Origin of the sequence: Citrobacter sp. Cc139 (assembly GCF_030334645.1) — a bacterium.
GTDB lineage: Bacteria > Pseudomonadota > Gammaproteobacteria > Enterobacterales > Enterobacteriaceae > Citrobacter > Citrobacter werkmanii.
On sequence record NZ_JAOWDM010000082.1, the window covers coordinates 228,106 to 285,776 of the forward strand.

50 protein-coding genes and 13 pseudogenes (2 of these 63 only partly in view) are annotated in these 57,671 nt (G+C 49.7%); 31 read left to right on the plus strand and 32 right to left on the minus strand.

All coding sequences use genetic code 11. The features are described 5' to 3' along the window. The 5 genes from glsB to OGV69_RS13325 form a co-directional block, all read left to right on the plus strand. A protein-coding gene (gene glsB, locus OGV69_RS13305; protein WP_038640560.1) for a glutaminase B crosses the window boundary here: on the plus strand, positions 1 to 186 show its 3' portion. It extends 741 nt beyond the left edge of the window; the window shows 186 of its 927 coding nt (coding positions 742-927); its start codon lies off the left edge, out of view; its stop codon occupies positions 184 to 186. Further along, the gene (locus tag OGV69_RS13310; protein WP_038640562.1) at positions 186 to 545 is read left to right on the plus strand and encodes a DUF4186 domain-containing protein; all 360 of its coding nucleotides are present in this window, start codon (positions 186 to 188) and stop codon (positions 543 to 545) included. The genes glsB and OGV69_RS13310 overlap by 1 nt, the downstream gene beginning before the upstream one ends. An 80-nt stretch (positions 546 to 625) precedes the next feature. After that, complete coding sequence (locus tag OGV69_RS13315; protein ID WP_069325034.1) at positions 626 to 1,153, plus strand: GNAT family N-acetyltransferase; 528 nt, start codon at positions 626 to 628, stop codon at positions 1,151 to 1,153. Positions 1,154 to 1,259: 106 nt separating this feature from the next. Further along, a complete protein-coding gene (locus OGV69_RS13320; RefSeq protein WP_069325035.1) occupies positions 1,260 to 2,711 on the plus strand; it encodes a tagaturonate reductase in 1,452 nt (483 codons plus the stop codon). Between the two features lie 209 nt (positions 2,712 to 2,920). Then, positions 2,921 to 3,835, plus strand: a complete 915-nt coding sequence (locus OGV69_RS13325) for a bestrophin family protein (protein ID WP_069325036.1) — start codon at positions 2,921 to 2,923, stop codon at positions 3,833 to 3,835. Here OGV69_RS13325 and OGV69_RS13330 read toward each other — a convergent pair. Both OGV69_RS13330 and tam read right to left on the minus strand, forming a co-directional pair. Beyond that, entirely contained in the window at positions 3,828 to 4,208 is a 381-nt protein-coding gene (locus OGV69_RS13330; RefSeq protein WP_069325037.1) for a GFA family protein, read from the minus strand. The two genes, OGV69_RS13325 and OGV69_RS13330, sit on opposite strands and share 8 nt — an antisense overlap. 130 nt (positions 4,209 to 4,338) lie before the next feature. Continuing rightward, the gene (gene tam / locus OGV69_RS13335; protein WP_204563495.1) at positions 4,339 to 5,097 is read right to left on the minus strand and encodes a trans-aconitate 2-methyltransferase; all 759 of its coding nucleotides are present in this window, start codon (positions 5,095 to 5,097) and stop codon (positions 4,339 to 4,341) included. A 109-nt stretch (positions 5,098 to 5,206) separates the two neighbouring features. On the opposite strand from tam, the gene OGV69_RS13340 reads away from it, so the two are divergent. The 4 genes from OGV69_RS13340 (at position 5,207) to OGV69_RS13355 (ending at position 9,873) form a co-directional block, all read left to right on the plus strand. Beyond that, on the plus strand, positions 5,207 to 5,731 hold the full coding sequence (locus OGV69_RS13340) for a GNAT family N-acetyltransferase (RefSeq protein ID WP_069325039.1): 525 nt from the start codon (positions 5,207 to 5,209) through the stop codon (positions 5,729 to 5,731). 186 nt (positions 5,732 to 5,917) lie between these two features. Further along, entirely contained in the window at positions 5,918 to 7,078 is a 1,161-nt protein-coding gene (locus tag OGV69_RS13345) for an IS30-like element ISCfr4 family transposase (RefSeq protein WP_069325040.1), read from the plus strand. 118 nt (positions 7,079 to 7,196) lie between these two features. After that, a complete protein-coding gene (locus OGV69_RS13350) occupies positions 7,197 to 7,358 on the plus strand; it encodes a hypothetical protein (protein ID WP_176722624.1) in 162 nt (53 codons plus the stop codon). A 205-nt stretch (positions 7,359 to 7,563) separates the two neighbouring features. After that, positions 7,564 to 9,873, plus strand: coding sequence for an N-acetylmuramidase family protein (locus OGV69_RS13355; RefSeq protein ID WP_069325041.1), 2,310 nt, complete (start codon positions 7,564 to 7,566; stop codon positions 9,871 to 9,873). Positions 9,874 to 10,318: 445 nt separating this feature from the next. On the opposite strand, the pseudogene OGV69_RS13360 reads toward OGV69_RS13355, so the two are convergent. From OGV69_RS13360 to OGV69_RS13405, 10 genes and pseudogenes are all read right to left on the minus strand, one after another. Further along, positions 10,319 to 10,915: pseudogene (locus tag OGV69_RS13360) on the minus strand (ISNCY family transposase); the annotation flags it as partial. Positions 10,916 to 11,313: 398 nt separating this feature from the next. Continuing rightward, positions 11,314 to 11,967: pseudogene (locus tag OGV69_RS13365) on the minus strand (EAL domain-containing protein); the annotation flags it as partial. Positions 11,968 to 12,031: 64 nt separating this feature from the next. Beyond that, entirely contained in the window at positions 12,032 to 12,739 is a 708-nt protein-coding gene (locus tag OGV69_RS13370) for a CZB domain-containing protein (protein WP_077223951.1), read from the minus strand. Between the two features lie 743 nt (positions 12,740 to 13,482). Continuing rightward, entirely contained in the window at positions 13,483 to 14,478 is a 996-nt protein-coding gene (locus OGV69_RS13375) for a hypothetical protein (protein WP_069325044.1), read from the minus strand. Between the two features lie 743 nt (positions 14,479 to 15,221). Then, the gene (locus OGV69_RS13380; protein ID WP_239177509.1) at positions 15,222 to 15,848 is read right to left on the minus strand and encodes a fimbrial chaperone; all 627 of its coding nucleotides are present in this window, start codon (positions 15,846 to 15,848) and stop codon (positions 15,222 to 15,224) included. A gap of 73 nt (positions 15,849 to 15,921) precedes the next feature. Then, on the minus strand, positions 15,922 to 18,408 hold the full coding sequence (gene pefC, locus OGV69_RS13385; RefSeq protein ID WP_069325046.1) for a PefC/AfrB family outer membrane usher protein: 2,487 nt from the start codon (positions 18,406 to 18,408) through the stop codon (positions 15,922 to 15,924). A 144-nt stretch (positions 18,409 to 18,552) separates the two neighbouring features. After that, entirely contained in the window at positions 18,553 to 19,071 is a 519-nt protein-coding gene (locus tag OGV69_RS13390; protein ID WP_069325047.1) for a fimbrial protein, read from the minus strand. Positions 19,072 to 19,621: 550 nt separating this feature from the next. Further along, positions 19,622 to 19,921 carry a PapB/FocB family fimbrial expression transcriptional regulator gene (locus OGV69_RS13395; protein WP_069325048.1) on the minus strand — a complete coding sequence of 100 codons (300 nt, stop codon included), beginning with the start codon at positions 19,919 to 19,921 and terminating at the stop codon, positions 19,622 to 19,624. A gap of 39 nt (positions 19,922 to 19,960) precedes the next feature. Beyond that, positions 19,961 to 20,764 carry a hypothetical protein gene (locus tag OGV69_RS13400; RefSeq protein ID WP_141700249.1) on the minus strand — a complete coding sequence of 268 codons (804 nt, stop codon included), beginning with the start codon at positions 20,762 to 20,764 and terminating at the stop codon, positions 19,961 to 19,963. Positions 20,765 to 21,329: 565 nt separating this feature from the next. After that, positions 21,330 to 21,530 (minus strand): annotated as a pseudogene (locus OGV69_RS13405) (transposase domain-containing protein); the annotation flags it as partial. Between the two features lie 30 nt (positions 21,531 to 21,560). On the opposite strand from OGV69_RS13405, the pseudogene OGV69_RS13410 reads away from it, so the two are divergent. After that, positions 21,561 to 22,584, plus strand: a pseudogene (locus tag OGV69_RS13410) (IS110 family RNA-guided transposase); the annotation flags it as partial. 208 nt (positions 22,585 to 22,792) lie between these two features. On the opposite strand, the pseudogene OGV69_RS25210 reads toward OGV69_RS13410, so the two are convergent. From OGV69_RS25210 to OGV69_RS13430, 6 genes and pseudogenes are all read right to left on the minus strand, one after another. Then, positions 22,793 to 22,972, minus strand: a pseudogene (locus OGV69_RS25210) (porin); the annotation flags it as partial. Between the two features lie 65 nt (positions 22,973 to 23,037). Then, a pseudogene (locus tag OGV69_RS25215) lies at positions 23,038 to 23,166 on the minus strand (hypothetical protein); the annotation flags it as partial. A 526-nt stretch (positions 23,167 to 23,692) separates the two neighbouring features. Beyond that, on the minus strand, positions 23,693 to 24,532 hold the full coding sequence (locus OGV69_RS13415; RefSeq protein ID WP_286469286.1) for a helix-turn-helix transcriptional regulator: 840 nt from the start codon (positions 24,530 to 24,532) through the stop codon (positions 23,693 to 23,695). Between the two features lie 55 nt (positions 24,533 to 24,587). Next, a complete protein-coding gene (locus OGV69_RS13420; RefSeq protein WP_239253391.1) occupies positions 24,588 to 24,857 on the minus strand; it encodes a PapB/FocB family fimbrial expression transcriptional regulator in 270 nt (89 codons plus the stop codon). A gap of 430 nt (positions 24,858 to 25,287) precedes the next feature. Further along, positions 25,288 to 25,404, minus strand: a pseudogene (locus tag OGV69_RS13425) (phage holin family protein); the annotation flags it as partial. Positions 25,405 to 25,634: 230 nt separating this feature from the next. Further along, positions 25,635 to 25,934, minus strand: a pseudogene (locus tag OGV69_RS13430) (IS110 family transposase); the annotation flags it as partial. Positions 25,935 to 26,121: 187 nt separating this feature from the next. Between OGV69_RS13430 and OGV69_RS13435 the strand changes: the two are divergent. Continuing rightward, positions 26,122 to 26,528: pseudogene (locus OGV69_RS13435) on the plus strand (transposase); the annotation flags it as partial. 15 nt (positions 26,529 to 26,543) lie between these two features. Here OGV69_RS13435 and OGV69_RS13440 read toward each other — a convergent pair. Continuing rightward, on the minus strand, positions 26,544 to 27,824 hold the full coding sequence (locus tag OGV69_RS13440) for a hypothetical protein (RefSeq protein ID WP_069325055.1): 1,281 nt from the start codon (positions 27,822 to 27,824) through the stop codon (positions 26,544 to 26,546). 636 nt (positions 27,825 to 28,460) lie between these two features. Here OGV69_RS13440 and OGV69_RS13445 point away from each other — a divergent pair. After that, positions 28,461 to 28,556: pseudogene (locus tag OGV69_RS13445) on the plus strand (AraC family transcriptional regulator); the annotation flags it as partial. Here OGV69_RS13445 and OGV69_RS13450 read toward each other — a convergent pair. Beyond that, entirely contained in the window at positions 28,557 to 29,039 is a 483-nt protein-coding gene (locus OGV69_RS13450) for a GNAT family N-acetyltransferase (protein ID WP_077223955.1), read from the minus strand. Further along, positions 29,030 to 29,314: a type II toxin-antitoxin system TacA family antitoxin gene (locus tag OGV69_RS13455; RefSeq protein WP_038640582.1), complete on the minus strand. Its 285-nt coding sequence runs from the start codon at positions 29,312 to 29,314 to the stop codon at positions 29,030 to 29,032. Before OGV69_RS13455 ends, OGV69_RS13450 begins: the two co-directional genes overlap by 10 nt. 254 nt (positions 29,315 to 29,568) lie before the next feature. Between OGV69_RS13455 and OGV69_RS13460 the strand changes: the two genes are divergently transcribed. Together OGV69_RS13460 and OGV69_RS13465 are read left to right on the plus strand one after the other, a co-directional pair. Beyond that, a complete protein-coding gene (locus OGV69_RS13460) occupies positions 29,569 to 29,856 on the plus strand; it encodes a VF530 family protein (protein WP_038640585.1) in 288 nt (95 codons plus the stop codon). 12 nt (positions 29,857 to 29,868) lie between these two features. Further along, positions 29,869 to 31,236 (plus strand): glycoside hydrolase family 10-like protein, encoded by a 1,368-nt coding sequence (locus OGV69_RS13465; RefSeq protein ID WP_069325056.1) that lies wholly within the window; start codon positions 29,869 to 29,871, stop codon positions 31,234 to 31,236. A gap of 37 nt (positions 31,237 to 31,273) precedes the next feature. Here the strand turns inward: OGV69_RS13465 and OGV69_RS13470 are convergent, their stop codons facing one another. The 3 genes from OGV69_RS13470 to OGV69_RS13480 form a co-directional block, all read right to left on the minus strand. Beyond that, complete coding sequence (locus tag OGV69_RS13470) at positions 31,274 to 32,545, minus strand: type II toxin-antitoxin system HipA family toxin (RefSeq protein ID WP_069325057.1); 1,272 nt, start codon at positions 32,543 to 32,545, stop codon at positions 31,274 to 31,276. Beyond that, complete coding sequence (locus OGV69_RS13475) at positions 32,538 to 32,852, minus strand: helix-turn-helix domain-containing protein (protein ID WP_038640591.1); 315 nt, start codon at positions 32,850 to 32,852, stop codon at positions 32,538 to 32,540. Before OGV69_RS13475 ends, OGV69_RS13470 begins: the two co-directional genes overlap by 8 nt. 161 nt (positions 32,853 to 33,013) lie before the next feature. Then, on the minus strand, positions 33,014 to 33,277 hold the full coding sequence (locus OGV69_RS13480; protein ID WP_227409093.1) for a cyclic nucleotide-binding domain-containing protein: 264 nt from the start codon (positions 33,275 to 33,277) through the stop codon (positions 33,014 to 33,016). Between the two features lie 60 nt (positions 33,278 to 33,337). Between OGV69_RS13480 and OGV69_RS13485 the strand changes: the two are divergent. Next, a pseudogene (locus tag OGV69_RS13485) lies at positions 33,338 to 33,493 on the plus strand (hypothetical protein); the annotation flags it as partial. Positions 33,494 to 33,538: 45 nt separating this feature from the next. Here OGV69_RS13485 and OGV69_RS13490 read toward each other — a convergent pair. Next, entirely contained in the window at positions 33,539 to 35,482 is a 1,944-nt protein-coding gene (locus OGV69_RS13490) for a methyl-accepting chemotaxis protein (protein WP_286469287.1), read from the minus strand. A 155-nt stretch (positions 35,483 to 35,637) separates the two neighbouring features. Further along, entirely contained in the window at positions 35,638 to 35,967 is a 330-nt protein-coding gene (gene hdeB, locus OGV69_RS13495; protein ID WP_038640596.1) for an acid-activated periplasmic chaperone HdeB, read from the minus strand. A 399-nt stretch (positions 35,968 to 36,366) separates the two neighbouring features. Here hdeB and OGV69_RS13500 point away from each other — a divergent pair, with 399 nt between their 5' ends. From OGV69_RS13500 to OGV69_RS13530, 7 genes and pseudogenes are all read left to right on the plus strand, one after another. Further along, positions 36,367 to 37,233 (plus strand): MurR/RpiR family transcriptional regulator, encoded by an 867-nt coding sequence (locus OGV69_RS13500; RefSeq protein WP_038640598.1) that lies wholly within the window; start codon positions 36,367 to 36,369, stop codon positions 37,231 to 37,233. Positions 37,234 to 37,247: 14 nt separating this feature from the next. Then, positions 37,248 to 37,835, plus strand: a complete 588-nt coding sequence (ddpX, locus tag OGV69_RS13505; RefSeq protein ID WP_069325060.1) for a D-alanyl-D-alanine dipeptidase — start codon at positions 37,248 to 37,250, stop codon at positions 37,833 to 37,835. Positions 37,836 to 37,850: 15 nt separating this feature from the next. Further along, on the plus strand, positions 37,851 to 39,413 hold the full coding sequence (locus OGV69_RS13510) for an ABC transporter substrate-binding protein (RefSeq protein ID WP_069325061.1): 1,563 nt from the start codon (positions 37,851 to 37,853) through the stop codon (positions 39,411 to 39,413). 44 nt (positions 39,414 to 39,457) lie between these two features. Continuing rightward, positions 39,458 to 40,479 (plus strand): annotated as a pseudogene (locus OGV69_RS13515) (ABC transporter permease). Beyond that, the gene (ddpC, locus tag OGV69_RS13520) at positions 40,476 to 41,372 is read left to right on the plus strand and encodes a D,D-dipeptide ABC transporter permease (RefSeq protein WP_038640605.1); all 897 of its coding nucleotides are present in this window, start codon (positions 40,476 to 40,478) and stop codon (positions 41,370 to 41,372) included. Before OGV69_RS13515 ends, ddpC begins: the two are co-directional and overlap by 4 nt. Next, a complete protein-coding gene (locus OGV69_RS13525; RefSeq protein WP_286469288.1) occupies positions 41,369 to 42,355 on the plus strand; it encodes an ABC transporter ATP-binding protein in 987 nt (328 codons plus the stop codon). The genes ddpC and OGV69_RS13525 overlap by 4 nt, the downstream gene beginning before the upstream one ends. After that, positions 42,348 to 43,289, plus strand: coding sequence for an ABC transporter ATP-binding protein (locus tag OGV69_RS13530; protein WP_038640609.1), 942 nt, complete (start codon positions 42,348 to 42,350; stop codon positions 43,287 to 43,289). The genes OGV69_RS13525 and OGV69_RS13530 overlap by 8 nt, the downstream gene beginning before the upstream one ends. A 13-nt stretch (positions 43,290 to 43,302) precedes the next feature. Here the strand turns inward: OGV69_RS13530 and OGV69_RS13535 are convergent, their stop codons facing one another. Then, positions 43,303 to 44,193, minus strand: a complete 891-nt coding sequence (locus OGV69_RS13535; protein ID WP_038640611.1) for a LysR family transcriptional regulator — start codon at positions 44,191 to 44,193, stop codon at positions 43,303 to 43,305. 142 nt (positions 44,194 to 44,335) lie between these two features. Here OGV69_RS13535 and OGV69_RS13540 point away from each other — a divergent pair, with 142 nt between their 5' ends. The 6 genes from OGV69_RS13540 to OGV69_RS13565 are packed head-to-tail and all read left to right on the plus strand — an operon-like array spanning position 44,336 to position 50,057. Beyond that, positions 44,336 to 45,043, plus strand: coding sequence for a CoA transferase subunit A (locus OGV69_RS13540; protein WP_032939731.1), 708 nt, complete (start codon positions 44,336 to 44,338; stop codon positions 45,041 to 45,043). A gap of 2 nt (positions 45,044 to 45,045) precedes the next feature. Beyond that, positions 45,046 to 45,702, plus strand: a complete 657-nt coding sequence (locus OGV69_RS13545) for a CoA transferase subunit B (protein ID WP_038640615.1) — start codon at positions 45,046 to 45,048, stop codon at positions 45,700 to 45,702. A gap of 10 nt (positions 45,703 to 45,712) precedes the next feature. Beyond that, the gene (locus tag OGV69_RS13550; protein WP_069325063.1) at positions 45,713 to 46,915 is read left to right on the plus strand and encodes an acetyl-CoA C-acetyltransferase; all 1,203 of its coding nucleotides are present in this window, start codon (positions 45,713 to 45,715) and stop codon (positions 46,913 to 46,915) included. Next, complete coding sequence (locus OGV69_RS13555) at positions 46,905 to 47,828, plus strand: 3-hydroxyacyl-CoA dehydrogenase family protein (protein ID WP_069325064.1); 924 nt, start codon at positions 46,905 to 46,907, stop codon at positions 47,826 to 47,828. Before OGV69_RS13550 ends, OGV69_RS13555 begins: the two co-directional genes overlap by 11 nt. A 43-nt stretch (positions 47,829 to 47,871) precedes the next feature. After that, the gene (locus OGV69_RS13560) at positions 47,872 to 49,266 is read left to right on the plus strand and encodes a GntP family permease (RefSeq protein ID WP_199951110.1); all 1,395 of its coding nucleotides are present in this window, start codon (positions 47,872 to 47,874) and stop codon (positions 49,264 to 49,266) included. An 11-nt stretch (positions 49,267 to 49,277) separates the two neighbouring features. Then, on the plus strand, positions 49,278 to 50,057 hold the full coding sequence (locus OGV69_RS13565; RefSeq protein ID WP_069325065.1) for a 3-hydroxybutyrate dehydrogenase: 780 nt from the start codon (positions 49,278 to 49,280) through the stop codon (positions 50,055 to 50,057). Positions 50,058 to 50,104: 47 nt separating this feature from the next. Here the strand turns inward: OGV69_RS13565 and OGV69_RS13570 are convergent, their stop codons facing one another. Next, positions 50,105 to 50,536, minus strand: a complete 432-nt coding sequence (locus tag OGV69_RS13570) for an OsmC family protein (protein WP_069325066.1) — start codon at positions 50,534 to 50,536, stop codon at positions 50,105 to 50,107. 228 nt (positions 50,537 to 50,764) lie between these two features. On the opposite strand from OGV69_RS13570, the gene sra reads away from it, so the two are divergent. Together sra and maeA are read left to right on the plus strand one after the other, a co-directional pair. Further along, positions 50,765 to 50,905, plus strand: coding sequence for a stationary-phase-induced ribosome-associated protein (gene sra / locus OGV69_RS13575; RefSeq protein WP_038640628.1), 141 nt, complete (start codon positions 50,765 to 50,767; stop codon positions 50,903 to 50,905). Between the two features lie 179 nt (positions 50,906 to 51,084). After that, the gene (gene maeA, locus OGV69_RS13580) at positions 51,085 to 52,782 is read left to right on the plus strand and encodes a malate dehydrogenase (RefSeq protein WP_038640630.1); all 1,698 of its coding nucleotides are present in this window, start codon (positions 51,085 to 51,087) and stop codon (positions 52,780 to 52,782) included. Between the two features lie 68 nt (positions 52,783 to 52,850). On the opposite strand, the gene OGV69_RS13585 is transcribed toward maeA, so the two are convergent. Continuing rightward, positions 52,851 to 53,753 (minus strand): endonuclease/exonuclease/phosphatase family protein, encoded by a 903-nt coding sequence (locus OGV69_RS13585; RefSeq protein WP_069325067.1) that lies wholly within the window; start codon positions 53,751 to 53,753, stop codon positions 52,851 to 52,853. A gap of 418 nt (positions 53,754 to 54,171) precedes the next feature. On the opposite strand from OGV69_RS13585, the gene OGV69_RS13590 reads away from it, so the two are divergent. After that, positions 54,172 to 55,887: an ABC-F family ATP-binding cassette domain-containing protein gene (locus OGV69_RS13590; RefSeq protein WP_069325068.1), complete on the plus strand. Its 1,716-nt coding sequence runs from the start codon at positions 54,172 to 54,174 to the stop codon at positions 55,885 to 55,887. A gap of 81 nt (positions 55,888 to 55,968) precedes the next feature. Here the strand turns inward: OGV69_RS13590 and OGV69_RS13595 are convergent. From OGV69_RS13595 to fdnH, 3 genes and pseudogenes are all read right to left on the minus strand, one after another. After that, positions 55,969 to 56,569, minus strand: a pseudogene (locus OGV69_RS13595) (inorganic diphosphatase); the annotation flags it as partial. Between the two features lie 127 nt (positions 56,570 to 56,696). Continuing rightward, positions 56,697 to 57,353 (minus strand): formate dehydrogenase-N subunit gamma, encoded by a 657-nt coding sequence (gene fdnI / locus OGV69_RS13600; RefSeq protein WP_038640638.1) that lies wholly within the window; start codon positions 57,351 to 57,353, stop codon positions 56,697 to 56,699. Beyond that, positions 57,346 to 57,671: the end of a formate dehydrogenase N subunit beta gene (fdnH, locus tag OGV69_RS13605; RefSeq protein ID WP_038640640.1), read on the minus strand. 559 nt of this gene lie beyond the right edge of the window; 326 of the gene's 885 nt are visible here — the last part of the coding sequence; its start codon lies off the right edge, out of view; the stop codon is at positions 57,346 to 57,348. The genes fdnI and fdnH overlap by 8 nt, the downstream gene beginning before the upstream one ends.

Genomic DNA, 57,671 nt, shown 5'->3' on the forward strand with positions numbered 1-57,671 from the left:
GGGGAATTTGCCTGGCGGGTTGGGTTGCCGGCAAAATCTGGTGTGGGTGGCGGTATCGTGGCCATCGTTCCACACGAGATGGCGATTGCTGTCTGGAGTCCGGAACTGGACCCAGCGGGAAATTCACTGGCGGGTATCGCCGCGCTGGAGCAACTAACGCAACAAATGGGGCGTTCGGTTTACTGATGAATACGCTCGATCCTCTTTTTGCCCGGCTGGCGAAATCGACGTTTCGCTCGCGGTTTCGCCTCGGCCAGAAAGAAAGGCAGTATTGTCTGGATAAAGGCGCGCCGGTTATTGAACAACATGCAGCCGATTTTATTGCCAAACGGCTGGCTCCCGCTTTTCCCGCTAATGATGGGAAGCAGACGCCAATGCGTGGTCACCCGGTTTTTATCGCGCAGCACGCGACGGCGACCTGCTGTCGGGGGTGTCTGGCAAAATGGCATGACATTCCTCAGGGTGTGGCGCTTAACGAACAACAGCAACGTTACGTTGTCACGGTTATTTATCACTGGTTAGTGATTCAAATGAACAAGCCATAGATAACATTATCCTATGATACAATCCCTTGTGTTATGTAATTGTTAAAAGCAAGCTTAGGGGGTCAATCTAAGGAGAAAAAATGGCTTCCTGCAAACCCTGCTTCGTGCTGAATGCGGCCCAGATTCTGTCGAGAATCGACGAGCTCAGCGATGTCCTTGAACAGTGCGTCAATGATGGCGCCTCCGTCAGCTTTATGCTGCCTTTTAATCGTGAGAAATCACGGCCTTTCTGGATGAACGTCGCGCAAAGCGTTGCCCGTGGGGAAAGACTCGTTCTTGGCGCCCAGAATGCCCGGGGAACGCTTGTCGGTACCGTCCAGCTCATTATCGATCAACCTGAAAACCAACCTCATCGCGCCGATGTCGCTAAGCTGCTGGTTCATACTTCTGCGCGGCGGAGCGGGATTGCCCGGGAACTGATGAACGAGCTGGAAAGTTGTGCGCGTCAAAGGGGCAAAACGTTGCTGGTGCTCGATACGGCGACGGGCTGTGGCGCGGAGTTGTTCTACCACAAGTGTGGGTGGCAAAAAGCAGGAGTGATACCTGACTATGCCAAAATGCCTGACGGGACGCTGACCGGGACCACACTTTTTTATAAAACTCTCTAATTTGTCGCTGGGGATTGATCAAAACAGGGTTTCAATGTATTAAAGTTTGCTAACCTATTGGACCAATTCAATCAGGTTGTATGACTAATTAAAAAGGGAACCCATTGTGCAAACTTTAAATCGTCGCGATTTCCCCGGTGCTCAGTATCCTGAACGCATTATTCAGTTTGGTGAAGGAAACTTCCTGCGCGCCTTCGTTGACTGGCAAGTCGATCTGCTGAATGAGCATACCGATCTTAACTCTGGTGTGGTCATTGTCCGACCTATCGAAAGTACTTTCCCTCCATCACTGAGTACACAGGACGGCCTTTATACCACCATCATTCGTGGTTTGAATGAGAAGGGCGAGGCCGTAAGCGACGCCCGTTTGATTCGTTCGGTTAACCGCGAGATCAGCGTCTATAGTGAATACGATGAGTTCCTGAAGCTGGCGCATAACCCTGATATGCGTTTTGTTTTCTCCAATACCACCGAAGCCGGCATCAGCTATCATGCTGGTGATAAGTTTGAGGATGCGCCAGCGGTGAGTTATCCAGCCAAACTGACCCGACTGCTGTTCGAGCGTTTCAGCCATTTTAATGGCGCGTCGGATAAAGGCTGGATAATCATTCCTTGTGAACTGATTGATTACAATGGTGATGCGCTGCGTGAACTGGTTCTGCGCTATGCCCAGGAGTGGGCATTGCCGGAAGCATTTATCCAATGGCTGGATCAGGCCAACGCCTTTTGCTCCACGCTGGTGGACCGTATTGTCACCGGCTATCCACGTGATGAAGTCGCGAAGCTTGAAGCGGAACTGGGTTATCACGATGCGTTTCTGGACACCGCAGAACACTTCTATCTGTTTGTTATCCAGGGGCCGAAGTCATTAGCCGCTGAGTTGCGTCTGGATAAATATCCGCTGAATGTCCTGATAGTTGATGACATCAAACCGTATAAAGAACGGAAAGTGGCGATTCTCAACGGCGCACATACCGCATTGGTTCCCGTTGCCTGGCAGGCTGGGTTGGATACCGTGGGGGAGGCCATGAATGACGCGGAGATTCGCGCCTTCGTGGAAAAAGCGATCTATGAAGAAATTATTCCAGTGCTGGATTTGCCACGCGATGAGCTGGCGTCTTTTGCCAGCGCGGTGACAGGTCGATTCTGCAACCCGTATATCAAACATCAGTTGTTGTCGATTGCCCTGAACGGCATGACTAAATTCCGCACTCGCATCTTGCCGCAACTGCTGGCGGGGCAACAGGCCAGCGGTAAACTGCCTGCGCGTCTGACATTTGCGCTTGCCGCGTTGATTGCGTTCTACCGTGGAGAGCGTAACGGTGAGTCTTACCCGGTTCAGGATGATGCGCACTGGATGACGCGTTTTCAACAGCTATGGTCCCAGCATCATGACCGCCAGATAAGCACCGAAGAGCTGGTTAAAGCTGTGCTGGCCGTTACAGAACACTGGGAACAGGATCTGACAGAAGTTTCCGGACTGGTAGAACAGGTTACTGCCGATCTGGATAGCATTCTGCTAAAAGGCATGCGCGAAGCCGTTAAACCACTGTGCTAATACGCAGACCCGGCTCAGGCCGGGTTTTTTACAGATCTTACTTAGTTACAACATACTATAGTTTTCTACTTTTATGGTGACGGTCTGCCACTTCAGCGCATTGTCCGTTCAGCAGGAGGAAAGATGTTTAGATAGTGTTGCGATTAGCTTGCAACATTGATCATGTTCGCGTCTAATGTGACGGATTTCACATTTTCCCGAAGATAACCATGATCGTTCGCCCCCAACAACACTGGCTACGCCTGATATTCGTCTGGCATGGGTCGGTATTATCTAAAATTTTTTCACGTCTGCTGCTGAACTTCCTGCTCTCCATCGCCGTTATTATCATGCTGCCGTGGTATACGATGCTGGGCATCAAATTTACCCTGGCGCCGTTCAGCATTCTCGGCGTGGCGATTGCTATCTTTTTAGGTTTTCGTAATAACGCCTGTTATTCACGTTATGTTGAGGCTCGACACCTGTGGGGGCAGTTGATGATTGCTTCCCGGTCGCTGCTACGTGAAGTAAAAACTACCTTGCCGGACGACAGCGAACTGGGACAGTTTGTTCGTCTGCAAATCGCCTTTGCCCACTGTTTACGCATGACTTTACGCCGTCAGCCACAGGCTGAACCATTGGCGAAATACCTTAGTGAGGAGGATCTGCGAATAGTATTTGCCTCACAATCACCGGCAAATCGCATTCTGTTGCTGATGGGGGAATGGTTAGCTGTACGTCGGCGCAATGGTCAACTGCCAGACATATTATTCCATAGTTTAAACAATAGGTTAAATGATATGTCTGCGGTGCTGGCAGGATGTGAACGGATCGCGAATACCCCCGTCCCGTTTGCTTATACCTTGATCCTTCATCGCACGGTCTATCTGTTTTGCATCATGTTGCCATTCGCGTTGGTGGTAGATTTACATTACATGACGCCGTTTATCTCAGTGCTGATTTCCTATACTTTTATTTCGCTCGATACGCTTGCAGAAGAGCTGGAAGATCCGTTTGGTACAGAGAACAACGACCTCCCGCTGGATGCGATTTGCAATGCGATTGAAATCGATTTGTTACAGATGAATGATGAAACAAACGTGCCAGCAAAACACATTCCGGATAAGCATTACCAACTCACTTAGTTACATTCTTTTGCCACCATGTAGGCAGCATATCTGAAAAAGAATGAAATTCCGGCGTCAGGTCTTCATCGTCAGGATCGTCAAAAGCGCCAGCTAACAGCGCAATAACCGGGGCGTCATCAATGGCGCCTACGGAACTGCCACACTGAGGGCAAAATGCCCGACTTGACGTCTCAGAAGAGCGCCAGGTTGTCGGTTTTCCGGCTTTACCGGTCCACGTTACATTTTCTGCATTAAACTCAATCCAGACGACGGTTGGTGCGCCCGTATGTTTCCGACATATATCGCAGGAGCAGGTATGGGAATTATTAGGACTGCTGGCCGCGAAGCGAATCGAACCACACAGACAGCCACCAATGTAGACTTTAGACATGACAACTCCTGTCAGAAACACGTTGCCAGACACTAGCAGATGACAGGCTTTGCCACTAGATCCTCATGATAAAAAGGCGAGGGCGCGCATGGCAGATAGTCAGCTCCTGTGATGCACTTATAATAAACGCTTAATCATTACGTCTGGCTACGATAAATAACCGCGGAAAGGCCAGCAAAATTTTACCGTTTTCCTGCAGAGGATATTGTTCCTGAAGTAGCTCATGATAACGCGCGAGGTAAAGATGTTGCTCATTTTCGCTCAAATCACGCAACCAGGGCCGCAGGCCCGTTGAGCTTACCCAGTCGATAATCGATTGATGTGAATCCATAACGTGATAATACGTTGTGCGCCAGATATCCACCTCACAACCCGCTTCAGTCAAAATATCATAGTAGGCGTGAACGCCAGGAAGCGGCGAGCGGCCCCGGTCAGGGTAACCTTTTTCATAAGCCACTTCACGCATCAAAACATGCGTTGGCTCTAGCCAGTTATCCGGCATTTGTACAGCCAGCACGCCATTGCGAGCCAGTAGCGATACCAGATGCGGGAACAATTCATAGTGATCGGGAACCCACTGCAATGAGGCATTGGCATACAGCAGGTCCAGAAGCTGCTCTGTCTGGAATGAACGAATGTCCGCTTCAATAAAACGGCATGTCGGTAATGCATTGCGCGCCTCATTAAGCATGGCGGGTGAGGTATCAACCCCGGTAATTACAGCCGAGGGCCAGCGCTGATGCAGTAATGCCGTACTGTTTCCCGGACCACAGCCAAGATCGACCACTGAATGGACATTCTCTAACGCCACTCTGCTGAGTAATTCCGCAGCGGGTCTTGATCGTTCAGTTTCATATTGCAGATAAAGCGCAGGATTCCAGTCGGCCATGAATGCATCTCCAGTATGAGAGAAGAAGGCGGAAAGGGGCACATAAGTCCTTGCCGATGAGCCATTTCTTTTAGAAGATTATATGAAAATACAGGAGAAGGGCAGAAATATGCTGGAAACATCAAGACTGATTTTACGCCCGTGGGAAGACAAAGACAAAGCCCCGTTTGCCGCGTTAAATGCCGATCCGGACGTGATGCGTTTTTTTCCGGCTCCGCTGCAACGAACGGAAAGCGACAACCTGGCTGCCAGATTCCAGGAAGGCATTACAGAGCGCGGCTGGGGATTCTGGGCCGTTGAACTTAAAGAAACACACCAGTTTGTGGGGTGTGTAGGTTTACATCCACAACCTGATAAATTTCACTTTTCACCCTGTACCGAAATAGGCTGGCGTCTTGCTAAATCCTTCTGGCACCAAGGGCTGGCATTGGAGGCCGCCGAGGCGTGTCTGACGTTTGCTTTCGAGGAACTGGCGTTAAGTGAGGTGGTTTCATTTACGTCGGTGCTGAATAAACCGTCAGAGCGTCTGATGATACGGTTGGGCATGAATAAAACTGAAGAGTTCGTGCATCCCGCATTGCCCTCTGATCACCGGTTAGCACAACACATCCTGTATCGGAGGGGGGCAATTTGATTACCGTTTTTCGAAAAGTAAGCGATGTCTCATGGAGCAGTGTATAACGATTACCTACTTGTCAAAGCTCACCAGAATTGTCTAATCACTGGCTCGTTAGAAATGTCCAAATGTTGAAAAGTCTGCTTAGTGCTGTGAGTTCAATGGGTCGATGCAACGCTATCCTTAATCAAGGGGGACGTTGTCATGAAACGAAGAACTCGGATCAACTACACGCCAGAGCAGAAGGCAATTATCTGGGACAGATATAAGCAAGGTGATTCTCTACATGATATCGCCAGAATGTTCGATAGATATCATTCTTCCATTATGCCCACTATCCACCAGACAGGCGGCTACCGTCCTCCCGTGCGAAAACGGCACCGATTAGCGCTTTCGCTTGATGAAAGAGAGGAGATATCCAGAGGGCTGGTAGCAAAACTCAGCATCAGGGACATCGCCGCCAAATTATCAAGAGCGCCCTCAACGATTAGCCGCGAGGTCAGGAGGCACGGTGGTGCAAAACAATACCGAGCAGCAAAAGCCGATGCTACTGCGTGGGAAAATGCGCTGAGACCAAAACCTTGCAAGCTAATTGGAAGCCCCGCATTGTGTAAAATCATTGCAGAGAAGATGCATCAGGACTGGTCGCCGGAACAGATCGCCGGTTGGCTGAAACGCTGTTATCCGGATAATCAGGAAATGCATGTGTCACACGAAACGATTTATAAAACGCTTTTTATACAAACCCGGGGAGCATTAAAAAAAGAGCTGCAGCAATGCCTCAGAAGCGGAAGAGCAGTGCGTAGATCCAGAACGTCATCGCTTAAAGGGAAAGGATTAGGGTCAATCCCGAACACGATACCTATCAGCGAAAGGCCACCAGAGGCGGCTGACAGAGCCATTCCAGGTCACTGGGAAGGTGACTTGATTCAGGGCTCGAAAAACTCCTATATCATCACCCTCGTAGAACGTCATTCCCGTTTTGTTATGCTGGCGAAGATCAGAGATAACAAGACAATAACGGTTATATCTGCACTCATCAGACAAGCCCGGGAATTACCTGCTGAGCTTTATAAAACATTAACTTGGGATCGTGGCGCTGAAATGACCAGCCACACACGATTTACTATAGCGACAGACATTCAGATTTATTTTTGTGATCCTCAATCTCCCTGGCAACGTGGCTCAAATGAAAATACGAACAGATTGCTCAGACAATATCTTCCAAAAGGAACTGACTTATCGGTTCACAGCCAGCAAAGACTTAACAGTGTTGCCAGACAGCTCAACGAAAGGCCGAGAAAAACGCTAGACTATGAATCACCCGCAGAACGGTTCAATAAGTGTGTTGCGTCCATCAGTTGAACTCACAGCCAGAAGTGGACGTTGCTACTTCGTAAATGTCTTGAACCATATGGCTTTATTGGTAAACACAAATAGGGATTGTCATAGCTGCCCTTGAATGGCTCAGGCGACTGAACGCGTGACGACTGCATATGCAGGTAGGATACCGCAGCAGTTAATTAGTATCATTCGTTCTTTTGATTCTTTATGGGGTAAATATACCCGTGAAAAGCAGGACATAAAAATGCTTAACGAGATGAATGATACCCCCTGGGACTGGCCGGAAGATATCAACTGGTGAGACGGACGTTCTCCAGCCCGAGAGTAATGCTTTCAGTTAGCTCTTTTATCAACATTTCTGGTGGCCACCGCCAGCGGGAACGGATGTTAACCTGGTTGCTTTGCATCAGGTGATTGCAGTAATAAAATTTGCATAAATTTTACTCCCCTTCGTCTTAACTCCCTGCGATGATTATGGTTTTGGAGATTTAACTTAAGGAATGAGGATGAACATACGTTATCCGGTACGGAAAGCCGACGGACGGGACTATAAGAACTATGACGAGCTGCTGACCGACATCCGCAAAAACGCCCACGGTTGGTGGTTACTTGGCGTAAATCGTTACTGGCACGGGGGGATCCATGTCGGGATGTCATCATCTCCGGCCTCGGTGCTGGATCAGGAAACGCCGGAAAAATCGGTGCCGCTCCAGTTCATGATGGACGGCGAGGTGGTGGCATGGCGGGTTAACCGGGATTACGCGGCTATCGAGTGTTGCCAGGAACGCCCCCTGCGCCAGTCCGGCACCTTTGTGCTGGTCAAATCAGTGTATAAGTCCGACGAACAGGATGAATCGTCCTGGCTGACGCTGTACCAGCTTTACATGCACATCGCGCCATTGTCAGAATTTCCGAAACGCCCGCTTTATCGGGTCACGCAGAAAGGCCACGGAGTGCGAATGCGTAAGCACTCCCGCCACGATGACAGCCGCGAAATCGCGCCGGACGTGCTTGTAAACAAACACGGCCACGCCAGAACGCTCGTTCAGGGCGACACGCTTGCCTTACTACAACAGAAATCGTTTCTGCTGGAGCAACGACCGGAGCCGTTTGCTCTGGTGCAGCGTCTTCAGGACGGTAAGCCCGCAGGCAATCTGTTCTGGGTCTCGATGCGCCCAGAATATCTGCAGTCTGATGGCGAATGTTACGTGTGTCTGCCTGACTGGATGCACAGCGCACTGAATCACGGCGTGTTTGATGATGTTGTGGTGCCATCTGTGCCGCTGAAAGTGACGGTGAAAGCAGGGGATGCAGTCGGGTTCCTTGGCGCTCAGGATCTGGCCGACGAAGATAACTATCCGCAGATTATCACCACGGATTATAAAGCCCATATCGAGCTGATGAGCCTCGATGAGCATGTGCCGGATGTGGTGGCAAACGTGAAGGGCATCAAAACGGGCAAACAGTTTATTAAGCTGAAGCTGAAACGCCCGATGTACCTGCGAAACGGGGAGGGCGAGGAAAGTAGCTTTGAGCAGATGAGCGCCATTACCCGTGCTGATGCCGGAAAAATTATTCCGCGTGATGCCACGTACCCGTTTACGGATAAAACCGGGGTCACCTGGTTTCAGAGCCGTCCGCATACGTGGATGCACCAGGACGATGTGGAGCAACTCTGCCAGCACGATTTAGCAGAGCTAAACTTCCACTGTATTGAGGCTGAACACACAACCGATTTTACCCGCACGCTGGATGAACGCTGGCTGATTGACGCCCTGAAAAGCATCCGTTCACACTTTGACGGAGAAAAGGGACCGGACAGCTCACAGGCCGGAATGTTATATGACAGTGTGATCCGTAATGCTGAAAACAGAAGACCGCCCAGCCCATATCCCGATAAATCTCAGGATGCGCAGCTGTTTGGCGCACTGCATACCAACCAGATGAACATCCCGGAATATGCGCGGCGGCTGATAGTGAAACACGACAGCGACTGGCACAGTACCCAGGATGATACACGCTGGTCGTCGGTATTTAAGGTCAGAGATGAAAGTCCTGTTGTGAAGAGGGCCAACGGGGGATTTCTGGATGCGACGCGCTGGATGGATAAGGTGCCGCCGTTCGCCAGTCAGCGGTCTGTATGGCATTTTCATCCGCTTGAGTTTATGGAAATATTACGGAGTACAGAGTTTCCCAAGACTCCTGTTAATGGGGAATTAACTCCTATAGAATTTATTAATTTCTATAATGGAGACAAAATTGATGATACTGATTATGAAGAGGTTGCAAAAGAATTGGGATGCGAAATTGCAGCAATTAAGGCTGTAGCAAAAACAGAAACTGGTTCTTATGGTTCCTATTTTAAATTTGAAGATAACGATGATTATGTTCCTGCGATATTATTTGAAAGGCATCACTTTCATAAATATACAAATGGAAAATATGATCAGTTCGAAGATATATCAAACTCTGTTGCGGGTGGATATGATGCAACATCAGTACAGTATACAAAACTAGTCAAAGCGTATGCCTTAGACAAGAAAGCTGCTTTGAAATCGGCATCTTGGGGTAAGTTTCAGATTTTGGCATCGAACTTCGCCACAGCAGGCTACGCCAGCCCTGAGGATTTCGTTTTTGCATTAAGCAAGTCTGAAAAAAATCAGTTAAAAGCATTCGTTAGCTTCATTAAGGCTGATAGGGTTTTATTGCATTCCATTCGGACTAAAGATTGGCTTTCATTTGCAAAAAGATATAACGGACCAAGACAGAATGGATATGATTTGAAAATGGAGAGGAATTACAATGCGTCATTATAAATTACTTGCGTTAGCGGCAATGTTTCTGTGTGGTTCATCGTTTGCGAGTGATGTATATTTTGTGTGCGACACTGCAAAAGGAATAATCAAACTAGATGAAAACAACGGTGTAATTCGGTACACCTTATCGAAAGACCGCAAAACTGAATTTAACTATGAGTCGAAAGGTAATGATTATTCAGGATTTAAATACAATCATTACTCACGATTTCAAACTGATTACTTCAACGTGTCGTTTGTAAATACAGGGTATAAATACACAATATTTAGTAATTATGAGGATGAGAGTGAAAGCCGTGGGGTTAGTGTTACGAACCTAAATAGCAAGAAGGAATCTGTTTACGATTGTAAGTCCGTTGGCATTGATCGCCTTAGTGATTTGTCGGCAAAACTGGCCTGTGATAAGGACAATGCTCTTGGTTGTGAGTAGCATCAGGTAAAATTCAGATAATGGTTTGCCATGTTGTTCAAGATACTCGCGGGTAGCCATCATGTAATCAAAGGCTGATTCAGTCTCGCCGAAGCGGAGGTGCATCAGGCGGCCAGTCGCATCATCAATGAAGACGAGCAGGCAGCATTTGGGTGCGCGACCTTCAAACCAGTCATGCGGAGAACCATCAATTTGAACAAGTTCTCCGAGGCAGTCACGCCGGTATCTGGGTTGATGAACACGGGGCCTGCGACGTGAGTATGGAACCCAGAGTCCATCTGCCGTCATCCATTTTCTGAGCGTTTCAACAGACACCGTGATGTTATGGCGTTCGCGCAGTTTTTCTGCGGCAAGCGTTGGTCCAAAGTCGCTGTAGTGATCGTGAAGTAAAAAAAGTACACGCAGCTTCAGTGACTCAGGGAGTCTGTGATTACCAGGGCGTCCACGTCGAAGGTTTGAAAGGCCAGCGGCACCTGATTCACGAAAGCGGTAAATCAGACGCTGCGTCTGACGTTCGGTCAGAGCAAGTTGGTGCGCAGCATCACGACGGTGCATACGCTTTTCGACAACTGACTGAATGACGTTGATCCGTCTGAGTTCTTTATCTGACATGGTCACAAGCATCCTGATGTCTCCATGGCCTGAGGATTGGATCCTTTATGCCAGAAAAAGTGACATCACTAAATGGGTTAAAAGTGACATCAGAATATTGCAGTTACATCACTGGTGCGCATAATGTATATTATGTTAAATTTAGTCCGCTGTTCATTTAGTTCATAACCGCCTACAGAATACGATTAAGCATACACTTACCTACCCCTCAATCATTACCTTGAAACTCAGGAAATTGATCCTCGATATTTCTACTACATCATTTTCGGCATAAAAATCCTCTGTGCCGAAGCATTCCCCGGTTTCACTGTCTCACAGTACCGCCATTCTGACACCGGCCACAGCCACCCCTGACCATGCGTGAATCCGGCAAGCGCTGCCAGTAAACACTGCTCTTTCGTTTCAATTCCCTCTGCAACCATATTCATCCCGTCTTTTTCTTTCCACTCCGTCAGGTTGTCAGGTATGCCGTGATGCAGACAACCATTCTGAAACAACTGTCGCGACACTTTTATCCCGGAAAGCGGAAGTAACATGCCAGGTAGTGCCCGCATCAGCTCAGGAGTAACGTCGTCAGCATAAATACCCGCGCCAGCCTGACGGAATCCATAAAGGTTATGCCGTAGAGTAAATAATTTTTGCCTGTCGAGAGTCATCAACTGTTCCGGGTCCTGAATTTCCACCACCACATTCTGCAGGCAACGGGCAACCAGGACCTTACATAACGAAGTATTGGTCAGCACTCTGATGGGCAGGTTTAAAAACCGAACACCTGTTTTCAGGCCATTGCTCAATATCAGCTGCAGGAGGAATAACTCGGTGATAGCTGTGGCCGACAGATGCCGGAAAAAAGTCTCGTTATCCATGCCGGCAGGCAGAACACTCAGAAATTCATATCCAGTGATTCTGCCGGAGTGCAAATTCATAAGAGGTTCAGCCTTCATGCCAGTCGGAAAACTGGCTGCCAGGTGGTATTCCCCTGGTTGTACCAGACTGTCCGGCAGGTATGCTGCATTAAGAATATCGTCGCTCAGATAAAGGTAATGACTCATTTTACTCCCCAGTGAAGGTCGAAAAAGAAGTTAAGCTGTCGTACGGAGAAAGGTGATATTCCTGTTACGTATTTTCACTGCCCGGGTAAAGCAGCCCTACCCGTTCATCCAGACAATCCAGTGCCGCCAGAAGTTGCTGACTGGCCTCTTCTGTTTTCAGTAAAGTTTTTCTAAGATCATTAGCACGGAAACGGTTCAATTCCCGGTCAAAGAGCGTCATGCTCACTTCGTGCATATAACGGTGCCTGGCATCAAGTTCCCGGAAACCAGGCAATGCCCGAAATCGTCGCATCCCTTCACCGTGGATCCACCTTCCCAGCAGGCAGGATTTTTCATCTTCAATAAGTTCATTCATCTGTTCTGTGAGCACGGCAATATACAAACGGTCACGCCATTGATAGTGCTGTGCTTTAAGCAGGGTGAACAGGAGTTTATCGGCTGACAGAGCCATTTCTGACGCCACGCTGGTCAGCTGAAGCTGGATATATCCGGTTTGTTCATATTGCTCCCTGGTCAATGCCAGCAATTGTTTCTGATCCTTACCTGTATCCTCTTCCCTTCCGTTGCCTGATAAGGATTTTATCATCCGGTACTGGCGGTTCAGAGTGAAAGACATTGCCTGAACCTCCTCCCGGCATCCAGAGGCAGATATCAGCATCCGCTCGCGCAGGCGAAAACATTTTTGAGCTGTGTATTGAACATGGAAAGCCTTACTGAGTGCACTGACACGAATGTGTGCCAGTACAACAGCATAAAGCTCAGGTGATAGCATAATAATTCCTTGCAATTGAAAAATTGGAGATGTAAATATTTAAATTACTTTCATCATCAGTTAAATTATCCATGTGCCGTGAATTCATACCATCAATTCTTTAATAAGTTTCAATATTGTAAAGTGACTCCGTAATTAATTTACGGATTTATCAATAGTTAAAAAAGTCTCAGAATACCCCAGCGTGGCCTCTGTTGGGTCAAGTGTAAAGATAAAATCACTTTTGTAATCATTTACATTGACATATACATTGGAACGAATATTGGTTTCATCAGTCTTCCTGATCGAAATTTTAGCAGAATTAAGTAAGAAATATTCACTGGCCTGCCTAATTGTAATCTGCATATATCAGATACAGCGGAATACCAGACGAGCAACGCCATTAATTAGCAAATGTGAACCAGTCACTTTTTCTCTTCCAGCATTGTTTTATTTTGCACATTGCAATAGTCTACTGCAATTTTTGTTACCCTAGCGATAGCTGTAGAGGTTCTTCCCGCTGTCGACGCCGCTTCAACCTCAGTAATTAGTTACCATTCTCAAGTTTTCGAACAGACAAGTTTTGTCTGTGACCTTATGTGATTAATTCTTTCAGGGACCGTCATCGCTTGCATAAAAATATATAAAATCATTATTAAAATCATGGTTTATCTTTATGCACATAAAGATGCCAAGCACAAGAGAGACGATCAGAACCCCAGTAACATACCCCCTCCTCATAGTACACCCTCTTAATATAAATTTTATGGTATCTGAGCCTGTATATTCAAATTCCAGTTATAATCGCCAGTAAGACTATCCGTTCTGACAGATACCATGCGAGTAATTGTTTGTGAGGAATCCGCTACAGAATTGATATATTCCTTTATTACTTCAGCATTTAGAGTGTTGAGCACTTTTGCCTGCACCCCCACAGGTGTATTTTGAAACGTATAAGTCAACTCTATCTGAGATGGAATGTTACTTAATACAGTAAACTCCAGTGGTTTAATACCTTCCTTACCCGTCATTACATCCTGAAAATCAATCTGATTTTGCAAAGATGTAAGGGTTAATTCTACCGGTCGTGTGTAAGAAAACGACCGATTAGCATTATAGCTAAGTTGTGCCTGCCCCACTCTGACTGAAGGATTTGCATCATCAGCAATATAGCTGTTCCCTGATAAAGCAAGTGTATAAGAAATTTTTGTACTATCCCCAATACTCAAACCATCACAAAAAACAGGGGGGACATTTTTATACTTCCCGACGGGAGGAGTTGGTGATAGCAATCCATATCTCACCACAATGCTCTGTTGGGGACCGCCAGCAAATTTAACAACGTTGTTGGCTCTCCTCCCTGCAAAAAGTAGATCACCACCACTGTTCGTTGCATTAGTAGGAGTAACAAGCCCAATATCCAATGCATAATCCCCCATGCTTGCATTCACTTTATTTAGTAAGCTTGCACCGGAGAAAATACTATTATTACCAGTCATCATTTGTTGCAAGGTATCTTTTAATCCGGAAATGTTTGCTAGTGATGATGTTACACTTAAGCTCCCGGAAACTTGCTCCCAGTATAAACGCATATCTCCCGCAGCAGAGAAGTAGATATTACTAGTGGGTCCAAAAGTTGTCGCGGATGCTGCTACAGCCGGGTTAGATGATGCAGTTACTGTAATATTGCAATCCCCCGCATGTGCACCCCGTATTAAAGTCAGAAAAGCTATGGATACAAAAAAAATGTTCTTCTTCATATATCGTCCTTATAAGTTTAATTATTAACGCGCATAATAAAAATCACAAAATTATTCATTATACAAATAATAATTATATTTCTGTTTTATCTCCTGAATGATTATAAAATAAGTATTGCATTTAATGGTTTCCATTCCAGAGGGGATATATCCGGGAGAATCAGACGTTATTATAGTTTTCATACCAAACTGCATAGCATCCTTTGTTCTCCCGATGTTATCAGGGATAAGCGATACTAAAGCGCAGTGTGGCCCGGGTCTCGCCCCGGGGGGTGTCAACACTCACAAATGTGGACGGCGTCAGCACACACTGCCGGTCCGTGTTTCCGGCGCAGAACTGCTTTGTTGTATCCGTGCTTCCTGCCCCGTCCAAGGCCACCGCACTCCCCGCCTCCGCCAGCCACAGTTGTGCCGGGGTGCCGCTGCTGCCCGCCGGGCCACTCATATCCACCCGGTCTGTTCTGCCTGCTGTCAGGCTATTCCCCACCGGCTCTGCGTACAGCGCGGTGTTCACTGGCGTGCCAGGCGGGCAGGAAATGTCAATATTAAACGCCGGGTAACTGTGTTCGCCGGGCAGCATCGCCCCCAGAAACACCTCCGGGGGGGGGATGATACTACATGGCGGGGCCGTAAATTTGACATGCAAGGCTACAGTCGTAGTTGAAGTCGTCGGCGCCGCACGGACCCCATGGGTTCCCGCCAGCAACAACACGAGAGAGGCTCCCAGCGTCAGCAGTACCTGGTTATTTAACGTCATAGTCCTGCACCCCGCCCCAGTCATTAATCGCCCCGGCTGTCAGCCTGCCTGTGCTGCTGAGCCCCGTATCCACCTCGCTGAACGGCGCCAGCGTCGCCAGCCCCGCCTGTTTCGCCTGCGGGATGGTCACCGTTTTCCCGTTCACCTTCAGCGCCGTCACCGCAAAGTAATACGGCGTCGGGTTCTTCAGCCACACCCGTCCCGCTTTTTGTACCGCCGTCAGCTGTTTCTCTGCATCCTTTCGTCCGTCAGCCAGCGCTTTCGGCCGGTAAATCAGTTTCACCTGGGTGTTCATCGCAATCGCTATCACACTGCCCTCCGTGTTTTTCGGCTTTGGCGGGATTTCCTGGACGTTGATGCGGAACAGCGATTCCCGGTCTGCCGGCAGGTCCGGGTTGACGTTCATCAGGCGCAGAACCTGTTTTTTCCCCGCATCCACTTTAAAAAACGGCGGTGAAGGCACCATAAACACATCCGCTTTGTTTTGTGAGACGTTGTCTGTCCACACCTGCCCCCCGTAAGTGTCCTTCGCGTTATTGGTCACTTCGAGGGAAATATTTTTCTTCCCCTCCTCATAAATAAACCGGGTCCCGTTCAGGGTGAAGGCTGCCATCGCCGGGGTCACCACGGCCCCCGCCAGCAATAAGGCCAGAGTGGTTTTCACGACAGTTTTGTACTGATTCACTTTACTCACAACGTATCTCCTGAACTGAATGTTCGCCGGCCTTCAGGCCTGACGCGTTGAAACTGCACTCTGTGCCGTTACTCCGTCTGACGGTAATTTTCTCTGGTGCGGCCAGCAGGTTCATTAACAGCACCCCGTTACGGGTGATAAAGCCCGCGTCCAGCCCCTGCTCTGTGGCGGCACTGCCACCGGTCAGCACATTGCCCTGCCCGTCCCGAACCCGCAGGATATAACGCAGGACATTCTGGTAACCAAATTCGCGGTAGATAATGGCCTTCTCTGTCGGTACCACCTCGTAAGAGGTGTTCAGCAGTTCCGCCCCGTCCGGCACGTTCTCCGGATTAATGCTGATGGTGGTCGCGTTGTACCCGGTCAGGTACATCACCGTACTGCCGCCGCTGTTGGTCGGCAGGGAGCCGTTAAAGGTCACCCCCGGTGTGTCCTTAATCTTCAGCACCGCCACCGTGTCAGAGGACTCCTTCGTCAGCAGCAGCCCGGTTTCTGCTGTGGCAATCGCCGAGCCGGACAGGCTACCGGACAGCGTGGTGGCATACCGGCTCTGCGAGACCGCCATGTTGCTCTGCACCCGGTCAAAGGCATAGCTGACAGACGCCCCGGCAGTGTGGTTGCTTTTCTCATCTGTCCCGGCATTGACGCTGTAGTTCAGGCGGTCATTCACCGTGGCAGAGGTGCTGTTGTTAAATGAGGTGCCGTTGTAGCGGCTGTACCCCACCGTGTTGCTGCTGTAATGGCGGATGCCCCCCAGCGTGAACGGAATGCTCACCCCCAGAGACGCGGAGTAATCATCCTGTGTGGACCAGGCGTTACGTGACCAGTTACCGCTGAGGTAAAGGGACACCCCGTCCAGAACGGACGTACTGACTGACAGGCTGCTGCCAAAGGCATCCCTGTCGCGGTTCCAGTAGCTCTGCTGCCAGAATGAGGCACCCAGGTAGGCATTATCCAGTCGATGGGACAGGCGGGCCTCATAACGGGCCTTCTCCCGGCCGTCAAACCAGATGTACTGGTTCGGGTCTCCCGTACCGTCTGCGTCGTGGATTTTTCGCCGGTACTGCTGTTTCGGGTCCCAGTTTGCAAACTCGGTATAACCCGGACTCTGGTAGCGGTACGTCAGGAGCTGGATATCGGTGTTGCTGGTGAAACTCTTGGCATATTTCACCGTGGCACTCAGGCCCTGGCGCTGTGAGCCGTCATCATATTCTGCGCGGGAGCCATTGACGCTGAGCGCCAGGGCACCCCATTCGCCCAGTGGCTGGGTGACTCCCAGACCTGCGGCCTGGTAACGCTCATGCAGGATGGTCGCCATGTTAAGCGTGGTGGTCGGCAGGCCCCAGTCAAAGCTTGCCAGGGCAAAGGCACCGTTGCCGGAAGAAAACGCATCACCCAGTTTGTTGGTGTCGTTTCTCTCACCGACCGCAAAGTTATAGTTGTAGTCTCCCGGTCGTAGCAGGGACGGCAGGGTGGCCACCGGATATTCCGTGACGGTTTTACGCCCGTTTTCATCCTCCACCGTCACCACCAGGGTCCCGTTACTGGTGGAAGAGATATCGTCAAGCTTCCACGGCCCGGGCGGAACCACACGGGAATAGATGGTGTAACCGCCCTGGGATACCGTAATACGGGAGGTCCCGGATGCCACCCCGGTTATCACCGGGGCATAGTTACGGGTACGCCAGGCGCGCATGTTGTTGTTTGAACGCAGGGCTGCGCCGTAAAACCCGAAGTCGGTGAACAGTTCAGTCCGGGTCTGGGAACGTCCGAGCAACAGGTCCCCCTTCACCTGGCTGATGGCTGTGGAGAGCGTCAGGTTATTGGTGTTAAATTCACTGCCCCAGGCACTGCGGGTGGCGTTCATGTCACTGGATAAAATCCAGCGGCCGACGTTCAGGCTGGCATTAAAACTGCCATAGGCGTTCAGGGAGTCATCATTGTAGCCCCGGGAGCCGTGTGTCTGAATATTCTGGTTGAAGTTACCGTTGTAGCGCAGGCGCAGACCGTTGATGCCATAATCCCAGCGGGAGGCATCGCTCTTCTCCGGCAGCCAGGCCTGGGGAATGACAAAATCCAGGGTCTGGGCTCCCATATCCAGATTCAGGTGCGTACTCTCTTTGCGGCCGGGGGCATAACATCCCCGGACGTGGTCCAAAGTCCCGGCATAAGCGTCTTCCTGAAAATATATTCCGGCATTGTGCAGCCACTCAGGACTCAGACAAAGCTGGCCGGCTTTCTCGTCTTCCGGGGTGATGGTCAGGGACATGCGCCCGGTCCGGACACCGTTGAGCATCACATCCACATAATACTGACCGGCCGGGTACTTAACGCCGTCTTTCAGCACAGAGGGAACATCCGTGGTGCCCTGCAGAAACGCCGTATTCAGCTCCGTGGCATTTGCAAGGGACGAACAGATGCTCAGCGCCAGAAATGACAGCGCAGGTCGCCTGATATTGTTACATATAGTTGTGTTCACACAGACCTGCCTTCTGAATCTGTAATCCAGGGGTATCAAAAAACGACACTCGCGGACACGGGAGGGTAAAAGGAAAACCATTCCCGGTGCCGGAGAAAGACCCCGCCGGATGGCGGGGTCCGGGGTCGTTGTTAACGACGGGGATTAGTTGTAGGCCACCGCGAAAGAAACCTGAGAAGCATAGGTACCCGGAACAGCGCCGCCCTGCAGTTTGGCGTTGAACTTGGCACCATTAGTTGTCATTTCAGTAGCTGGTACGCTGACCGTCTGGTGGCCGGATGCCACAGGAGTGGTGTTGGTCGCATTGACAGGTGTCACAGTGGCATAAGTGCCGGTCGCTGTGCCGGTACCATTAACGATACCGGTGGCTCCCATATTCTGGCTGGCGAAAGTAAAGTCAGCGTTGGTCAGGCCAGTTAAATCACATCCGGTCGGATCCTGCAGTTTGAGGGCGAAAGGCACATCGGTCCCGGCGGTGTTGATGGTAACAGTTCCCAGCTGAATCACATCTTTGGTGGCGCCATTGACATCTGTCACGATGTCACAGGTTTTGCTGGTAACTGCACCGATAAACTGAATATCACCGCTGTTTACGCCTGCAATTGCAGAGCCGGAGACAACAGCCAGAGCCAGAGCAGAAACAGCCAGTAAATTCTTTTTCATACATTCATTCCTTATTTGTCCCTTCGGTACTGAAACCGCACAGGGCAACAGTTATTGATATTCACTTTTGATATTCCGATGATGGTATTACCGCCAGACCACTATCATCATCCTGATGTTCGGCACCCAATTCCTGTGGCGATAAAAGACCATCTGCCGGGCATTTCCCTGAGATCCGGCAATGTCCGCAGATGTGCTCTTCTGTATAAGGAAGGATAATTCTGGATTTATATCCCTCCCTGCTCTCCTGTACTGAACAATAATTAAGTCAGGTAAATAAACGTACGCTACACATTACTGCACAAAATAAAATATTGAGATAAATATAATTTCAGTTAAACAGCCCCATAGCTACCGCACTTATCGGAATGCGAGGTTTTAAAATCCTAAGTAACAGACGTGATTCGTCCGGGAAAATGCCTTATTTAAAACTGGCAATAAATAACAAAATGTAATCACCTAAAAAACAGCAAACAAAAAATGATATCTGTATCCGGGGTGAATATAACATCATGGTTATAGGCGCTCCGCCAGCATATATATCGATATATTAAATATCGTGTTCTATTTCTTCCCGGATAAAGGGGTAAATTCTCACCACCATCTGGTTAAAATCCTGCAGGCGACGTAACTTGACCGACAAATGACTCTGGGAAACCGCATTGCGCTCACAGGCTTCCCGGCGGGACATCCCCCTGACAAGCACATCCTCTGCTGCCATTATCATCCCTGGATTACTGATATTACACAGGGTTATCAGTAATCTCAGGTGACGTATATCCACCATCCCAGGGACCAGTGTGCCAGGAATAGTATGCTTTTTTCGACACCATTCATTCTGTATCGCCATCCGAATTAATTACCCTTCCTGTAACTACTACATGTTATTTCAGCTGATATTCCGGCAGGCAATGCGCATCCGACACTCCCCTTCTCGCCGGCCAGATATTGGCCCGTTTTTTAGCTTTAACGAAGGAATAAATATTCCCGGATGTCCCGAAATTTTTAGTGAATGTATGACGAGCGACCGGTAATAATACATCAGCTTACTGCTTCGGTTTATCCTGTCACCCGCTTCCCGCGGCGTAATGCCATGCGCTAACCACTCGGTAACCACGCGGGCGCAGCGCTCAGACCCCAGACTGTCAGCCAGCCGTTCACACAACCACTGACGGGCTAAGTCAATGACCTGAGTGTCGCTGACCTGACCTTTACATGCCCCTGCACAGATTGCTGAAGTGTTGGCTCCGGAAAAACGCGGGTCTGTTACACAGGCACTCAACGGTACATCCGGATAGCCTGCGATCAGGCTGTCATACTCCCGCAACCAGATATTCCCGAACCAGCCGGCAACCACCTGGTCAGAAAATAAAATCCGTGACTGCGCAATAACAACCGGCAGTGTTGGATATTTTCTTCTGACAGAGCATAACAGTGCGACATAATCCCGGGCGTTAATATCCAGCACCATCATATCAGGTACATTTTTTTCTGACCTATTAAGCCATTCATTCATTGAATGAAGATTATCAATAAGCTGAACATTAATAACATCACCTTCATCGGAACTATTACACATCGACTGTAATGCCGCAGCTTTAGCCCATTCAAGGGAAAAAACAACGATATGACGCGGAATTATTTTTACTGTCTCTGAGTTCATTTCCGGAATCCTCCCGTTGTTACCTGTCAAACATAAATCCTGTCATGTCTGTGCTTGCGATTAATCTTAATCAAACGGGAAGGATGGTTAAATCAATAAAATCGATCGATAAGATCTTGAAAACTAATCGATAAATAAAACCATAAGAAAAATATGTCTTTTGTGAGAAATAGTTACGCAGGGAACTTCTTTTCAGGTGTATAAAATAAAACTCATTATATTCACTATGTTATAAAAAAACATTACTTATTATAAGGAATTTACGTAAAACATGTAAACACACTAAAGAACAGTACGTTACAGAATTATGCTGAAGTTATTAAAAAATAAAAAAATCAAAAAAAAGTAAAAAAATATTCATTTTAATCAATGTGTAATGATTCTCATTGTTTATACCGTTTATGAATTTATCGTGTTTTCAGATATTGTCTAACCGTAAATACGATTAGAAAACTTAAGAAAAATACCAGGTTTCCGGATAAACAGGACAAATTGCGGGTGCAGGCATTATGAAATGAATCCCCGGCTGTTACGTTGGTAGCAACAAAGACATCGTTTGTTGGCGTACAGCGAGAACCGTATTGACTGGGATGTGTTATTCATTTGGCAGAGTTACTTGCCAGGGTGACAGTTCGCTGACCTGATTGTCAGGCCAGTCAGCTATGATGTTGAGTACGTAACGGAGGTATCTCCCTGAATTCACACCGTTTAGTTTACATATATCTTTCAGGCTGTACAGCAACGCTCCGCGCTCACCACCGTGGTCAGAGCCAAAGAACAGGAAGTTGGTATGACCTTTATATAATCACTTGAGCATCGGTGCATTATTGAAGGTCATCATGTTACAAAATTTCTCTCGATTTTTGTTGGTCTGGACGTGCATAAAGAATCGCTGTTAGTAGCGATTGCCAGCTATGAACGCGGTGGAGAAGTCCGTTTTTATGGTAACAATCCAAATCAACTGCAAAGTATAACTCACTTATTTTTAGAGATAAAAAAGCAATACTCATCTGTTATAGCTTGCTATGAAACGGGTCCCTGCGGATACAACATTTATCACCAGCTAACAGCTATGAACATTGAATGTATCGCTGTAGCACTATCACGGATCCAAAAATCCCCCACAGACCGCATAAAGAACGATCACCGTGATACCGTTGGTCTGGCAAGATTATTCCGCGCTGGTGAATTAACTCCGGTCTGGATCCCTGATCTGACACACTAATCCATGCGAGATCTGGTTAGGGCCAGAGCAACTTCAAAGCAAGATAGTCGAATCGCCCGACAACGAATCCAGAGCATATTACTGCGCAATGACCGACGATATAACACAAACCGTGGAGCTACAAACACCGGATATGGTTAGCCAATACGACTTTACCTCTGCCATCTCAGCAGATTGCATTTCAGCACTAGGGCCAGAGTCTCGTATAGATAGAAACTGAATAACACAGCTGGCTCAGGAAATAGACCGGCTGTTACCTGAATGGTAATTACACAATCTGGTCTGCCAGTTACAGGCTCTGAAGGTATGGGCAAAATGATTGCTATCTCATTGGTGTCAGAGCTGAGTGATTTCTCTCACGTCCCGAATCCGAGACAAATCATGGCCTATATCGGATTAATATCTGGGAAACATTCCAGCGGTAAAAAGATCCGCTCTCTCCGGATAACGAAAACAGGCAATAGCGAAGAAGGTTACTATACAAAGCTGCGTGGGCGTATCGTTCATCGCCAATAGCCGGAAGTTGGCTCATTACCAACCGACCAGCGGTCCCACTCAGAAATCAAAAGACTTAGTCTGGAAAGCTCAACAGAACAAAACGCTTATACAAAAAAGTAAACGGTCACCCACGCACTGGCGTTATCGCCACTACTGAACTGTATGTTATGTTTATGCTCTTCTTTTTGTTTTGTCTGAGATAGCCAGAGATGAGGCGATGCTAATACCCAGTTCAGGATCATAGAGAGAATCTCCATAACCTTTACCATTTTGTCTGGCCAGCGTCTGCAATAGCAGCTCCCACAGTCAGATGAATTATTATTTTATCCTTGATATTACAGGCCGCTGTTCAGGCCTTCAACTAAACCGAATAAATTTTTATTACGATAAGTCAATAACCCATGGGTAAGTCCTGTTATAAAAATATCTGATTGAGTGTAATAATTACAACAAAATTCAGGTAGCCTATCTGTATATTGCTCAACACCATATATAAATCCATAATTTCTGCCGTAATCAACAGATCCCTAGTAGCGGTGTGTTAGCCCGGCATAAGCCAGGCGTGTCCACGCATCATCACCTATGCCTGCTGTCTGATTTGCCAGAATTTTATATCCCACTGCCCATAACCTGTTACCTCATCAATTATTGGAGTTTTACCACTGAGCCCAAAATATAAATAACTCATATTACTACTTTCTGATTTACTATCAGAAAATACCGAAGATCATCTATTTTTTCGTAATGATTAATTGCATTATTATTTCTATTGATAATTTTCTCTGTATTTACATTAAAAGCGAACGATAAAAAATGTCTATATAAATAGTCCCCTCATAAACCCTCACTATTTGTTGATGCTACCTATTAATTTGTATATTCAAATATTAAACACGCTTTTGGTATTTGTGCAAGGACAAGAAATAGACTGGCCCTTAAGTATTTAGGTCCCAATCGTCAGTTCTGAGTTGTCTACCCAAAGATCGTAATCGTATTTTTAACCCCAACTGCTAAAAAGTACCAGATCACACTCTTAGGCTATATCTTATCGTAATTGAGACCAGTCTGATACTGAAACAGCGCTTCAGTATCATCAGGTTAGAACATCTAAGATATTAGGTGTAAATAACACCTTTAAACAACTTAAAATCATAATTAACCATTCTTAATCAAATATGGATGTTTTGCCTGTATCATGACGACACTGATTTTATCAATTGATTGATATGATAAATTCATTCAACCAAGATATATAGGCTACAAGATATATGTTTTTTTTCTATATTTAATGAATGGATTTTAATAAAACAAGGAACTTCAAAGCAACGAAAGTTTTCTCCAATAAAGTTGCGACTGTAAATTAATCGTGAAAATACAACATACTCTTCCCACAGTCCCGAAAAATAAAATTTTTCATATATTGCCGCTGGCATAATAATTGTTGCATTCGTATCACTACAGTCCCTCACTCCGACAACTGCATCAACATTCACTAGTCCTTTGCGGCAAATTGAAATATTATTAGGAATTTGTATGTGAGTTGCAACCCACACTTCTCCAGCGAGTTCATTTAACAGAGAGTTAGCGCGTTTTTTTATATTCTCAGCAAAACTACAATCATTTATATCCGTATAAATTGCCTGATACATAAAACGTTCTCCTGAAATAAATACTGCAGCAGGAAATTCTGTTTTTTCACCAATAAAGTCAGCAGATTGATAGAGTATAGGTAATTGTAGTTTACTCTTGTTCCACATACTGTCACGGCGAAAAAAATCTGGAGTACAACCAAAATATCTTCGGAATGCTCTTGTAAAATTAGCCGCACCACTGTAATGAAACAGCATGGCAATCTCAGTTATGGTTAATCGGGTTAATTTTAATGTTGCTGCCGCACGAGATATTCTCCTCCTAAACAAATAATCTCCCGGTGATTCACCATAGTCTCTGCGAAATACATTTTCAAGTGTTCTGCGACTGTAACCAGAGTTCTTCACTAAATCTGTCACAGTTGCTCCACTATACAAATTATCTTCAATCCAATATAAAATATACCTGCTAATAGCATTAGACATAACATGGAACCTTGTTTGATAATTAAATGTTGGTAAGTCTTACGACATATGTTCATTATAGCACGTCGGATGATATTTTTATATCATGTTTTTTATGATAAACATTGAATAAAGCATTTATCTTTCCATTTAATATTGCGCACTCTTTAATTTTCAAAGACAAATACCCCTGGGAAACATTATTATTGATGCATACTGTATTTCGACTGTGACCATTTACATAATAATCCTTTAAAGCACAGATAGCATTTTTACTTCGGATTGAAGAAAGTGCTATAAACAATTCAAATTCTCTTGGTGTTAATGAGCCTGGAAGTAACTGCAATTTAGTAATTCCTTAACAAATTGAAGTGTGTCATAAAAATAATAATTATGATGATATAATGTAATCAAAATAAAAAAACTATGAGTATTCTACAAGTTGCATAGCAATTGATGATACTCATTTTGCGCAAAACTTATAACTATATGATTAGTCTGAAGTTGCTTTTCCCGCTGTTATTCTTTATGCATGACAGAAATAGACCCTTCATCCATTAACTTATTAAAATTAATGAAGAATTTAACAATGTCATTATATACAGCAAGGTTAAGTTAATGATGTCATTTTGTTAAATCAAATACCTGCCGGAGAGTAACGGCATACAACGAAATGTGTATATCCGGTCATCGTAGAACAAGCACCACGACAGACCACTCTGTATCTGCAGGCGCTGATCGACAGCGCTGAAAACCGACAGGCCATCAGGATGGCTGTGAATCAGGCGACCATAGGCAATGAATCCGGCTATTAATGCCCCCAGAATCTGGGGCCACGCATTTTTGAGCCCGGTTAAAACCACAGCCCAGAATTCAGGTTTTTTGTCATTCATTTTCATAGCCTCACCTCGCATAGCTAGCGGGTGCTGTATGTAATGACAGGGGCAGGCTTCACGGGCTGGATTTATAAACAAATCATGTAGCAGGCGATGCCCGTGAACCTGAAATGGAAAAAGCCGCCATGCGGCACCCACGAATAAATACAATGAATTGTGCTCACCAGCTTTAATTCCATGTTCAATATAAAAAGCCCGTCATTCTGGACAGGTTAACAGGGTGGTCAAATTTGGTCGGTCTTATCCAGATAGCCCATTGCGCGGGCAAAATCTCGCGCCTGTCGAGGATTGATAACAACCACATTAAAACCTTCAGACTGAAGATAGCCAGCTACACCAGACTCAAGTCCCCCGGAGGCTTCCATTAGGATCAGTTGAGTTTCATTTCGCTTTAACTCTTTGAGTATCTGAATAAAACCGCCATCTTCATTTGGCACAGTGAATGACTGGGCAATATTGCTGATTGCAATATCCAGAGTGCTTTTCGAAACATCAATGCCTGCACAACGTTGATTTGACACGCTCATCTATACCCCTCCTTGCAAATACGATTTGAAGTTCAGACAACTGTTCGGGCTTCAGATGAACGACTCAGCCTGTGCGTCAGTCGCTATGCTGCGGGCTTGAACAACCCCAGGAAGAATCGGACTACACGGGCTTTGCAAATCTAAGCCAGAGCATAGTAATCCACTTTCAAGATACAAGGAGGAGCGTATGGGCACACCATGTTTTACCCCTGAATTTAAGGAAGAGCCTGTCCGCCAGATCACCGAGCGGGGCTATTCTATTGCTGAAGTATCTGAATGGCTCGGCGTGTCGGCGCACAGCCTATATAAATGGCTCCGTGCTGTTAAGCCTGACAACTGTGGACAGCAGGCACAGGATTTACTGTATGCCAGATCAGAAATTCTCAGGTTGAAAGCACAGCTTAAACGCACTGAGGAAGAGCGGGATATTCTGAAAAAGGCAGCGCGGTACTTTGCAAGGGAGCCCGACTGAAGTATCGCTTTATCAACGATCACCGTGAAATCTTGTCGATCGTTACAATGTGTTGGGTCCTTAAGGTTGCCCGTGCCGGGTTTTATGTCTGGCTCCATAACCCAGTATCCGCCGGAGAACGCATTTTATCCATATGGTTACTGACGAATTAATGATGCCAATTCCTCCCGTTTTTCCATTAAAAGCACTTGAATAATTTGATTTTTTCCAGCATAGATCTCTTTGTTGTTTTTTTTCTGTGTCCAGCCAATGCGTTTTTGACGTGAGTCGTAGTTGAATAAATTTAGCAGAAATTCACGTTTGTCTTCCCCCATGATAGAGACAAGTATTTCCCCAGGGCTATTATCCTGGAAAATAACATGTTCGTGTGAGTTATTATGTAGCGCGATTGCTTTTAGTTTGGTGAGTTCTGCTACGTCCAAAACATCCTTATCGCAAGAAACGAGGTTTGATATATAGAAGTCGACACCAAATTCATTGCTTGTATTGCTGAACCAATCCATAACACGAAACATGAACAAATCCCAGGCGCAACCATGAATAATACCAAGAGAGTCGGGGTGATGATGGTTGATTTTTCGAAGTTTTTTTGCTAATTGGTTACTGTTCCTATTAAAAAGAATGTCTACACAAACAGCAATCTCTCGTAGCATCATCACTTGCAATTTTTCATCCATAAACTGTATAAGCACCTCAAGCTTATGTTCATTTTTATCTTTCGTAGTGATATCCAATATCTTGGTTTCTAGTAGCAATAATTCAGTTAAAGCAAATTGGTGATCAAGTAAATTAAACTCCCCATTCTGATGCCAAGAAAGGAAATTTCTAAATAACGGAGCGATGCTTTCCTCGCATTGCTCAAGGAAATATTTTTTGTACATCTCCCGCCAGGATTCATCCAGTGGGCCCTCAATTTTTGATAACGCAGTCATGACAGCAAAGGTTTTTCTGCCATATTCGATATTTTCAGGCTTGTTGTCAAAATGTTTTCTATTTTCAAAAAGATATAAATAAGGATTGATGTTTCGGTAATCTATCCCTAAAGACTGTATTCGTCCCAGTTGTTTTCTTAGCTCTGGACCAAATTTCTCTTTATATCCTAATGAATAAATAAATGAGGCCGCGTTTGAGTCGAAATATGTTCCTGTTCCTGCAAGATAAGGAACCACTCCTTCGGTTCCTACCATGTTCGCATCAATAACCCATAAGGATTGCCCCCTAAAAATGGAGCAGATTCCCGTTGAACTATCTACTACTCTGTTCTGTAGTTTAAATGGACCATGATCATCGTTAGTGGCGTAGATGATTCGCCAGCCCTTCAACAAATCGAAATGCCGTTCATATATGTTAAGTGCTTCAAGTGGAGAAGATGTAGCAGTTATTTGATAAAATACTCGCCGTAGTTCATAATCATCCATTGAAATATCTTTCCTCAAAAGTGTAGTGGTTTACTGAGTTAGAAGCTAAGCTAATGTTGACTAGACATAGGGATTGCCTCGGGTTAATTGAAAATTTACTCGGTTTTTTTCTTATGCCACCGCCAACAGTAAACCGCAAACCAGAGCATAAAGCCTCCAGCGCTAACGCCATTATACCCTATTCCTTTTCACGCCTAATACTTATTCATCAGATAAATCAGACCCAGACCCTTGTCCCAAATCTGGCGAAGCAACTCGCAGTCGAAATCTCGCCTGTTTATCTGGATTTGACGACATTTTCTCTCTGCTGGTTGCCACCTACTTCTTTGCCGAAGATTTTTCCTTAACACTCATCCGCGCCCGAAGGTTGCGAAGGGCAATGGTTTGTATGGCAGGTTGTCAGGAAATGCTTATAAGAAGGAGCCCTTTTGCTAGTTCATGAAGTTCTCCGAAAGTAAACTCACCTTTACATGAAGAATATTACATTAAATCAAATCGATACAAACCATATTGTTTATGAACTAGATTTCCACACAACATTAGTTAAATGATGTAATGCGCACAAAGTCATAGAGTTAAATCCCCATCAATCTTTCGTTTGCTGGCATTTGGACATTGGTTGACACCACTACTAACTTATCGTTTTTTTACGATGTCACCACATCAGCTTATGCTGTCGGTTATGAAAGCCTGCCCCATTTCAGCCGGGAAAATTCGAGACTGTTTGGGGAGTTAAATTTTGTAGAACAACGTATTTGCTGCTATCGGAGACTGAACGAAGCCGAAATACTCATAGAATGCCCGAGCTTGGCCATCAATAGCATGTACCATGATGGCTTTGATGCCCACTTGATCGGCTAAGTTGGAAATTCGCAGTACCGCATCATTAAGCAGCCATTTTCCGAAACTATGCCCCTGAGTACAGACATCAACAGCAAGACGTCCCAGCAGAACGACCGGAACCGGGTCGGGCATATTCTGACGTAAACTACGGCCTAAATCAGCATGACTCACGGACCCGGTTGCAATGGAATAGTAACCCACAACACGCTGAGTAGATTCAAGACAAATGACGAATGTGCGAGATGCGTTGAGGTACTGATTTTTAATCGCCCGTCGACGTAGCCAATCATTTAACACGTCATTACCGCAATCAAATAGCTGGAGATCATGCCCTTCGGTCAGCAACACCGGTGTCGTGACGTTTATTTCCATTCGGGCTTCACATTCATCAGGCGTTGACGCCCTTCAACGTTCTGAACCGGCGCTTCAAGCTGTTCAATGAAAGACTGATAACGGGCATCGTCAAGGACGAATACTCGTTGATCCAAAATGATATTCTGGGCCTCATGCACGGCCTTCTCAATGATGAAGTCAGTACGGTTTTTATTGACCAAACTTGCGGCGTAGTCAATTACCGCACGTTCCTCATCAGTAGCCCGGATATTAATTTGCTTATCACGAGTCGGTTTACGGGCGCTGCTTTGCATGGTTATCTCCTGTTGGTAACAAATTGCTATACACTACTTTAGCTAAATTGGTAACGGATTGCTATACGAGAAAGAGTTCTTCTATCGTGATTAGCCTGAAGTGTCAGCCTTGTCCGCCCTCTTCTTTTTACAGTTTCAGCGAATGTTCCTTGGAAGATCAGTGCCGATTTGGGCCATTGCTGGTCGTTCCGCTTTCTTGTAATCTGTCTCGTTGCACGACTGACAAAATCTGGAAATACCGAACTGGACTTCATATGAATGCTCATACTTCAAAAGACCCTTTACATGGCGTAACGCTAGAAATGCAGGTCAATGTGCTGGTCGATCGTTTTGGTTGGGCCGAGCTTGCTCAACGCATTAATATCAACTGCTTTAAAAATGAACCGAGCGTTAAATCCAGTTTAAAATTTCTGCGCCGTACGCCGTGGGCGCGTGCTGAAGTTGAAGCGCTCTATCTTGATTCGCTGCATGACGTGACCCCGTTCAACAACACTGCACCTGCTATTGATCCCTGGGCTAACAGCCGCAACAAGAAAAAATAAGAGCAAAGTCTGATGCCAGCATCCGGTTTCTTTTCAGGAAAATATCAGAAAAAACTGGCGAATATCTTCGTCCGTTGCCATGCCAGATTACCGCGAACTAACCTGAAATGGTTCGCGGTACTTGTGGGTAGTATGTTGTTACTTGGCAGTTGCTCTTCACAGCCGCCCGGTTCCAAAGTCACCCCACTACCTCCGGTGAGCAAACCGCAACAGAGTAAGGAGCCGGTGCGTGGAATCTGGCTGGCGACGGTTTCCCGTCTGGACTGGCCGCCGATCTCATCAGTGAATGTCAGTTCCCCTGCCATCCGTATCAGCCTGCAGCAGAAAGCGTTGACGGATAAGCTGGATAACCTGAAACGTCTTGGCATCAACACCGTTTTTTTCCAGGTCAAACCCGATGGTACCGCATTGTGGCAATCTAAAATCTTGCCGTGGTCAGATACGCTAACCGGCACGATTGGTCAGGATCCGGGTTACGATCCGCTACAGTTTATGCTCGATGAAGCGCATAAACGCGGCATGAAAGTTCATGCCTGGTTTAACCCTTACCGCGTATCCGTTAATCTCAAACCATCAACGATCACCGAATTAAACAGCACGCTGTCGCAGACGCCCTCCAGCGTTTATGTCCTGCACCGGGACTGGATCCGCACCTCGGGTGAGCGTTTTGTACTGGATCCCGGTATTCCCGAAGTGCGCGACTGGATCACCAGCATCGTGGCGGAAGTGGTGGAAAATTATCCGGTCGACGGCGTGCAGTTTGATGACTACTTCTATACCGAGTCTCCCGGTTCAGCGCTTAACGACAGCCAGACCTTCAGAAAATATGGTCAGGGATTTGATTCCAAAGCTGACTGGCGGCGCGATAACACGCAACGATTGATCGCCCAGGTTTCGCGGACCATTAAGAAACTTAAGCCTGAGGTGGAATTTGGCGTCAGCCCCGCCGGTGTATGGCGCAATCGTTCTCACGATCCTGCGGGTTCCGACACCCGTGGCGCAGCAGCGTATGACGAATCTTATGCCGATACTCGTCGCTGGGTACAATTAGGCTTGCTGGACTACATCGCCCCACAGTTGTACTGGCCTTTTGCCCGTGATGCGGCGCGATACGATGTGCTGGCGAAGTGGTGGGCAGATGTTGTGAAATCAACCAACACCCGCCTTTACATTGGAGTGGCGCTGTATAAAGTCGGCGAACCTTCACGAAAAGAGCCTGACTGGACAGTCAAAGGCGGCGTGCCAGAGCTGAAAAAGCAGCTCGATCTGAACGAGTCCGAACCACACATCAACGGCACCATCCTGTTTCGCGAAGATTATCTTAATCAGCCGCAAACGCAGGAGGCCGTAACCTATATTCGCAGCCGTTGGGGGCGTTAATGGTTATCTTCAGGTCAGTGTAGCGACTGAACCTGCATCACCGGGACAGTAACCGGCGGACATTATCATTAATTTGTTTCTGGATCGTATCCAGCGTGGTTTGCGTTATCTGCTCGGGATATTTGTCTCTGGCGATAGCGCTCAGCACTGACGCAGAGTGGCAGATCTTTTCGATTATGGCGTTCACCTGGTCAGCAGAGAGCTCAGCTTCCTGAACGCCAAGCAACTGAAGGTGCTTTCTTTCGATATCCAGCGCCTCCCCCAGCACGTCCATTTGGTGGTACCCGCCGGGTCCTTCACACCAGGTAACGTCGTAAGCCGGAGCCAGAGTCCAGTTTCCATCGGCTGACATTAAATAAGCAAAGTTCTTCGGATGATCGTCACGATTGTTGAATGCCACGTTGAAAACCACGCGTTCGAACGCTTTCGCCTTTTCTCTGACATCATTGGTACAAATCTGCGTGGCGCGCAGAAAATCCCGGTAATCTAAAGCGCCGGGTAACTGGTAATTTGCGCCGGTTAGAGCCGCCAGACTCTGCATTGGAATACGTACTGACTGGTCACGGTCGAAACGGCGGGTGGCAAAGGCCGCCTGCCCACCAGTCAGATCAAAATATGCCGTATCGGGCGTGCTAATCCCACATTGACGCAAGCATTCAGCATAAACCGCTTCGATGGCGCATACTTCAGCATGCTCATGCCTGGCGGGAAATTTAATCAACCAGCTTTCGCTCCCGGGTAGCGGCGCAGTAGTAAATTTTGACGTGACACTGTCACGATAAAGTAGCGCTTTTGGCCTTGCCCCTTGTGGCGAACCGCCCATCTGAAGCAATTTTTGCAAGAATTCCCCGCCGTCTCCACTCAGGACTTCCTGCACCTCAGCGGCAAGTTGTTCGAGAGGCACATCCTCTTTTGAAATCTTCTCGACATCTGACTGAACGGGCTGGAAAGTCATGGCGCCCATCGCGTTGTTGCCGACCCAGGTTAAGCGCTCCAAAGGACCTATGCGCGCTGCGTTTAGTCCGCGGCGTTTAAATAATCGGTCCATCAACAGCATACCCCAGCCATCAGGTAACGAATCATAGACTGGTCCAGGTAATCCCAATTGATGAGCCGGGAAATCCCTGCGTAGACGTGGACCGTTCAGCGGTAACATCAGCCGGGACAGTTCCAGTCCCTTACGTATGGCGTCTTCACTGTATTCAAAGGCGATCAACGGGCGTCCGGTCAGGGCTGTGGAAGACACCAGTTTTCCCCACAGCCATTTTTCACCCCAACCTTCATAAATGACATCAACTTGTTCAGGCATCAGAATTTTTCCTTTTCACCCGCTGGCGTGCCGCGCTCCTCTCATAACGCAAAATATCATCCAGACTGTCAATCCTGGGTTTGAATAAACCCTCCAGGGCATCGCCATAACCTAACACCATTGCGACTTTGACCAGATTCTCAAATCCTACGTTCTTACCTGTTTCCAGATTCGAAACGGTATTCACACCGACACCTGAACGCGCGGCAACCTCAGCCTGCGTCATTTGCCGCGCGAGTCGTTCTTTACGCAATCTGTCACAGAGTAGTTTGACGATATCAGCAGCCGTATTGAGTGTTAAATCCATAATATTGGCCCTTATTTGGATAAATGCCAGTTTACACACAATATTATAGAGTTAAAGTGAGATTGATACAAAACAGATAACATATGTTTTGATGGATTTAACGTCATAAATCCGTCATAAGACCCATCATACTATATTTACATCATGGACGGATGCGGTGGTTAATCTGCCGAAATGCAGATTAAATGCCCGCGATGCTCGCGATTAACGATAGTCATGAAATCCGTTTTCTTCACTACGTGAGTAGTGCATGGGCTGACTGCTTCGATATCATAAAAGTTATGCCCAGTGGGAAGAAAGAACTCGGCCATTCCCAGCATCATTGGCGCCTGCTGACTGGCCAGGATGAGCCCATCAGTGCGCCGGCGAATGACTATTCTACCTTCGGTCAACAACCAGATCCCATTTTCACCCTGAGAGTCCATAATAAAAGAACCGCTACGATATAGCGATTGGGCTTCAGAAAGTGGCAGTAATGCATTGAAAAAGTTGATAATAATCAGGCTGAACAGCAACTCCCAGACGGTGTTGCCGCTCAGGTTGCGGTCTATTCAGCTCAGCATTTTGAAGCATTATCATTGCTACGGAAAATACTCTTGCGTATGACCAGTTGGATGCACTACCTGTACCTTGATCATTAATCGACTGTCCGGGTGCAGTGATTGCGCCCGGACCTCACTCGACGCTCAGGCGGTAGCAGGTTCTGGTAATCTAAATGAAGAGACCAGCAACGCCAGTTGTTCCGCCTCTTCTTTCAGGGCCTGGGTACGTGCTGCGGCATCATCAATTAACGAGGCATTCTGCTGAACGGTGCTGTCCATTTCGGTAACGGCCAGCGTGACTTCGGAAACGCCTTTACGCTGTTCTTCGCCTGCAACGCGTATTTCCCCCATCAACTGACGCACCTGCCGTACGTTATTGACCAGTTCTCCCAGCCGTTCGCCTGCATTGTGAATTTGCTGACTTCCGCTACCAACATGAGATACGGATTCATCAATTAATGCTTTAATTTCCTGCGCGGCGGTGGCGCTACGCTGGGCCAGCGTATGTACTTCAGAGGCGACAACGGCGAATCCTCTACCCGCATCGCCCGCTCTGGCGGCTTCAACGGCGGCGTTCAGGGCCAGAATATTGGTCTGGAACGCAATGCTGTCAATCACCGCGACAATTTCCACCATTCTGCCGGATGACGCGCTGACGTTATCCATTGTTGAGATCACGCCCTGCATAACATCGCCACAGCGGTTGGCCGTTTGCGCGGTGCTATCGGATAGCTCATCCGCCAGTTGCGTATTACTGGCATTTTGATGAACGGTCGCATTTAACTGTTCCATCGCCGCCGAACTCTCTTCCAGCGCAGCGGCCTGCTGCGTGACGCGAGATGAAAGTTCCATATTGCTGTCTGCCAGGCTGACGGCATTATTCGCCACCACCACGCTACTGCTTCTGACGGTGATCAGAATGGCTGAGATTTTATCGACGAACAGATTAAACGCCTCGGCGATAGCCGAAATCTCATCTTTGCCGCGCACATCCAGACGACGGGTAAGATCGCCTTCGCCCTGCGCAATATCATCGAGCGCCTGGCGGGTATCATCGAGACGCGAAATCAGTCGGCGAACCACCAGCCAGGATCCCACCAGCAATAGCGTCATAATTGGGATCAACACTTCCAGCACGTCCTGCATCATCACTTTGGCGAGACCGACGATGCGTGATTCAGGCGTCACCAGCCCCACGACCCAGCCGGTATCCGCCATCGGGAATAGCATTACCCGGGTCGGCGTATTCAACACATTGTCGTTAGCAAGCGTAATCGTCTTCACCCCATCTGCCGGGCGTAAAGATTTAAGACCGTTTTCCACCGGGATAAGCCATTGCGCGCTTTGCGCCAGATCGTTAATGGTTTTGTGTTTTGTCAGGTCTGCCTGCGGGAAGTAGAGAATTTGTCCCTGTTTATCCACCACGAACGCGTAACCACCGGTGCTGTTTCCCTGCTGTTGCATAAAGGTGGCAACGTTATCGAGACGAATATCGGTAGTGGCGACGCCGGCAAACTTACCGGCCAGTTGATAAGGAACGCTGCAGGTTACCATGTTGACCCCGGAACTGGCATCCTGGTAAACATCAGACCATAAGCAGCTGTTTTGTGAATGTCCCTTGGCATGCTGATACCAGCTTTCATTGTGGTATCCGCTTGATCCTTCGACGTTATAGTCGTTGGAGTACATCAGCTTTCCTTCAGCGTTACGCGCCCAGAAAAAGCTGCGTTTTTCTACGCCTGCGGTGAAGGCGTCTGGTTCTGGCCAAATGCCGCCGCCGGTAATGATCGACTCTTTATCTTCACCTATCAAATGTGGAACAACGCTTTGATATAGCGATTCATCGTTGGGCAGCACTTCGGCCAGTCGCGACAAACCGACGGTCTCACCTTCAATTCGCGACAACACGGTACTTAACTGACGGGTTAAACCTTGCCCCGTTTCTTCGATCAGGGCGGAATTGATTTCAACGACGCGCGGCTGCCCTCGCCAGAGCATAATTGCAACAATAACAAGTGTAGTGACTGCAAGCAGCAGAATGCCACCAATGGTTAAACGCGTTGAAATACGAGTAGGATACCAGGCCATACAAACTCCTTCTGCAAAAGGCTAACTTTTACCCAGTATCGGCACCGGCGTTTTTATCTTTATAAAGTTTCCTTAAGTATTGCAAAATAAATAAGTGACAGCGTCACAAATAGCAAAACCCAGCACTTTGGCCGGGTTTTAATAACGCTTTAATTTTATTTCGATAATTCTTTTTTGATTTCTTCTTTTATTTTACTTAATTCGCTCTGCGGATGTTTTTTACAAAGTTCTACGGTCAGAGGTACTGCGGTCGTGACGGTTTCGTTATAGTCGACGTAATCACCACCTTTGAAATCTTCGTCTTCATTAAGCACCCAGAAAGCCACCGGAGCCATGGTCTGCGGGTTCAGATCAATGAATTCCTGGCAGCTCATGCCTTTCGGCGTCACTTCAGTTTTCGCGCTATCAGTGGCTGCATTGACGCTAACACTGGTTAACAGCGCTGCGACCAGAATACCTGCTGTAGAAAGGGAGAATTTATTCATTGTAGTACTCCATTTATAATATAGATAATATCTACACTCGCGCTTCAAACCGTTAATGTAGTTCGCAAAAAATAATACCCCTACCGTTATAAGAATAAAGGTTGCCATTATTGATTTGGCTGAAATTGATATTTCCTATTACCGATTCTGATGTTTGAGGGGAAATGTTGCCGACAATGTGATCGTTCCGACGAAATCAGCAGATTCATACCCCGCTCTCCTGTCGCTGCACCAAAACTGAACTACGCTGCACAAATGTTGATCATTAGTTAATGAATGTGGTTTGAATTTTAACAAAAGCAGCCAGCATGTCGCTGTTAGCGACCTGGCACGCGTCCTGCATTGTTAATTCACTAACAGTGAGCCGTCTTCTGACAGACAACTAACAGCGAGAAGGTAATGACAGCGAAACCTGAATTATTTACCCGCATAGAACAGACCTTCAGCCAGCTTACGCCGAGCGAAAAGCGCGTAGCCGGGTGGCTGTTAGCCCACGGTGTACAGATCCCTTTTGAAACCGCGGATGGCATCGCTAAAGCGGCAGGAACCAGCGGCATTACCGTAGGACGCTATCTGCGTAAGCTGGGCTTTCGTAATCTGGAGGATGCAAAAGCCAGCCTGCGTGAGCTGCCGGTTGTCCCCTATCAACCCTGGGGAATGAACGAGCGGCTGGATTCCTGGCACCAGCAGCAAAGCCTGCCGGATCGCGCGCAGCAGTCGCTGTTACTGGAAATCGACGCCATTACCCATGTCTATCAACTCGCGCAAAGCGAAACATTTTTACGCATTGCGCAGCAGCTGGCGCATGCGGAAGCGGTTTACATCCTCGGGATCCAGTCTACACGTGGGATTGCCAACGCCTTTTTTAGTCATCTTGAATACCTGCGGCCTAAAGTCAGCTACTCCGAAGGGCTTTCCGGCAGTTGGGTCGAGTCGCTGAATTCGGGATTTAACCAGCCATACGTGGTGATCACCGACATGCGTGCCTACTCCGCTATCTCCCGACAATATTGCCGTGTCGCGACAGAACGCCATATTCCACTGGCGCTGATCACCGATGTGTGGTGTCCGTGGGCCAGAGATTATGCACTTGATCTACTCCAGGTAAAAACTGACACCGGACATTTCTGGGATTCTCTGGCTCCCGTGAGCTGTCTGTTCAACTTATTACTCTCTGCGGTGGTGGAGCAACTTGGTGATTCCCTCGCAGGACGCCTGCAAACCAATCGCCAGTTACAACAACAGTTTGGTCAATTCGAACAATAAACAGGAAATGTGCTATGTCAGAAACCCCAGAACTGGTCGATCTGTCGGTGATATTCCCGTCGCTGCATATCGATCTCAAATACGCCACGGCCGACAACATTACCGGCGCGCCTATCTACCGGGAAGCGCGCTGCCTGTTACACCGCGAGGCGGTAACCGCGCTGGCTAAAAGCATCAGTATCGCGCAACTGGCGGGCCTGAAGCTTGTAGTGTATGACGCGTATCGCCCCCAGCAGGCGCAGGCGGTGCTGTGGAATGCGTGCCCGGATCCCCAGTACGTCGTCGATGTGGCGATTGGATCCAATCACAGCCGCGGAACGGCCATCGACGTTACGCTGATGGACGATCGTGGCAATGTTCTCGATATGGGCGCTGATTTTGATGAGATGCACGACCGTTCTCATGCCTGGCACCCTTCTGTTCCACCAGCCGCGCAGCGTAACCGGTTGTTACTCAACGCCATTATGTTCGGTGGCGGTTTTGTCGGCATTAACAGCGAGTGGTGGCATTTTGAATTACCTGATGCCGCGCGTTATCCGCTGCTTGACGACCAGACAGCCTGTTTCCCTGTTCCCCCCATAACAACACAACATCCCTTTTAATTCTGGAGCCTGGTTATGAAGACTACACCTGCGTTAAATGCGTTTTTTCGCCCCGCTCTGATCGCCATTACGCTGGCATTTGCCCTCCCTGCCGCGCAGGCCGTCGTGCCTAAAGATATGTTGGTCATCGGTAAAGCCGCCGACCCGCAGACGCTCGACCCCGCCGTGACCATCGATAACAACGACTGGACGGTCACCTATCCCTCTTATCAGCGTCTGGTTCAGTACAAAACCGAAGGCGGTAAAGGCTCAACGGAAGTTGAAGGTGATTTAGCCAGCGGCTGGAAAGCCTCTGACGATCAGAAAGAGTGGACGTTCACCCTGAAAAACGATGCCAAATTCGCCGACGGTACGCCGGTGACGGCAGATGCAGTAAAACAATCCTTTGAGCGCCTGCTCAAAATTGGCCAGGGACCCGCTGAAGCATTCCCGAAAGATCTGAAGGTTGAGGCCATTGATGACAACACGGTGAAATTTACCCTCAGCCAGCCGTTCGCACCCTTCCTGTATACGCTGGCAAATGACGGGGCCTCAATTATCAACCCGGCAATCTTAAAAGAACATGCCGCAGACGATGCCCGCGGATTCCTGGCGCAGAACACGGCAGGCTCCGGTCCTTTCATGCTGAAAAGCTGGCAAAAAGGACAACAACTGGTACTGGTGCCAAACCCGCATTATTCCGGGGCCAAACCAACGTTTAAGCGGGTTTCGGTAAAAATCATTGGTGAAAGCGCCTCCCGTCGCCTGCAATTGTCGCGGGGCGATATCGACATTGCCGACGCGCTTCCGGTCGACCAGTTGGCCGCTTTAAAACAGGAAGGCAAAGTTAACGTAGTGGATTATCCCTCGCTGCGCGTGACCTATCTGTATCTGAACAACAGTAAAGCGCCGCTCAATCAGGTGGATTTACGCCGCGCCATCTCATGGGCCACCGATTATAAAGGCATGGTGAATGGGATCCTCAGTGGCAATGGTAAACAGATGCGCGGTCCGATCCCTGAAGGTATGTGGGGTTTTGATGACAAGGCTATGCAGTACAGTTTTGATGAAGCCAAAGCGAAAGCCGCATGGGACAAGGTCGCGAACAAACCCGAGAGCCTGAGTTTCTTGTATTCAGATAATGACCCTAACTGGGAGCCGATTGCCCTCTCTACCCAGGCCAGTCTCAACAAACTGGGTATTAAGGTGAAGCTGGAAAAACTGGCGAATGCCACCATGCGTGACCGTGTGGGTAAAGGGGATTACGACATTGCTATCGGTAACTGGAGTCCGGATTTCGCCGACCCGTACATGTTCATTAACTACTGGTTTGAGTCAGATAAAAAAGGTCTGCCGGGTAACCGTTCATTCTATGAAAACAGTGAGGTCGATAAGCTGCTGCGTAGCGCATTAGCCACCACCGATCCGGTCGCCAGAACCAATGATTACCAGCAGGCGCAAACCATCGTGATTGATGAAGCGGCCTACGTCTATTTATTCCAGAAAAACTATCAACTGGCGATGAACAAAGACGTCAAAGGATTTGTATTTAACCCCATGCTGGAACAGGTCTTCAATATCTCCACCATGAGTAAATAAGCCACGTTGATGCGGAGCCACTCAGGCTCCGCAAGGGGAAGCTAATGACGTTCTGGAGCATTTTACGCCAGCGATGCTGGGGACTTATTCTGGTGGTTATCGGTGTTTGCGTGATCACCTTTATTATTTCGCACCTGATCCCAGGCGACCCCGCGCGGTTGCTGGCGGGCGATCGCGCCAGCGATGAAATTGTTGAAAATATTCGCCAACAGCTGGGGCTGAACCAACCGCTGTATGTGCAGTTCTTTCGCTATGTGAGCGATATCTTTCAGGGCGACTTAGGCACCTCTATTCGCACCGGACGCCCGGTACTGGATGAACTGCGTATCTTCTTTCCCGCCACCCTGGAGCTGGCTTTCTGCTCTTTGTTGCTGGCGCTGTGATCGGTATTCCGTTAGGTATTTTATCTGCAGTCTGGCGCAACCGTTGGCTTGATCACCTCGTTCGCCTGATGGCGATTACCGGCATCTCCACGCCTGCATTCTGGCTGGGGCTGGGGGTTATCGTGCTGTTTTACGGTCATCTGCAAATTTTGCCCGGCGGTGGACGGTTAGACGACTGGCTGGATCCACCGGCTCATGTCACCGGCTTCTACCTGATTGATGCCCTGCTGGAAGGCAATGGCGAAGTCTTTTTCAATGCGCTCCAGCACCTGATCCTGCCGTCACTGACGCTGGCTTTTGTGCACTTAGGGATCGTTGCCCGCCAGATTCGCTCCGCCATGCTGGAGCAACTGAGTGAAGATTACATTCGTACCGCGCGCGCCAGCGGGCTACCGGGCTGGTACATCGTGTTGTGTTACGCGTTGCCGAATGCGCTTATTCCATCAATAACCGTGCTCGGCCTGGCATTGGGCGATCTGCTCTACGGTGCGGTACTGACCGAAACGGTCTTCGCCTGGCCGGGAATGGGCGCCTGGGTGGTAACGTCGATTCAGGCGCTCGACTTCCCGGCGGTAATGGGATTTGCCGTAGTGGTCTCTTTCGCTTATGTGCTGGTCAACCTGGCGGTTGATTTACTCTACCTGTGGATTGACCCACGTATTGGACGCGGAGGTGCTGAATGATGCTCACTCAAGAAACGCCGACCGCCCCACAGACTGCTCGTCGTCGTACGGACTGGGCGAAATTGTTGTGGATGATGAAAAGCAGCCCGCTGACGCTGATAGGCGGGGTCATCATTGTACTGATACTGTTGCTGATGGTGCTGTCACCGTGGATTACGCCTTACGATCCTAATGCCATCAATTTAAGTGCGCGCCTGCTGCCACCGTCTGCGTCCCATTGGTTTGGTACCGATGAAGTGGGCCGCGATCTGTTCAGCCGTGTTCTGGTCGGAAGCCAGCAGTCGGTCGTCGCTGGTCTGGTGGTGGTGGGAATTGCTGGCGGATTGGGTTCGCTGCTGGGTTGTCTGTCTGGCGTCATGGGGGGACGCGCCGATGCAATTATCATGCGAATAATGGACATCATGCTGTCCATCCCTTCGCTGGTACTGACAATGGCGCTGGCCGCTGCGCTGGGACCCAGCCTGTTTAACGCCATGCTGGCGATTGCCATCGTACGTATTCCTTTTTATGTGCGCCTCGCCCGCGGTCAAACGTTAGTGGTGCGTCAGTTTACCTATGTCCAGGCTGCGCGGACCTACGGCGCTTCTCGCTGGCACCTGATTAGCTGGCACATTTTACGTAACTCTCTACCGCCGCTGATTGTGCAGGCGTCGCTGGATATCGGCAGCGCGATCCTGATGGCCGCCACGCTCGGGTTTATTGGTCTGGGCGCACAGCAGCCCAGCGCGGAATGGGGAGCGATGGTGGCGATAGGCCGCAACTACGTGCTCGATCAGTGGTGGTATTGCGCTTTTCCCGGCGCCGCAATTCTGATTACCGCCGTGGGCTTTAATCTTTTTGGCGATGGTATTCGCGACCTGCTGGATCCGAAAGCCGGAGGAAAACAGTCATGACACAACCCGTACTGGAAATCGAGGATTTGCATCTGAGTTTCCCCGGCTATAAAGCTGACGTGCATGCGCTGAACCATGTTTCGCTGCATATCAACCGTGGAGAAATTGTCGGCGTGGTCGGTGAATCCGGTTCCGGCAAGTCCGTGACGGCGATGCTTACCATGCGGCTGCTGCCGGAGGGCAGCTATCATATTCACCAGGGACGCGTTTCGCTACTGGGTGAAGATGTGCTCAACGCCAGCGAAAAGCAAATGCGTCAATGGCGCGGCGCACGCGTTGCGATGATCTTTCAGGAGCCCATGACCGCGCTTAATCCCACGCGATGTATCGGCCAGCAGATGGTGGAAGTTATCCGCCATCACCAGGCGCTAAGCCGCACGGATGCTCGCCAGAAAGCCATCGCTTTACTGGAAGAGATGCAAATTCCGGACGCGGCGGAAGTGATGAAACGCTTCCCGTTTGAGCTTTCCGGCGGTATGCGCCAGCGGGTGATGATTGCGCTGGCCTTTTCCTGCGAGCCGGAACTGATCATTGCCGATGAACCGACCACCGCACTTGACGTCACGGTACAGCTGCAGGTGCTGCGTTTATTGAAGCTAAAAGCGCGCGCCAGCGGGACAGCCGTGTTATTTATCAGCCACGATATGGCGGTGGTTTCACAATTGTGCGACCGGTTATACGTCATGTATGCCGGAAGCGTGATTGAGAGCGGCCCAACACAAACCGTTATTCAGCATCCGACGCACCCCTATTCCATCGGCTTGCTGAAATGTGCGCCGGAACACGGCGAACCGCGCGCATTGCTGCCAGCCATTCCCGGAACCGTACCGAATTTAACCCGCTTACCGAGCGGATGCGCTTTTCGCGAACGCTGTTTTGCCGCCGGCCCACGCTGTGACGAGACGCCTGCATTAAGCAGTCAGGGAGGCGCGGATCAACAATCGGCCTGCTGGTATCCGCAACTGGAGACAACACATGTCTGAATTTTTACTGGCCCTGCAGGATGTTCATGTCAGCTTTCCCGCGCGTAAAAACTGGCTCGGCAAGGTTACCGAACGGGTGCATGCGCTCAACGGTCTGGATTTACAGATTCGTCAGGGAGAAACGCTGGGGATTGTCGGTGAATCCGGCTGCGGAAAAAGTACGCTGGCGCAACTGCTGATGGGGATGCTGCAACCCAGTCAGGGAAACTACTCTCGCCGCGATGGCAAGCAGCACAATGGTATGCAGATGGTCTTTCAGGACCCGCTTTCATCGCTTGATCCGCGCTTACCGGTGTGGCGAATTATCACCGAACCGGTGTGGATCCAGAAGCGAAGCTCCGAGCGTGAACGCCGCATTCTTGCCGAAGATTTGGCGCAACAGGTAGGGATCCGCCCTGAATATCTCGACCGTCTGCCGCATGCGTTCTCCGGCGGGCAGCGTCAGCGTATTGCCATTGCTCGGGCGTTGTCGTCAGAGCCGGACGTGATTGTACTGGATGAACCCACTTCGGCGCTGGATATCTCCGTGCAGGCGCAAATTCTTAACCTGCTGGTGTCATTGCAGGCACGCAGAAATCTGACCTATGTGCTGATATCGCATAACGTGTCGGTGGTTCGCCATATGAGCGATCGCGTGGCGGTGATGTACCTTGGGCAAATTGTTGAACTGGGAGAAACGCAGCAGGTTCTTACTCATCCTGCTCATCCCTACACGCGATTATTACTGGACTCCGTCCCTAAAACGGGAGCACCGCTGGCGGAGGATTTAGTATTACGGAAAACCGAACTACCGGGGAACCGAACGCTGCCTGAGGGCTGTTTTTTTCGTGACAGATGTCCGTTGGCGATCCGTGGCTGTGAGAATAAACAGATCTTGCTGTCCAGCGAATCAGGATGTGAGGTTCGCTGCTGGCGGGCGGTTAACGTGAGCTGAACGCGGCGGAAAATCAGGCGCAATACGCCTTTTTCAGGGTATCCACCAGCACTTCTGAGGCGGTAGATAACTTATGATGTGCCGAACGCAGAACGCCGATCCGACGCTGGATCACCGGCGTGTCCAGATCGATACAGGTTGCGCCTAATTCAGTCATTTGCGTACGGCACAGCGCGGGTACCGCGCTGCCGCCCAGGCCCTTAGCCACCAGCCGGCCAATGGTCACCAGTTGATGGCTCTCCAGCGCCACCTCCAGCGAATGCCCGCTTTGCACCAACTGTTCTTCCAGCATCAGACGCACAGCGGAAGGTCGTTGCAGAGTGATGAAATCCAGCGTCAGCAGTTCACGCCACGCAATACGATCCCGCCCTGCCAGTCGGCATGTTGGCGGGACAATCGCGATAAAACGATCCACACCAAGCGGGGTGAAATGCAGATGCCCGGAATAGTCCGGTTCGAAGGCAATGCCCATCTCCACCCGCCCTTCACTCACCATCTCAATGACTTGTTCGTTGATCACATCGTGAACCGTTACGTTGATACCGGAATAGGAATCACGAAACGTCTTTAGTACTGACGGCAGGACGTTAGCAGCAAATGAAGGCATGGCGGCAATAGAGATTTTACCGCGTTGCAGCGTGAATCGCTGGCGCATTGCCTCTTCCGTGTTCTCCCAGTCCGCAAGCAGCTGTCGCCCCATGTTCAGCAACGTTTCCCCTTCCTGTGTCAGGGTCACCTTGCGGGTGGTTCTCAATAGTAAAGCCCCACCCAACGAATCCTCCAGTCCTTTAATCGCCAGACTTAATGCGGGTTGCGACATATTCAGTCTTTCACTGGCATGAGCAAAATTCAGAGTGTGAGCTACCGCTAAAAACGCGCGTAACTGTTTGATGCTCATTCCCATTTCGCATTCCTTTAACCTGTTGAATACCTTTAATTAACATTAAATTGATAAAAAAACCCAATGAGTGAGTCACAAATTTAAAATTAACAAATCATTTTTCTCCCCCAATGATGTCGGCAAGGACAACAGGAGGGGCAAGTATATGGCTGGACTGGATAAACGGGTCGCCACGTATCAAGAGGCGCTGGAAGGACTGACCGACAACATGACGCTGCTGGCGGGCGGTTTTGGCTTATGTGGCATCCCTGAAAATCTGATTGCCGAAGTACGTCGTCGGGAGGTTCAGGGACTTACCGTGGTGTCAAACAACTGCGGCGTGGACGGTTTTGGCCTCGGCGTACTGCTGGAAACGCGTCAGGTGCGCAAAGTGGTTGCATCCTATGTGGGTGAAAACGCGCTGTTTGAAAAGCAGGTGCTTAGCGGCGAACTGGAAGCCATCCTGACGCCGCAAGGCACGCTGGCGGAGCAGTTGCGCGCTGGCGGCGCGGGGATCCCCGCTTTCTTCACCGCGACCGGATACGGGACCCCCGTGGCCGAAGGAAAAGAGGTGCGCGAGTTTGCCGGACGTCCGTACATTTTAGAACAGGCCATAACCGGAGACTTTGCGCTGGTCAAAGGCTGGAAAGCCGACTGGTACGGCAATGTTATCTATCGCCATACCGCACAGAATTTTAATCCGCTGATGGCCGCTGCCGGGCGCATTACCGTGGTGGAAGTTGAAGAGATCGTCCCCCCTGGCGAGTTGGATCCCGCTGCGATTCATACTCCCGGAATTTTTGTTAACCGCATTATTCAGGGGCAATTTGAAAAACGTATTGAACAACGCACCCTGCGCCAGAAAGGAGCCTGACCATGTTAACGCGTGAACAAATGGCAATGCGTGTCGCCCGTGAGCTGCGCGACGGTTATTACGTCAACCTTGGGATTGGTATTCCCACTCTGGTAGCGAACTACATCCCCGATGGTATGGACGTGATGCTGCAATCGGAAAACGGTTTGCTGGGTATGGGGCCGTTTCCCACAGAAGACGAAATTGATGCGGACATGATCAACGCCGGAAAACAGACCGTGACAGCGCGCAAAGGCGCAGCGATTTTCGACTCGGCGCAATCCTTCGCGATGATCCGCGGCGGCCACGTTGACCTGACGGTGCTCGGCGCGTTTGAAGTCGATGTTAACGGCAATATCGCCTCGTGGATGATCCCCGGAAAAATGGTGAAAGGCATGGGCGGCGCAATGGACCTGGTGGCCGGAGCCGACAACATCATCGTGGTGATGACCCATGCCTCCAAAAACGGTGAGTCAAAATTGCTTCCCGCCTGCACCCTGCCGCTGACCGGCGTGGCCTGCATCAAACGCGTACTTACCGATCTGGCGTTGCTGGAGATTGCTGACGGGGCGTTCATTCTTCGCGAACGCGCCCCGGGTATCAGCGTGGATGACATCGTCGCCAGAACCGCCGGCAAGCTGATCGTTCCTGAAAATGTCCCCGAGATGCAATTTAACTGAGGAGCTGACCATGCAGGATGTTGTTATTGTCGCGGCAACGCGCACCCCGATTGGCAGTTTTCAGGGCGCGCTGGCGCCGCTTTCGGCGGTTGAACTCGGTTCGGTGGTCATCCGTTCCCTGCTGGAAAAAACGGCCGTGGCGCCTGAGCAAATTGATGAAGTGATTTTGGGTCAGGTGCTCACGACGGGCAGTGGTCAAAATCCGGCCAGACAGACGGCGTTACGCGCGGGCTTACCGGTCACTACGCCAGCGCTAACCATTAATCTGGTGTGCGGCTCGGGCCTGAAGGCAGTGCATCAGGCGGTACAGGCGATTCGCTGCGGTGATGCGCAAATTGTGATTGCCGGTGGGCAGGAGAGCATGAGCAATGCGCCCTATTTCCTCGACGGCGCGCGGGCCGGTCTGCGCCTGGGTCATGCCAGCCTGAAAGACAGCGTAGTGCATGACGGTTTATGGGACGCCTTCAACGACTATCACATGGGCATTACCGCGGAGAATCTGGCAGATAAGTTCGCTATCAGTCGTGAGCAACAGGACGCATTTGCTCTGCACTCCCAGCAAAAAGCAGCTGCCGCGATTGAAGCCGGTCGTTTTAGTGCGGAGATTACCCCGGTCAGCGTTCCGCAGGGGAAAAAACCGCCGCGTGTAGTGGACCGTGACGAACAGCCGCGCCCGGATACTCAGGCTGATAAGCTGGCGCAGCTCAAGCCAGCGTTTCGGCCTGGAAACGGCACGGTGACCGCCGGGAATGCTTCTTCAATCAATGATGGCGCCGCGGCGGTGATGCTAATGAGCGCCGCCAAAGCCGCAGAACTCAATTTGTCGGTTCTGGGACGGGTTGCGGGCTACGCGGTCTCCGGCGTCGATCCGGCCATTATGGGTATTGGGCCGGTAGATGCGTCACTTCAGTGTCTGAAAAGGGCTGGCTGGGCGCTGAACGATGTTGATCTCATTGAAGCCAACGAAGCGTTTGCCGCACAAGCGCTGGCGGTTGGCGAATCACTGAACTGGGATAGCAGCAAAGTTAACGTCAATGGCGGCGCGATCGCGCTGGGTCATCCGATTGGCGCTTCCGGGTGCCGGATTCTGGTGACCCTGCTGCATGAAATGGCCCGCAGTAACGCCGCTAAAGGGTTGGCCACGCTGTGCGTAGGCGGCGGTCAGGGTGTTGCGCTGGCAGTAGAGCGTCCAGGGGGATCTCATGAAAAATAAGCAAATTTGCGTACTGGGCGCGGGTTTAATGGGCGTCGGCATCGCCACCCACTTTGCCCGCTTTGGACACGATATCTGGTTGTACGACACCGATAGCAGCCGAATTGCGGAAATTAGCCTTATTGCCAGCGGTATTGTGGATGAGCTTATTGCTACTGAACAATTTGCTCTAAGCGAAAAAACATCGGTTATGAACCGTCTACACGGTACGACGTCGCTACAGGATATTGCCGCGTGCGGATTGCTGATTGAAGCCATCCCGGAACGCCTCGAACTTAAACATGCGCTGTATGCGCAACTGGAAGAGCTGATCGCACCGGAGGCGGTTATTGCCAGTAATACCAGCGGACTGCCACCCGATGCCCTGGCAGAAAAGCTTGCCTATCCTGAGCGGTTGCTGATTGCCCATTTCTGGAACCCGCCGCACTTTATTCCGCTGGTTGAAATTGTGCCGGGGACGGCAACGAAGGCGGAATATCTCCATGAATTACAACAACTACTGCTGTCGATGCAGCTGGAAGCGGTCGTACTCGATCGCGCCGCGCCAGGGTTTGTCGGCAACCGTCTGCAATTCGCCCTGCTGCGTGAAGCGTTGCATATCGTTAAAAGCGGTATCGCCAGCGCGGAGGTAGTGGATCAGGTAATGCGTGCCTCGCTCGGACGACGCTATGCCATGGTTGGCCCGCTGGAGGCGGCTGATATGACGGGTCTTTCTACGGTACAGGACATTTGTCAGCATCTGTTACCCACGCTCGCCACCGGTAGCGACATGATGTCGCTGGTCGCTGACAAGGTTGCCAACGGTGATACTGGTTTGCGCAGCGGCCAGGGATTTTATCGCTGGGATGATTCGCGCAAGGAGTACATCCAGCAACGCAGAGAGTACCAGCTGCGCTTTGCCCTGAACCCGTAACTTCTCTTTCTGTACCCCACTATAACAATGATATTGAGGAGTCATGATGAGTGTATTAATCGCCCTGGCAGCGCTGGGCCTGCTGATGCTTGCAGCCTATCGCGGATACAGCGTCATCCTGTTTGCCCCCATCGCGGCATTAGGTGCTGTATTGCTTACCGAACCCAGCGCCGTCGGCCCTGCCTTCACCGGCCTGTTTATGGAAAAAATGGTCGGTTTTGTGAAGCTTTACTTCCCGGTATTTTTGCTGGGTGCGGTGTTTGGCAAGTTAATCGAGTTGTCTGGTTTTTCCCGCTCTATTGTTGCCGCCGCCATCAATATTCTCGGGCGGCGTCACGCCATCCCGGTGATCGTGCTGGTGTGCGCGCTGTTAACCTACGGCGGGGTATCGCTGTTCGTCGTGGCGTTTGCGGTGTATCCCTTTGCGGCGGAGCTGTTCCGCCAGAGTAATATCCCTAAGCGCCTGATCCCGGCCACCGTTGCGCTGGGCGCGTTTTCCTTCACGATGGACGCCTTGCCGGGCACGCCGCAGATCCAGAATATTATTCCGACCAGCTTCTTTGGGACTAACGCCTGGGCCGCGCCGTGGCTGGGGCTGATAGGCTCGCTGTTTATTATTTTCGTCGGTCTGGTTTATCTCGAACGTCAGCGTCGTAAAGCGCAGGCAAAGAATGAAGGCTATGGCACTGAACTGTTAAACGAGCCGGAAACGCCGGATAACATTAACCTGCCGAACCCGATAATCGCTATCTCTCCGCTGATTCTGGTTGGGGTATTTAACCTGCTGTTTACCCGCTGGATCCCACAGTGGTATGGCGCAACACATCAACTGGAACTGCCAGGCCTTGCCAAACCGATTACCACCGAAGTCGGTAAAATTACCGCTATCTGGGCGGTGGAAGCGGCGCTGATTTCAGGGATCCTGCTGGTGGTGCTGTTCGGCTATCGCAACATTAAAGGTCGCCTGGCGGAAGGCAGTAGAACGGCGGTTGGCGGCGCGATCCTCGCGGCCATGAACACCGCGTCGGAGTATGGTTTTGGTGCGGTGATCGCTGCCCTGCCGGGTTTCCTTGTGTTGTCAAAAGCGCTGGCGGCGATCCCCGACCCGCTTCTTAACGAAGCCATCAGCATCACCACACTGGCCGGGATCACCGGCTCGGCGTCTGGCGGAATGAGTATTGCCCTCGCCGCCATGTCTGACACTTTTATTGCCGCTGCCCATGCCGCCAATATTCCACTCGAAGTCTTCCACCGCGTGGCGTCAATGGCCAGTGGCGGCATGGATACCCTGCCGCACAACGGCGCGGTCATTACCCTGCTGGCTATTACCGGCCTCAGCCATCGTCAGGCGTACGGCGGGATTTTCGCCATCACCGTGATCAAAAGCCTGGCCGTGCTGTTTGTTATCGGCGTCTTCTACACCACCGGAATTGTTTAAGGAGAATCATCATGAACTTAACGGGAAAAACCGCCCTGGTTACCGGCTCGACCAGCGGTATTGGATTAGGCATCGCTCAGGTGCTGGCACAAGCGGGCGCTTCGTTGATCCTCAACGGGTTTGGTGATGTCGAAGCCGCCAAAGACGCCAAAGACGCCGTGGCGCAGTATGGCAAAACGCCAGGCTACCACGGCGCGGACCTGAGCGATGAAGCGCAAATTGCTGACATGATGCGCTATGCCGCAAGCGAATTTGGCGGTGTGGATATCCTGGTCAACAACGCCGGGATCCAGCATGTGTCTCCGGTAGAAACCTTCCCGGTTGAAAAATGGAACGCAATTATTGCTATTAACCTCTCATCCGTTTTTCACACTACGCGACTGGCGCTGCCAGGCATGCGCGTACGGAACTGGGGACGCATCATTAATATCGCCTCGGTTCACGGCCTGGTGGCTTCTAAAGAGAAATCCGCGTACGTGGCAGCCAAGCACGGCGTGGTGGGATTAACCAAGACCATTGCGCTGGAAACCGCGCAGACCGGCATCACCTGCAATGCGCTATGCCCCGGTTGGGTGCTCACACCGTTGGTCCAGCAGCAGATTGATAAACGTATTGCCGAAGGCGCTGCGCCTGACGTCGCACGTGACGCCCTGCTGGCGGAAAAGCAACCGTCGCGCGAATTCGTCACGCCGGAGCAGTTAGGGGAACTCGCGTTGTTTTTATGTTCAGACGGTGCGGCGCAGGTACGAGGCGTTGCGTGGAATATTGATGGCGGCTGGGTGGCGCAATAATATCATCGGGTGCCGGATAAGACGTAGTCGCATCCGGCACGCCACGATTAAGACTTCAGCTGATAATCCAGTGTAATTTCCGCGTTCAGTACCTGCGAAACTGGGCAGCCGGCCTTCGCTTTCTGGATGATGCCGTCAAACGTGGCGGCGTCTATCCCCGGAACGCTTACCTCACTGTGCAGCGCTACTTTGGTTATCGCAAATCCCGCATCCACCTTATCCAGAGAAACATCGGCAGTGGTATCAATGGCGTTTGGCGTAAAGCCCGCATCGCCCAGCATTAACGAAAGCGCCATTGAGAAGCAGGCGGCATGGGCCGCGCCAATCAACTCTTCAGGGTTGGTGCCTTTTACCCCTTCGAACCGGGTATTAAACCCATACGGTTGCTGATTCAGCACGCCACTTTCGGTCGATACGGTACCTTTACCGCGCTTAATGTCGCCTTCCCAGTGTGCCTGACCCTTCTTATGGATAGTCATTACCGTTCTCCTGTGTTGTCGTTGAAGTTACAAGTATAGGACGCCTGAGAAAATGCATGATCCATCCGGGATAGTTCTGCATTTACCGCTTAAGCATTGACCTTTCAGACAAAATGACCGACCATCCTGAAAGCCGTTATTTTAAACATCGGCTTTCTATCAGGTTGTATTTCGTCCGTTGTTATACGGGCTCGCCCTTGAAACCAGAAACAGGATTAAGGAGTTAGAATGAAATCGAACCGTCAGGCCCGTCATATTCTTGGACTGGACCACAAAATCTCAAACCAACGTAAAGTCGTGACCGAAGGTGACAAAACCAGTGTGGTCAACAATCCTACCGGAAGAAAACGCCGCGCTGACGGCAAATAGTCTTTCGCAGGTCTGACTGAATAACGAGATAAACACCATTGCAACCGCAGTGGTGTTTTTGCTTATAAAACCCCATACCCCATTCACAATGCTTTATACTTCGCCCGTTTCCCTGGCGGACAGGCCACACACGATCATAAAGAACGCCAGGGACGGTTATTCAAAAAAGAGTGAGTGACATGGAAAACGAAACTAAAAAACTGCGTTCCCTTTACATCCCCTACGCTGGCCCGGTACTGCTGGAATTCCCTTTACTGAATAAAGGGAGCGCTTTCAGTGTCGAAGAACGCCGTAACTTCAACCTGCTGGGGTTACTGCCGGAAGTGGTCGAGACGATTGAAGAACAGGCTGAACGCGCCTGGATCCAATATCAGGGATTCAAAACCGAAATCGACAAGCATATTTACCTGCGTAACATTCAGGACACCAACGAAACCCTGTTTTACCGACTGGTGCATAATCACCTTGATGAGATGATGCCGGTTATCTATACCCCAACGGTAGGTGCTGCCTGTGAGCGTTTCTCTGAGATCTACCGTCGCGCGCGCGGTGTGTTTATCTCTTATCAGAACCGCCACAATATGGACGATATCCTGCAGAACGTGCCTAACCACAATATCAAAGTCATCGTCGTTACCGACGGTGAACGTATTCTGGGCCTTGGCGACCAGGGGATCGGCGGGATGGGTATTCCGATCGGTAAACTGTCGCTGTATACCGCGTGTGGTGGAATTAGTCCGGCCTACACCCTGCCGGTCGTCCTGGACGTCGGTACCAACAATCAGCAACTGCTGAACGATCCGCTGTATATGGGCTGGCGTAATCCGCGTATCACTGATGATGAATACTACGAATTTGTCGATGAATTCATCCAGGCTGTGAAGCATCGTTGGCCGGACGTGCTGCTGCAATTCGAAGACTTCGCGCAGAAAAATGCGATGCCGTTGCTGAACCGCTATCGCGATGAAATTTGCTCGTTTAACGACGATATTCAGGGCACCGCAGCCGTTACCGTTGGTACGCTCATTGCCGCCAGCCGCGCGGCGGGTAGCCAGTTAAGTGAACAGAATATCGTGTTCCTGGGAGCGGGCTCAGCCGGTTGCGGGATTGCCGAGCAGATCATCGCGCAAATCCAGCGTGAAGGTTTAAGCGAGGAAGCGGCGCGTCAGCGCGTGTTTATGGTCGATCGCTTCGGCCTGTTAACCGACAAAATGCCGAACCTGCTCTCCTTCCAGACCAAACTGGTGCAAAAACGCGAAAATCTGCAGCACTGGGATACGCAAGAGGATGTGCTGTCGTTACTCGACGTGGTGCGTAACGTTAAGCCGGATATCCTGATTGGTGTTTCCGGACAGACCGGCCTGTTTACCGAAGAGATCATCCGCGAAATGCACAAGCATTGTTCGCGTCCCATCGTCATGCCGCTGTCTAACCCAACTTCACGCGTGGAAGCTACGCCACAGGATATTATCGCCTGGACCGAAGGTAACGCGCTGGTTGCGACCGGTAGTCCGTTCGCGCCGGTAGTGTGGAAGGAAAAAGTTTTCCCGATTGCTCAGTGTAATAACGCCTATATTTTCCCGGGTATCGGGCTGGGTGTTATTGCTTCCGGCGCATCGCGCATTACCGATGAAATGCTGATGTCGGCCAGTGAAACACTGGCGCAGTATTCACCGCTGGTGCTGAACGGCGAAGGACTGGTGTTACCGGAACTGAAAGACATTCAGACAGTTTCCCGTGCGATTGCTTTTGCCGTGGGTAAAATGGCCCAGCAGCAAGGCGTGGCTGTGAAAACGTCCGCCGAAGCGCTGCAACAGGCGATTGACGATAATTTCTGGCAGGCGGAATATCGCGACTACCGTCGAACTTCTATTTGACGGTTTGCCCGGCAGCAGAGTCTGCCGGGCAATTTTAAGCGTTCGATGAACGAAATACAGTATGCAGATTACTGTTCTGAAAGTTCCAGCTCAGCGATAACCGGCAGGTGATCGCTCGCCGTAGACCACGTAAATTCGGGTGAGTTATGTGGAATTTCCAGATTTTTGACGTTCCACTTCTGCCCTTTAAACGTGAAAATATGGTCTATATCGATCGCAGGGTTAACGGCTGGCCAACTGCGGGTATCAACCCCGTCTTTCGTCACTTCGTTGAAAAAGTAACGTATTTCTTTCAGCGGCTGCTCGTCCCGGGTCGAATTAAAGTCCCCTGCAAGGATTTTAATTGAGGAGGCGATATCCGGGAAATCTGATGTCGCGTCGCCAATGCTGATATCTAAAAGATAGCGGGCTTGTTCCGTACGCATGGTAGGATCTTTTTGCCAGTCGAGATGGGTCACCATAATGATGGGGGCAGAATCAAACCCAGGCACGTCAACCTGCGCCAGTAACGCCACGCGTTGTTCAGCATTACCCGACGGTAATTTTACCACCTGCGTGTGCAATATTTTATATTTGGAAAGCAGTCCTAACCCGTACTCACCGCCATCAAAATCGAGCGCTTTACCAAAGGCGTAATACAGTTTATTGGCATCAGCGATTTTTTTGAGTTGATCGATCTTTTGACTGCGCCCTGTTTTATTATCAACCTCTGGCACTGCTATAATATCTGCATCTATTCTTTTAATAGCTGAATTAAGTGCCGTAAAATCCGCCACATCAGCAGATGCTTCATTTTTACCAATGTTATAGGTGGCAATCTTTAAATGCGGGTTATTCTGCGTGTAAATTTTGTCAGGAACACCACCCTTTTGCACTTTAAGTATCTCATTACCAGCGAGTTTTTCACTTGCTTGTGCATTTGCAAATAAACATCCCAGCGCAATCATCGTCAATGTCATTGTTTTTTTCATGTCATCTATTCTCCAATTAATAAAATAGTGAGCGACAGCGTACCGGAGAACAGCGATCGTTATTGTGATCCTTAACTCAAGCTTTCGACGCGACGAAAATTAACTTTTGCCTGATTTATTTGTCTTGTGATCTGCTGGGCGTTCAAAGCTTGCGCTACCGCGTATGTTGCGATTACACTTTCATCACCGATTAACATTCTGAAAAACAAAAGGAGGATACTTATGCTGTACTGTGAACGTTTTATCGTTTCACATGCTTTTGGCGATCGCCAGTGCTCAAGCGTTATCGGTATCGTGCTGCGATAACTTCTGCTTGAGCGAAGCTAACTTCTCAATCCCCTTCTCTCGGGCTTACCGGGTTATCGTCAGCGATGTTTGACGAGGCGTTTTTACGCCTGTAACTCTTGAGTAAGCAACAATGAGCACATTACTAACCGCACAATCCTTACACGTTGATACGGCATTTGGCACGCTATTCGACGATCTTTCCTTCACCCTGAAAAAAGGTGACCGCATCGGGCTTATCGGTTACAACGGCTGCGGCAAAAGTACGCTGTTAAAACTGCTTGATGGCACGATTTCACCCACCAGCGGGTCTATCGCGCAGGCGAATCACTGTCATCTCGCACGTGTGGAGCAACATTTACCTGACGATATACTGCCGCTTACGTTGCAAGAGGCGGTGCTTGCTCAACTTCCCGAGCATGAACGCGCGAGCCAGCAATGGCGAGTTGAAGCGTTGCTGGCCGAAATGGGTTTCACGCCGGAGAATTTATCTCTGACAGCACAAACGCTGAGCGGCGGACAACACACGCGCCTGTTATTAGCGCGGGCGCTGATGCGAAATCCTGACCTGCTACTGCTGGATGAACCGGGTAACCACCTGGATTTGCCCACATTACTGTGGCTGGAACAGTTCTTACAGAACTGGTCTGGTAGTTTTGTAGTGGTTTCCCACGATCCGCAGTTACTGGATGCCGTGACTCACGGGACCTGGATCCTGCGCGATCGCACCCTGCACGCCTTCGATCTGCCCTGTAGCGCGGCGCGTCAGGCTCTGGTAGACAGAGACGCCAGCGATGCTTTGCGCCATAAGGCTGAACAAAAGGAGATCGACCGCGTCACCGCCAGCGCCAAACGGCTGGCGACCTGGGGGCGGGTCTACGACAACGAAGACCTTTCCCGTAAAGCCAAGCAGATGGAAAAACAGGTGCTGCGCCTGAAAGAGGTACAGACCGAAGTAACCTCGGGAAGTCAGTGGACACTAACATTGCAGGGTGATGCCCTGCGTGCGGATCGTTTGCTGGAGATGACTCATCTGTCCGTGGCCCCTGCTCCTGGCGCAGATTCGCTGTTTTCGATAGCCGGTATCCGCGTAAAAAGCGGCGATCGCGTGGCGATTGTCGGGCGCAATGGGTGTGGGAAATCATCGCTGTTAAGGCTTATCTGGCAACAGTTTCACTCACAGCTGGCATCGCCTTCATTGGTGTTACACCCGCGCGTTACGTTGGGGTATTATGATCAAACGCTGCACCAACTCGCTGATGACGACTCGCTGTTTGACGCGCTGGAAGCGTTTGCTCCTCAGCCTGATATTCGCAAAATGGCCTTGATTAGCGCGGGCTTTCCATGGGTTCGGCACGCACAGCGGGTCAGTACATTAAGCGGTGGCGAGCGTTCCCGGTTATTGTTTGTGGGACTGACGCTTGCGCGTTATAGCCTGCTGATGCTTGATGAACCGACCAACCATCTGGATATGGAAGGCAAAGAGGCGCTGGCAGAAACGCTGCAAAGCTATCACGGCGGCGTGCTGCTGGTCAGTCACGATCGCCAGCTTATCAGCAAAAGCTGTAACCGGTTCTGGTTTATTGAGAACGGCGAACTCAGCGAATGGCACGATCTGGACGCGATCAACGCGCGAATTCGGGAAACATCTGCTGAGATACCCGTCCCGAAAACGGTGGTTGAAGCGAGAAATGAAATAAGCCGCGACAGTGATGCGTTACTGGAACACCTTCTCGAACTGGAGCAGCGGCTGGCCGACGATCTCGCTCGTAAGCCGAAACATCAAAAACCGCTGTTACAAGCGCAATGGCGTCAGGAGATTGCGCGTCTGAACTCACTACTGGAGTAAACCGCATTGCCGGATGGCGCAAGCTTATCCGGCCTACATCAGCAAAATGCGCCTGTAGGCCCGTCATCCGGCATGCCATGTATTACTGCGTTTTTTTCTCTTTCCAGGCATCCCAGGCCTGTTTGATCTCTTGCTTTGCCGTAGCGGCGTCGTTGAAACCGTTTAATTCTACCTTTTTGCGCCCTTCCGGCAGATCTTTGTACACGCGGAAGAAAGATTCCAGGCGTTGCACTTCAATCTTGGGCAGATCGCTCAACTCTTTGATGTCATCATAAGTCGGGTCAATTTTACTGGCCGGAACGGCGACAATTTTGTCGTCCTTTTCTCCGCCGTCGATCATCTTCAGCACGCCAATCGCGCGCAGCTTAATCAATGTTCCTGGGGCCAGTGGCGCACGGGTATAAAAAATGACGTCCAGCGGGTCGCCGTCACCGGCTAAAGATTGAGTCAACGAGCCGTAGTTGGCGGGATAGGCAACCGGCATTGACTGGAAGCGATCGGCAACGATAAAACCGGTTTTGGCGTCGGTTTCATATTTAATCATTCCACCTGCCGGGATTTCAGTTACGGCATAAAACTCTTCCGGGTTATTTTCCGGCTGAGGAAATTCGAGGATGTTCTGCGCCTGAGCGGACGCACAAAAAAACACGCTGACTGCGAGTAATTTTTTTACCAGATGCATTGTCTTTTAACTCTTCTATTATTAAAGACAACACCTTACGTTAAGCAGATGACAGAAACATGACGTTTTTTTGGCAAAAAAATGGCGCTACCGATGTAGCGCCATTACGTGGAGGTAACGTCAGGGATTAGTTTACCCCTTCCTCGCTCTCTTTTTTCGCTTCTTGTCTTTCGACTTCGCGATACCAGCGCGGGTGATGTTTCTTCGCCCAGCGACGGCTCACTTTCCCTTCGATCATGCCTTTAATAGAGCCTTTCACCCAGAATGCCATATACATATGGATGAGGATGGCGTGCATCAGGATAATGCCTGCCGCCGCATGGATCAGCAGGCTATAACGCACGACCTGCATCGGGAAGAACTGCGCAAAGTACGGACGCCAGATAATAATGCCGGTAATCAGCAGCACGAAAATCATGCTCATGATCGACCAGAACATCATTTTCTGTCCGGCGTTGTACTTGCCCACATCCGCCACTTTATGTTCATTGCCTTTCAGCACTTCCACAATGTTTTTCAGCCACGGAATATCTTTTTTATCCGGGATGTTGTGGTGAACAAAGCGTACAAACATGAACATTAACGCCACGAAGATCAGCAGCCCGAAGAACGGGTGCAAAATACGCCCCATCTGCGGCGTACCGAAAGTCTGCGTCAGCCATTGCAGAGTCGGGAAGAAAAATGAAATCCCCGACAGCGCCACCAGGAAGAAGCAGATCACCACCGTCCAGTGACAGGCGCGGTCGATAAACTTCGTGCGCACAATCATTTTCGACTTACTCATGATGATCCTCCTCGTCGTCGTCCACTTCCTTATTCGGACCAATACCAACGTAGTGGTAAATAAGTCCGGCGAAGGTGGCGATAAATCCGGCTGCGGCCAGCGGTTTCAGCGCCCCTTTCCACAGATTGATAGAGGTATCAATCTGCGGATCTTTCGGCAGGCCGTGGTACAGCTCCGGCTGGTTGGCATGATGCAGAACGTACATCACATGCGTCCCCCCCACACCTTCCGGGTTGTAGAGTCCGGCGTGTTCGAAACCGCGAGCTTTCAGTTTGGCCACCCGCTGTTCGCCCATTTCCAGCATTTCCTGCTTGGTGC

What these genes read in the sequence shown, in the direction of transcription:
- OGV69_RS13310 (WP_038640562.1), top strand. Translation starts at nt 186, where the DNA reads ATGAATACGCTCGATCCTCTTTTTGCCCGGCTGGCGAAATCGACGTTT.
- OGV69_RS13315 (WP_069325034.1), top strand. Translation starts at nt 626, where the DNA reads ATGGCTTCCTGCAAACCCTGCTTCGTGCTGAATGCGGCCCAGATTCTG.
- OGV69_RS13325 (WP_069325036.1), top strand. Translation starts at nt 2,921, where the DNA reads ATGATCGTTCGCCCCCAACAACACTGGCTACGCCTGATATTCGTCTGG.
- OGV69_RS13330 (WP_069325037.1), bottom strand. Translation starts at nt 4,208, where the DNA reads ATGTCTAAAGTCTACATTGGTGGCTGTCTGTGTGGTTCGATTCGCTTC.
- tam (WP_204563495.1), bottom strand. Translation starts at nt 5,097, where the DNA reads ATGGCCGACTGGAATCCTGCGCTTTATCTGCAATATGAAACTGAACGA.
- OGV69_RS13340 (WP_069325039.1), top strand. Translation starts at nt 5,207, where the DNA reads ATGCTGGAAACATCAAGACTGATTTTACGCCCGTGGGAAGACAAAGAC.
- OGV69_RS13345 (WP_069325040.1), top strand. Translation starts at nt 5,918, where the DNA reads ATGAAACGAAGAACTCGGATCAACTACACGCCAGAGCAGAAGGCAATT.
- OGV69_RS13355 (WP_069325041.1), top strand. Translation starts at nt 7,564, where the DNA reads ATGAACATACGTTATCCGGTACGGAAAGCCGACGGACGGGACTATAAG.
- OGV69_RS13370 (WP_077223951.1), bottom strand. Translation starts at nt 12,739, where the DNA reads ATGCTATCACCTGAGCTTTATGCTGTTGTACTGGCACACATTCGTGTC.
- OGV69_RS13375 (WP_069325044.1), bottom strand. Translation starts at nt 14,478, where the DNA reads ATGAAGAAGAACATTTTTTTTGTATCCATAGCTTTTCTGACTTTAATA.
- OGV69_RS13380 (WP_239177509.1), bottom strand. Translation starts at nt 15,848, where the DNA reads ATGGCAGCCTTCACCCTGAACGGGACCCGGTTTATTTATGAGGAGGGG.
- OGV69_RS13390 (WP_069325047.1), bottom strand. Translation starts at nt 19,071, where the DNA reads ATGAAAAAGAATTTACTGGCTGTTTCTGCTCTGGCTCTGGCTGTTGTC.
- OGV69_RS13395 (WP_069325048.1), bottom strand. Translation starts at nt 19,921, where the DNA reads ATGGCGATACAGAATGAATGGTGTCGAAAAAAGCATACTATTCCTGGC.
- OGV69_RS13415 (WP_286469286.1), bottom strand. Translation starts at nt 24,532, where the DNA reads ATGTCTAATGCTATTAGCAGGTATATTTTATATTGGATTGAAGATAAT.
- OGV69_RS13440 (WP_069325055.1), bottom strand. Translation starts at nt 27,824, where the DNA reads ATGGATGATTATGAACTACGGCGAGTATTTTATCAAATAACTGCTACA.
- OGV69_RS13450 (WP_077223955.1), bottom strand. Translation starts at nt 29,039, where the DNA reads ATGGAAATAAACGTCACGACACCGGTGTTGCTGACCGAAGGGCATGAT.
- OGV69_RS13455 (WP_038640582.1), bottom strand. Translation starts at nt 29,314, where the DNA reads ATGCAAAGCAGCGCCCGTAAACCGACTCGTGATAAGCAAATTAATATC.
- OGV69_RS13460 (WP_038640585.1), top strand. Translation starts at nt 29,569, where the DNA reads ATGAATGCTCATACTTCAAAAGACCCTTTACATGGCGTAACGCTAGAA.
- OGV69_RS13465 (WP_069325056.1), top strand. Translation starts at nt 29,869, where the DNA reads ATGCCAGCATCCGGTTTCTTTTCAGGAAAATATCAGAAAAAACTGGCG.
- OGV69_RS13470 (WP_069325057.1), bottom strand. Translation starts at nt 32,545, where the DNA reads ATGCCTGAACAAGTTGATGTCATTTATGAAGGTTGGGGTGAAAAATGG.
- OGV69_RS13475 (WP_038640591.1), bottom strand. Translation starts at nt 32,852, where the DNA reads ATGGATTTAACACTCAATACGGCTGCTGATATCGTCAAACTACTCTGT.
- OGV69_RS13480 (WP_227409093.1), bottom strand. Translation starts at nt 33,277, where the DNA reads ATGGACTCTCAGGGTGAAAATGGGATCTGGTTGTTGACCGAAGGTAGA.
- OGV69_RS13490 (WP_286469287.1), bottom strand. Translation starts at nt 35,482, where the DNA reads ATGGCCTGGTATCCTACTCGTATTTCAACGCGTTTAACCATTGGTGGC.
- hdeB (WP_038640596.1), bottom strand. Translation starts at nt 35,967, where the DNA reads ATGAATAAATTCTCCCTTTCTACAGCAGGTATTCTGGTCGCAGCGCTG.
- OGV69_RS13500 (WP_038640598.1), top strand. Translation starts at nt 36,367, where the DNA reads ATGACAGCGAAACCTGAATTATTTACCCGCATAGAACAGACCTTCAGC.
- ddpX (WP_069325060.1), top strand. Translation starts at nt 37,248, where the DNA reads ATGTCAGAAACCCCAGAACTGGTCGATCTGTCGGTGATATTCCCGTCG.
- OGV69_RS13510 (WP_069325061.1), top strand. Translation starts at nt 37,851, where the DNA reads ATGAAGACTACACCTGCGTTAAATGCGTTTTTTCGCCCCGCTCTGATC.
- ddpC (WP_038640605.1), top strand. Translation starts at nt 40,476, where the DNA reads ATGATGCTCACTCAAGAAACGCCGACCGCCCCACAGACTGCTCGTCGT.
- OGV69_RS13525 (WP_286469288.1), top strand. Translation starts at nt 41,369, where the DNA reads ATGACACAACCCGTACTGGAAATCGAGGATTTGCATCTGAGTTTCCCC.
- OGV69_RS13530 (WP_038640609.1), top strand. Translation starts at nt 42,348, where the DNA reads ATGTCTGAATTTTTACTGGCCCTGCAGGATGTTCATGTCAGCTTTCCC.
- OGV69_RS13535 (WP_038640611.1), bottom strand. Translation starts at nt 44,193, where the DNA reads ATGGGAATGAGCATCAAACAGTTACGCGCGTTTTTAGCGGTAGCTCAC.
- OGV69_RS13540 (WP_032939731.1), top strand. Translation starts at nt 44,336, where the DNA reads ATGGCTGGACTGGATAAACGGGTCGCCACGTATCAAGAGGCGCTGGAA.
- OGV69_RS13545 (WP_038640615.1), top strand. Translation starts at nt 45,046, where the DNA reads ATGTTAACGCGTGAACAAATGGCAATGCGTGTCGCCCGTGAGCTGCGC.
- OGV69_RS13550 (WP_069325063.1), top strand. Translation starts at nt 45,713, where the DNA reads ATGCAGGATGTTGTTATTGTCGCGGCAACGCGCACCCCGATTGGCAGT.
- OGV69_RS13555 (WP_069325064.1), top strand. Translation starts at nt 46,905, where the DNA reads ATGAAAAATAAGCAAATTTGCGTACTGGGCGCGGGTTTAATGGGCGTC.
- OGV69_RS13560 (WP_199951110.1), top strand. Translation starts at nt 47,872, where the DNA reads ATGATGAGTGTATTAATCGCCCTGGCAGCGCTGGGCCTGCTGATGCTT.
- OGV69_RS13565 (WP_069325065.1), top strand. Translation starts at nt 49,278, where the DNA reads ATGAACTTAACGGGAAAAACCGCCCTGGTTACCGGCTCGACCAGCGGT.
- OGV69_RS13570 (WP_069325066.1), bottom strand. Translation starts at nt 50,536, where the DNA reads ATGACTATCCATAAGAAGGGTCAGGCACACTGGGAAGGCGACATTAAG.
- sra (WP_038640628.1), top strand. Translation starts at nt 50,765, where the DNA reads ATGAAATCGAACCGTCAGGCCCGTCATATTCTTGGACTGGACCACAAA.
- maeA (WP_038640630.1), top strand. Translation starts at nt 51,085, where the DNA reads ATGGAAAACGAAACTAAAAAACTGCGTTCCCTTTACATCCCCTACGCT.
- OGV69_RS13585 (WP_069325067.1), bottom strand. Translation starts at nt 53,753, where the DNA reads ATGAAAAAAACAATGACATTGACGATGATTGCGCTGGGATGTTTATTT.
- OGV69_RS13590 (WP_069325068.1), top strand. Translation starts at nt 54,172, where the DNA reads ATGAGCACATTACTAACCGCACAATCCTTACACGTTGATACGGCATTT.
- fdnI (WP_038640638.1), bottom strand. Translation starts at nt 57,353, where the DNA reads ATGAGTAAGTCGAAAATGATTGTGCGCACGAAGTTTATCGACCGCGCC.